The organism is Streptomyces chengmaiensis (genome assembly GCF_029846775.1).
Lineage (GTDB): Bacteria > Actinomycetota > Actinomycetes > Streptomycetales > Streptomycetaceae > Streptomyces > Streptomyces chengmaiensis.
In genome coordinates, this window is the sequence record NZ_JARWBG010000028.1 from 1 (window position 1) to 57,671 (window position 57,671).

General features: G+C 70.5%; 45 protein-coding genes, 2 tRNA genes and 1 pseudogene (1 of these 48 running past the window's edge). 15 read left to right on the forward strand and 33 right to left on the reverse strand.

From position 1 onward, the window contains the following. Positions 1 to 225: 225 nt before the first annotated feature. The 21 genes and pseudogenes from QCN29_RS22480 to QCN29_RS22580 all read right to left on the reverse strand — a co-directional run. Positions 226 to 486 (reverse strand): annotated as a pseudogene (locus tag QCN29_RS22480) (transposase); the annotation flags it as partial. An 89-nt stretch (positions 487 to 575) separates the two neighbouring features. Beyond that, positions 576 to 1,556: a UDP-glucose 4-epimerase GalE gene (galE, locus tag QCN29_RS22485; protein ID WP_279930356.1), complete on the reverse strand. Its 981-nt coding sequence runs from the start codon at positions 1,554 to 1,556 to the stop codon at positions 576 to 578. Positions 1,557 to 1,600: 44 nt separating this feature from the next. Beyond that, complete coding sequence (locus QCN29_RS22490; protein ID WP_279930358.1) at positions 1,601 to 1,963, reverse strand: hypothetical protein; 363 nt, start codon at positions 1,961 to 1,963, stop codon at positions 1,601 to 1,603. Between the two features lie 2 nt (positions 1,964 to 1,965). Further along, positions 1,966 to 2,097, reverse strand: coding sequence for a hypothetical protein (locus tag QCN29_RS22495; protein ID WP_279930361.1), 132 nt, complete (start codon positions 2,095 to 2,097; stop codon positions 1,966 to 1,968). A gap of 127 nt (positions 2,098 to 2,224) precedes the next feature. Beyond that, positions 2,225 to 3,661 carry a GTPase ObgE gene (gene obgE, locus QCN29_RS22500; protein WP_279930362.1) on the reverse strand — a complete coding sequence of 479 codons (1,437 nt, stop codon included), beginning with the start codon at positions 3,659 to 3,661 and terminating at the stop codon, positions 2,225 to 2,227. 120 nt (positions 3,662 to 3,781) lie between these two features. Then, the gene (gene rpmA, locus QCN29_RS22505) at positions 3,782 to 4,036 is read right to left on the reverse strand and encodes a 50S ribosomal protein L27 (protein WP_023550764.1); all 255 of its coding nucleotides are present in this window, start codon (positions 4,034 to 4,036) and stop codon (positions 3,782 to 3,784) included. 14 nt (positions 4,037 to 4,050) lie between these two features. Next, on the reverse strand, positions 4,051 to 4,371 hold the full coding sequence (gene rplU, locus QCN29_RS22510; protein ID WP_240138577.1) for a 50S ribosomal protein L21: 321 nt from the start codon (positions 4,369 to 4,371) through the stop codon (positions 4,051 to 4,053). 208 nt (positions 4,372 to 4,579) lie between these two features. Beyond that, positions 4,580 to 5,473, reverse strand: a complete 894-nt coding sequence (gene galU, locus QCN29_RS22515) for a UTP--glucose-1-phosphate uridylyltransferase GalU (RefSeq protein ID WP_279930364.1) — start codon at positions 5,471 to 5,473, stop codon at positions 4,580 to 4,582. A 221-nt stretch (positions 5,474 to 5,694) separates the two neighbouring features. After that, positions 5,695 to 9,858: an Rne/Rng family ribonuclease gene (locus QCN29_RS22520; protein ID WP_279930366.1), complete on the reverse strand. Its 4,164-nt coding sequence runs from the start codon at positions 9,856 to 9,858 to the stop codon at positions 5,695 to 5,697. A 231-nt stretch (positions 9,859 to 10,089) separates the two neighbouring features. After that, positions 10,090 to 10,872 (reverse strand): TIGR03936 family radical SAM-associated protein, encoded by a 783-nt coding sequence (locus tag QCN29_RS22525; protein ID WP_279930367.1) that lies wholly within the window; start codon positions 10,870 to 10,872, stop codon positions 10,090 to 10,092. Between the two features lie 331 nt (positions 10,873 to 11,203). Beyond that, complete coding sequence (locus QCN29_RS22530; RefSeq protein WP_279930369.1) at positions 11,204 to 13,129, reverse strand: TIGR03960 family B12-binding radical SAM protein; 1,926 nt, start codon at positions 13,127 to 13,129, stop codon at positions 11,204 to 11,206. Between the two features lie 200 nt (positions 13,130 to 13,329). Continuing rightward, on the reverse strand, positions 13,330 to 14,856 hold the full coding sequence (locus tag QCN29_RS22535) for a CYTH and CHAD domain-containing protein (protein ID WP_279930371.1): 1,527 nt from the start codon (positions 14,854 to 14,856) through the stop codon (positions 13,330 to 13,332). A 70-nt stretch (positions 14,857 to 14,926) separates the two neighbouring features. After that, entirely contained in the window at positions 14,927 to 16,132 is a 1,206-nt protein-coding gene (gene rodA / locus QCN29_RS22540; RefSeq protein WP_279930373.1) for a rod shape-determining protein RodA, read from the reverse strand. Continuing rightward, the gene (gene mrdA, locus QCN29_RS22545; RefSeq protein ID WP_279930376.1) at positions 16,132 to 18,381 is read right to left on the reverse strand and encodes a penicillin-binding protein 2; all 2,250 of its coding nucleotides are present in this window, start codon (positions 18,379 to 18,381) and stop codon (positions 16,132 to 16,134) included. Before mrdA ends, rodA begins: the two co-directional genes overlap by 1 nt. Before the next feature lie 93 nt (positions 18,382 to 18,474). Next, the gene (gene mreD / locus QCN29_RS22550; RefSeq protein ID WP_279930377.1) at positions 18,475 to 19,140 is read right to left on the reverse strand and encodes a rod shape-determining protein MreD; all 666 of its coding nucleotides are present in this window, start codon (positions 19,138 to 19,140) and stop codon (positions 18,475 to 18,477) included. Positions 19,141 to 19,153: 13 nt separating this feature from the next. Further along, positions 19,154 to 20,206 carry a rod shape-determining protein MreC gene (gene mreC / locus QCN29_RS22555; RefSeq protein ID WP_279930378.1) on the reverse strand — a complete coding sequence of 351 codons (1,053 nt, stop codon included), beginning with the start codon at positions 20,204 to 20,206 and terminating at the stop codon, positions 19,154 to 19,156. Positions 20,207 to 20,349: 143 nt separating this feature from the next. Continuing rightward, positions 20,350 to 21,369: a rod shape-determining protein gene (locus tag QCN29_RS22560; RefSeq protein ID WP_240138698.1), complete on the reverse strand. Its 1,020-nt coding sequence runs from the start codon at positions 21,367 to 21,369 to the stop codon at positions 20,350 to 20,352. 252 nt (positions 21,370 to 21,621) lie between these two features. Continuing rightward, a complete protein-coding gene (gene ndk / locus QCN29_RS22565; RefSeq protein WP_240138655.1) occupies positions 21,622 to 22,035 on the reverse strand; it encodes a nucleoside-diphosphate kinase in 414 nt (137 codons plus the stop codon). A gap of 190 nt (positions 22,036 to 22,225) precedes the next feature. Continuing rightward, positions 22,226 to 22,576, reverse strand: a complete 351-nt coding sequence (locus QCN29_RS22570) for a DUF4233 domain-containing protein (protein WP_240138656.1) — start codon at positions 22,574 to 22,576, stop codon at positions 22,226 to 22,228. Between the two features lie 6 nt (positions 22,577 to 22,582). After that, entirely contained in the window at positions 22,583 to 24,073 is a 1,491-nt protein-coding gene (folC, locus tag QCN29_RS22575; protein WP_279930382.1) for a bifunctional tetrahydrofolate synthase/dihydrofolate synthase, read from the reverse strand. A 283-nt stretch (positions 24,074 to 24,356) separates the two neighbouring features. After that, positions 24,357 to 26,981, reverse strand: a complete 2,625-nt coding sequence (locus QCN29_RS22580; protein ID WP_240138658.1) for a valine--tRNA ligase — start codon at positions 26,979 to 26,981, stop codon at positions 24,357 to 24,359. 137 nt (positions 26,982 to 27,118) lie between these two features. On the opposite strand from QCN29_RS22580, the gene QCN29_RS22585 reads away from it, so the two are divergent. Continuing rightward, positions 27,119 to 28,051, forward strand: a complete 933-nt coding sequence (locus QCN29_RS22585) for a hypothetical protein (RefSeq protein ID WP_279930386.1) — start codon at positions 27,119 to 27,121, stop codon at positions 28,049 to 28,051. 74 nt (positions 28,052 to 28,125) lie between these two features. Here the strand turns inward: QCN29_RS22585 and clpX are convergent, their stop codons facing one another. The 5 genes from clpX to QCN29_RS22610 form a co-directional block, all read right to left on the reverse strand. Further along, positions 28,126 to 29,409 (reverse strand): ATP-dependent Clp protease ATP-binding subunit ClpX, encoded by a 1,284-nt coding sequence (clpX, locus tag QCN29_RS22590; RefSeq protein WP_240138660.1) that lies wholly within the window; start codon positions 29,407 to 29,409, stop codon positions 28,126 to 28,128. Between the two features lie 145 nt (positions 29,410 to 29,554). Next, a complete protein-coding gene (locus QCN29_RS22595) occupies positions 29,555 to 30,229 on the reverse strand; it encodes an ATP-dependent Clp protease proteolytic subunit (protein WP_275675214.1) in 675 nt (224 codons plus the stop codon). A gap of 50 nt (positions 30,230 to 30,279) precedes the next feature. Beyond that, positions 30,280 to 30,885, reverse strand: coding sequence for an ATP-dependent Clp protease proteolytic subunit (locus QCN29_RS22600; RefSeq protein WP_279930446.1), 606 nt, complete (start codon positions 30,883 to 30,885; stop codon positions 30,280 to 30,282). 292 nt (positions 30,886 to 31,177) lie between these two features. Beyond that, entirely contained in the window at positions 31,178 to 32,608 is a 1,431-nt protein-coding gene (gene tig / locus QCN29_RS22605; RefSeq protein WP_279930391.1) for a trigger factor, read from the reverse strand. 184 nt (positions 32,609 to 32,792) lie between these two features. Beyond that, positions 32,793 to 32,869, reverse strand: a tRNA-Pro gene (locus QCN29_RS22610). 145 nt (positions 32,870 to 33,014) lie between these two features. Between QCN29_RS22610 and QCN29_RS22615 the strand changes: the two genes are divergently transcribed. Further along, positions 33,015 to 33,085 (forward strand) — tRNA-Gly (locus QCN29_RS22615). A gap of 50 nt (positions 33,086 to 33,135) precedes the next feature. On the opposite strand, the gene QCN29_RS22620 is transcribed toward QCN29_RS22615, so the two are convergent. Both QCN29_RS22620 and QCN29_RS22625 read right to left on the reverse strand, forming a co-directional pair. After that, entirely contained in the window at positions 33,136 to 33,330 is a 195-nt protein-coding gene (locus QCN29_RS22620; RefSeq protein ID WP_240138663.1) for a hypothetical protein, read from the reverse strand. Positions 33,331 to 33,503: 173 nt separating this feature from the next. Further along, positions 33,504 to 34,649: a PP2C family protein-serine/threonine phosphatase gene (locus tag QCN29_RS22625; RefSeq protein ID WP_240138664.1), complete on the reverse strand. Its 1,146-nt coding sequence runs from the start codon at positions 34,647 to 34,649 to the stop codon at positions 33,504 to 33,506. A gap of 106 nt (positions 34,650 to 34,755) precedes the next feature. Between QCN29_RS22625 and QCN29_RS22630 the strand changes: the two genes are divergently transcribed. Next, complete coding sequence (locus tag QCN29_RS22630) at positions 34,756 to 35,991, forward strand: GNAT family N-acetyltransferase (protein WP_279930394.1); 1,236 nt, start codon at positions 34,756 to 34,758, stop codon at positions 35,989 to 35,991. Positions 35,992 to 36,191: 200 nt separating this feature from the next. Here QCN29_RS22630 and QCN29_RS22635 read toward each other — a convergent pair whose 3' ends face one another. The 3 genes from QCN29_RS22635 to QCN29_RS22645 form a co-directional block, all read right to left on the reverse strand. Beyond that, positions 36,192 to 36,998 carry an Fpg/Nei family DNA glycosylase gene (locus QCN29_RS22635; protein WP_279930395.1) on the reverse strand — a complete coding sequence of 269 codons (807 nt, stop codon included), beginning with the start codon at positions 36,996 to 36,998 and terminating at the stop codon, positions 36,192 to 36,194. Further along, positions 36,998 to 37,486, reverse strand: coding sequence for a ribose-5-phosphate isomerase (locus QCN29_RS22640; RefSeq protein ID WP_279930396.1), 489 nt, complete (start codon positions 37,484 to 37,486; stop codon positions 36,998 to 37,000). The genes QCN29_RS22635 and QCN29_RS22640 overlap by 1 nt, the downstream gene beginning before the upstream one ends. A gap of 412 nt (positions 37,487 to 37,898) precedes the next feature. After that, on the reverse strand, positions 37,899 to 38,489 hold the full coding sequence (locus QCN29_RS22645; protein ID WP_279930398.1) for a biotin transporter BioY: 591 nt from the start codon (positions 38,487 to 38,489) through the stop codon (positions 37,899 to 37,901). Between the two features lie 482 nt (positions 38,490 to 38,971). Here QCN29_RS22645 and QCN29_RS22650 point away from each other — a divergent pair, with 482 nt between their 5' ends. Together QCN29_RS22650 and QCN29_RS22655 are read left to right on the forward strand one after the other, a co-directional pair. Continuing rightward, entirely contained in the window at positions 38,972 to 40,420 is a 1,449-nt protein-coding gene (locus QCN29_RS22650; RefSeq protein WP_279930400.1) for an amino acid permease, read from the forward strand. Between the two features lie 212 nt (positions 40,421 to 40,632). Continuing rightward, the gene (locus QCN29_RS22655) at positions 40,633 to 41,268 is read left to right on the forward strand and encodes a superoxide dismutase (RefSeq protein WP_279930402.1); all 636 of its coding nucleotides are present in this window, start codon (positions 40,633 to 40,635) and stop codon (positions 41,266 to 41,268) included. 183 nt (positions 41,269 to 41,451) lie between these two features. Here QCN29_RS22655 and QCN29_RS22660 read toward each other — a convergent pair whose 3' ends face one another. Further along, positions 41,452 to 42,099 carry a mycothiol-dependent nitroreductase Rv2466c family protein gene (locus QCN29_RS22660; protein WP_279930403.1) on the reverse strand — a complete coding sequence of 216 codons (648 nt, stop codon included), beginning with the start codon at positions 42,097 to 42,099 and terminating at the stop codon, positions 41,452 to 41,454. 148 nt (positions 42,100 to 42,247) lie between these two features. On the opposite strand from QCN29_RS22660, the gene pepN (QCN29_RS22665) reads away from it, so the two are divergent. Together pepN (QCN29_RS22665) and QCN29_RS22670 are read left to right on the forward strand one after the other, a co-directional pair. Then, positions 42,248 to 44,830: an aminopeptidase N gene (pepN, locus tag QCN29_RS22665; RefSeq protein ID WP_279930404.1), complete on the forward strand. Its 2,583-nt coding sequence runs from the start codon at positions 42,248 to 42,250 to the stop codon at positions 44,828 to 44,830. Between the two features lie 340 nt (positions 44,831 to 45,170). Continuing rightward, entirely contained in the window at positions 45,171 to 46,172 is a 1,002-nt protein-coding gene (locus QCN29_RS22670; RefSeq protein WP_279930405.1) for a hypothetical protein, read from the forward strand. A gap of 7 nt (positions 46,173 to 46,179) precedes the next feature. On the opposite strand, the gene QCN29_RS22675 is transcribed toward QCN29_RS22670, so the two are convergent. Next, positions 46,180 to 46,632 (reverse strand): NUDIX hydrolase, encoded by a 453-nt coding sequence (locus QCN29_RS22675; RefSeq protein WP_240138674.1) that lies wholly within the window; start codon positions 46,630 to 46,632, stop codon positions 46,180 to 46,182. A gap of 215 nt (positions 46,633 to 46,847) precedes the next feature. Here QCN29_RS22675 and QCN29_RS22680 point away from each other — a divergent pair, with 215 nt between their 5' ends. The 8 genes from QCN29_RS22680 to QCN29_RS22715 all read left to right on the forward strand — a co-directional run. After that, a complete protein-coding gene (locus tag QCN29_RS22680) occupies positions 46,848 to 50,213 on the forward strand; it encodes a S8 family serine peptidase (protein ID WP_279930408.1) in 3,366 nt (1,121 codons plus the stop codon). A 225-nt stretch (positions 50,214 to 50,438) separates the two neighbouring features. Next, positions 50,439 to 51,464: an aspartate-semialdehyde dehydrogenase gene (locus tag QCN29_RS22685; protein WP_279930409.1), complete on the forward strand. Its 1,026-nt coding sequence runs from the start codon at positions 50,439 to 50,441 to the stop codon at positions 51,462 to 51,464. Between the two features lie 206 nt (positions 51,465 to 51,670). Beyond that, positions 51,671 to 54,277 carry an aminopeptidase N gene (pepN, locus tag QCN29_RS22690; RefSeq protein WP_279930411.1) on the forward strand — a complete coding sequence of 869 codons (2,607 nt, stop codon included), beginning with the start codon at positions 51,671 to 51,673 and terminating at the stop codon, positions 54,275 to 54,277. Positions 54,278 to 54,493: 216 nt separating this feature from the next. Next, positions 54,494 to 56,113, forward strand: coding sequence for a sensor histidine kinase (locus QCN29_RS22695; RefSeq protein WP_279930447.1), 1,620 nt, complete (start codon positions 54,494 to 54,496; stop codon positions 56,111 to 56,113). Continuing rightward, complete coding sequence (locus QCN29_RS22700) at positions 56,110 to 56,514, forward strand: roadblock/LC7 domain-containing protein (protein WP_240138679.1); 405 nt, start codon at positions 56,110 to 56,112, stop codon at positions 56,512 to 56,514. Before QCN29_RS22695 ends, QCN29_RS22700 begins: the two co-directional genes overlap by 4 nt. After that, positions 56,511 to 56,858: a DUF742 domain-containing protein gene (locus tag QCN29_RS22705; RefSeq protein ID WP_279930412.1), complete on the forward strand. Its 348-nt coding sequence runs from the start codon at positions 56,511 to 56,513 to the stop codon at positions 56,856 to 56,858. Before QCN29_RS22700 ends, QCN29_RS22705 begins: the two co-directional genes overlap by 4 nt. After that, positions 56,839 to 57,471, forward strand: coding sequence for a GTP-binding protein (locus QCN29_RS22710; RefSeq protein WP_279930414.1), 633 nt, complete (start codon positions 56,839 to 56,841; stop codon positions 57,469 to 57,471). The genes QCN29_RS22705 and QCN29_RS22710 overlap by 20 nt, the downstream gene beginning before the upstream one ends. After that, on the forward strand, positions 57,468 to 57,671 hold the start of the coding sequence (locus tag QCN29_RS22715; protein ID WP_279930416.1) for a cytochrome P450. It continues 1,257 nt past the right edge of the window; the window shows 204 of its 1,461 coding nt (coding positions 1-204); it begins with the start codon at positions 57,468 to 57,470; its stop codon lies beyond the right edge, outside the window. Before QCN29_RS22710 ends, QCN29_RS22715 begins: the two co-directional genes overlap by 4 nt.

Sequence of the window (57,671 nt, forward strand, 5' to 3'; positions counted from 1 at the left end):
CCTCGCCGACACACCCCGGGCCCACACCCGCACCAGCCACTTCGCACGACTTCGCCCCGCCGAGCAACAGCTCGACGGGGCGAAGCAGCAGGCCCCGAATTAACCAACAGCGTCCAGACCAGTGCCGGAGCCCTCCGCTTCCATAGGGCATGAGCTGTGCCCCTCTTCGTCGCCCTCCGTCAGCGCAATGGGCTGCATTGGCATCCGACGGTGCAGACGGCCCTACGCCGCGGCGTTCGCGGTGCCGCCGTAGCGGTCGGTGACCTGCACCGTCGCCACGGCCGGCTCGCTCCAGGTGCCGGACCCACCGAAGCGGAACTCCATTCCGTTCTTCGCCGGGCGGCCGCTTTGTCGAGGTTGGGTCCAGGTGGCCGGGACGAGCCGGCGCATCACGCGGTCCGCACGCATGCGTCCGCGTACTGCCGCCGGCAGTCCGGCCAGGAGACGGGCCATGTGTGGGGCGTCGTATCCGGCGTCGAAGACGACCCTGCGCTGACACGCGATGGCCGGGGCTGCCATCTTGCACGGGACACGCCCCGGCCGCGGGTGACCGCGACGCGACGCCGAAAGAAGGGTCAGCCGTCCCGGTGGAGGCGCCAGCCCTGCCAGGAAGAAGTGATCATGTCACGTACGTCATGGCGGGCCTTCCAGCCCAGCTGGTCGGCGATGCGGTCGGCGGAGGCCACGATCCGCGCGGGGTCACCCGCCCGAGGCGCGGTGACTTCCGGTGCGACGCCACGGCCGGTGATCTCGTTGATCAGGTCGACCATCTCGCGGACCGAAACGCCTTCGCCACGGCCGATGTTGACGGTCAGGTCGCCGTACTCGCCGGCGTCCGACGTCTCGGCAAGCTTGCGTGCCGCCGCGAGATGGGCGTCGGCAAGGTCCTCCACATGGATGTAGTCCCGGATACAGGTGCCGTCCGGGGTCGGGTACGCGTCGCCGAAGATACAGGGGGCCTGGCCGTCCTCAAGCTTCTCGAAGACCATCGGCACCAAGTTGAAGATACCGGTGTCGGCCAGCTCCGGAGTGGCCGCGCCCGCCACATTGAAGTAGCGGAGGCAGGCTGTCGAGATACCGTGCGCCTTGCCGACCGCACGCACCAGCCACTCCCCAGCCAGCTTGGTCTCACCGTAGGGGCTCATCGGCAGGCACGGCGTCTCCTCGGTCACGAGGTCGACATCCGGCATGCCGTACACCGCGGCCGACGACGAGAACAGGAAGTTGCGCACACCGGCAGCGGCAACCGCCTCCAGCAGCACGGTCAGACCGTGCACATTCTCCCGGTAGTAGTGCAGCGGCTTCTCCACAGACTCGCCGACCTGCTTCTTCGCGGCTAGGTGTACGACGCCGGTGATGCGGTGTTCGGCGATCGTGCGGCCCACGAGCTCACCGTCGAGAGTGGAACCGATTACCAGCGGAACGTCCTCAGGGACACGGCTCGCCTCTCCCGTCGACAGATCGTCGAGGACAACGACACGCTCGCCGGCCTGGGTCATCGCCCGTACGACATGGGAACCAATGTAGCCGGCACCACCGGTAATCAGGTAAGTCATATGCTCTGTCTTTCTTCGAGGTGTTTTGCCCAAGTATTCGGAAGTCAGCGAAGGGCCAGGAGCAGCCTGCGCAGGCTACGGCTTGCGATGCCGACGGCTGCCCGCAAACCTGACGCAAGCCGCACGGCGAGCGAACCATTCGATGTCCGGCGCGGGTGTACCAGGAAGACACCGTACCGGCCGCCGAGGACCGGCCGTTGCTGTGCAGCCTTCCGTCGGCCGTCAGCGGCAGCTCTGCCGTGGCCGGCGCGCCCGATGCCGTCCAGTGCCGCCTCGGGCAGGTCGTCGGACCACACGGGTCCGGCGGCGGGGTCGGCATTCGGCGGCAGCAACCGGGAGTGCCCAGCGGACAGCTGAGCGAGCCCCCAGACGGCGCCGGTGCCATCGGCAGAGGCGTCGTCGACCACGATTACCTCGGCTCTGTCGGCCCCTGTGCAAGGGCCGAGGTGATCGCGTCGCCGACAAGTTCGGCGTCGTTGCAGGCGATGACGGCGACGCTCGCACCTTCGGAAGCGTCGGAGGGCTGAGGGGAGACGGTCACACGGGAATCCTACGGGAGGGGGGTGCTAGGCCCTGCCCGGGAGAACGCTTTCCGGTTCGCGCGGAGTCGGTGCGGGTGACAGCGGCACGAACGGCCTCCTGCCGGGAACGACGGACGCCTCTGCCGCTCAGAAAGGCTCGAATCCGTCGAACTCCTGCTGCGCCTCGTCCCGCTCCGCCTGGCGGTCGCGACGCCGCTGCGCCGCCGGACGCGGGGCCTCGAAGCGGTGGTCCTCGCCCCGGCGGCCGAGCATCTCCGCGCCCGCCATGGCCGTCGGCTCCCAGTCAAAGACGACCGCGTTCTCCTCCGGTCCGATCGCCACGCCGTCGCCCGCCCGGGCGCCGGCCTTCATCAGCTCTTCCTCGACGCCGAGGCGGTTGAGGCGGTCGGCCAGATAGCCCACGGCCTCGTCGTTGTTGAAGTCCGTCTGCCGCACCCAGCGCTCGGGCTTCTCGCCGCGCACCCGGAACAGGCCGCCGTCCTCCCGGGTGATCGTGAAGCCCGCGTCGTCCACCGCCTTGGGGCGGATGACGATCCGGGTCGCCTCCTCCACCGGCTTCGCCGCACGCGCCGCGGCCACGATCTCGGCCAGCGCGAAGGAGAGCTCCTTCAGCCCCGTACGCGACACGGCCGACACCTCGAAGACCCGGTAGCCGCGCTCCTGAAGATCCGGGCGGATCATGTCCGCCAGATCCTTGCCGTCCGGGATGTCGATCTTGTTGAGGACGGCGATGCGCGGGCGGTCGCCGAGACCTCCGTACGCCGCCAGCTCCTCCTCGATCACATCGAGGTCGGTCACCGGGTCGCGGTCCGACTCCAGCGTCGCCGTGTCCAGTACGTGCACCAGCACCGAGCAGCGCTCGACATGGCGCAGAAACTCCAGGCCGAGGCCCCGCCCCTGGCTGGCCCCGGGGATCAGACCCGGCACATCCGCGATCGTGTAGACCGTCGCGCCGGCCGTGACGACGCCCAGGTTCGGCACCAGCGTGGTGAACGGATAGTCCGCGATCTTGGGCTTGGCGGCCGACAGCACGGAGATCAGCGAGGACTTGCCGGCGCTCGGGTAGCCGACCAGCGCCACATCGGCGACCGTCTTGAGTTCCAGGACGATGTCGTCCACCCGGCCGGGCTCGCCCAGCAGGGCGAAGCCGGGGGCCTTGCGGCGGGCGGAGGCCAGGGCCGCGTTGCCCAGTCCCCCGCGGCCGCCCTCGGCCGCCACGTACCGCGTGCCCTGGCCCACCAGGTCCGCGAGGACATTGCCCTGCCTGTCGAGGACGACGGTGCCGTCCGGGACGGGCAGCACCAGGTCCTGGCCGTCCTTGCCGGAGCGGTTGCCGCCTTCGCCGGGCTTTCCGTTGGTCGCCTTGCGGTGCGGGCTGTGGTGGTAGTCCAGCAGCGTGGTGACCGACTGGTCGACGACGAGGATGACATCGCCGCCGCGTCCGCCGTTGCCGCCGTCGGGCCCGCCGAGGGGCTTGAACTTCTCCCGGTGCACGGAGGCGCAGCCGTGGCCTCCGTTACCCGCGGCGACATGCAGTTCGACGCGGTCCACGAAGGTGGTCATGGTGGTCTGCCTCCAGTACCGATGCGTTAAAGGACATGCGGGATGTCTCTTGATCTAACACGCGAAAGGCGGACCCGCTTCCCGGAAGGGAAGTGAGGTCCGCCCTCGCCAAGAATCCGGTCAGGCGACCGGAACGATGTTCACGACCTTGCGGCCGCGGTGGGTGCCGAACTCCACCGCGCCGGCCTGCAGCGCGAACAGCGTGTCGTCGCCGCCGCGGCCCACGCCCGCGCCCGGGTGGAAGTGGGTGCCGCGCTGGCGGACCAGGATCTCACCGGCGTTGACGACCTGACCGCCGAAGCGCTTCACGCCGAGCCGCTGAGCGTTGGAGTCGCGACCGTTCCGGGTGGACGATGCGCCCTTCTTGTGTGCCATGTCTCCTCAGTCCCTTACTTCGCGGCGGCGGGGATCGCCGTGACCTTGATCGCCGTGTACTGCTGGCGGTGGCCCTGACGACGGCGGTAGCCGGTCTTGTTCTTGTAGCGCAGGATGTCGATCTTGGCGCCCTTGTGGTGGTCCACGACCTCGGCCTGGACCTTGATGCCGGCCAGCACCCACGGGTCGCTGGTGACGGCGTCGCCGTCGACGACGAGCAGGGTAGAGAGCTCTACCGTGTCGCCGACCTTGGCAGTGGAAATCTTGTCAACCTCAACGATGTCGCCGACCGCAACCTTGTGCTGGCGACCACCGCTGCGCACGATGGCGTACACGCGGATCTCTCTCTCGCTCGAAACGGAGCCCCTGATGCCAGCCGCTCACACGGGCCGGGGCCCGGAGTGATCCGATTGGACGAGCGGCCTCTCCCGGCTCGGCCGGGAGGGAGGTGCTCAGGGACGGGCGCATAAGGAAACACGCCGAGGGTCAAGGTTACGGGCGGCCGGTCAGGGGGTCAAACCAGGTGCCTCGCCAGGACCCTGCTCACGGGCACTCTTCCTCGACATAGTCACGCAGCCACTTCTTGAAGTCAGGCCCGAGGTCTTCACGCTCGGCCGCAAGACGGACGATGGCCCTCAGGTAGTCGCCGCGGTCGCCGGTGTCGTACCGGCGGCCCTTGAAGACAACACCGTGGACCGGGCCGCCCAGCGACTCGTCCTCCGCCAGCTTCTGCAGCGCGTCGGTGAGCTGGATCTCGTTGCCCCGGCCGGGCTCGGTCTTGCGCAGGACCTCGAAGACGGCCGGGTCCAGGACATAGCGGCCGATGATCGCAAGATTACTCGGGGCCTCCGACGGGTCCGGCTTCTCCACCAGACCGGTGACCCGAACGACATCGCTGTCGCCCGTGGGTGCCACGGCGGCGCACCCGTACATGTGGATCTGCGCGGGGTCGACCTCCATCAGCGCGATGACGCTGCCGCCCTCCTGCTCCTGGATCTCGGCCATCCGCTTCAGCAGCGGGTCCCGGGGGTCGATCAGGTCGTCGCCGAGGAGGACGGCGAAGGGCTGGTCGCCGACGTGCGGGGCGGCGCACAGCACGGCGTGTCCGAGGCCGCGCGGATCGCCCTGGCGCACATAGTGCATGGTGGCCAGGTCGCTGGACTCCTGTACCTTCGCCAGCCGGTCGGCGTCGCCCTTGCGGGCGAGCGCCTCCTCCAGCTCGTAGTTGCGGTCGAAGTGGTCCTCGAGGGGCCGCTTGTTGCGACCGGTGACCATCAGTACGTCGGAGAGGCCCGCCGCCACCGCCTCCTCGACCACGTACTGGATCGCCGGCTTGTCGACGACAGGCAGCATCTCCTTCGGGGTGGCTTTGGTGGCGGGCAGGAACCGGGTGCCGAGACCCGCGGCAGGGATGACAGCCTTCTGTATCGCACTCATGCGGTTGGGGAACTCTCAGTCTGAACGGAAGTGAGCATCTGACAGTGCGGCCTCGCCCATGGGCGGCAGCCCGTTCGTACGCCTGGCAATGTCGGCGCACAGGGTATGAGTGCCTGCTGAGCCGGTCAAACCGACGTGAGCGACAGGGAATCGGCAGACCGACACCCCCTTGAGCCGGCAGACGGTGGCGTCCGCGGTCGCCACCGTCTGCCACCGTGCCGTCAGCTTTCCGCGGACGCAGTCACTCCAGAATGGGGTGTCTGCTCCGCAGCCGCGGTCTTCTTCGCCGCCTTCTTGGCGGTCGTCTTCTTCGCCGTCGTCTTCTTCGCCGCGGTCTTCTTCGCGACGGTCTTCTTGGCCGTCGTCTTCTTGGCGGCGGCCTTCTTCGCCGTGGCCTTCTTCGCGGTCTTGCGGGCGGCCTTCTTGGCCGGGGCCGCGGCCTCGGCCTCGGGGGCCTCGGCAGCCTCCGGGGCCGGTGCTCCGGCCTCGGCGGACGCCGGCTCCGACGGGGTGGAGGCGACCACGACGACCGCGGTGTCCTCACCCCCCGCGGGGGAGCCCGCGGGAGCGGTGACCTTGCGGGTCACCCGGCGGCGGGCGCGGGGCGGGGCCGGCTCGGCCGGGGCCTCGGCCTCGGCGGACGGTCGCACCGGCTCCGGCTGAGGCTCGGGCTCCGGCTGAGGCTCGGGCTCCGGCTGAGGCTCCTGCACGGCGGCGGCCGGGGGGCCCGCCGGAGAGGTCGCCTTGCGGACGGCGCGGCGGCGGGTACGGCCCGCGGGAGCAGGCGCGGCCGCCTCCACCGGCTGCTCCACCGGCTCCACCGGCTTCTCGGCCTTCCCGGTCGCAGGCTCGGCGACAGGGGCCTCGACGGGCTCGGCCGTCTTCGGCGCGCCGGCCTGGGCCGTCGCCTTGCGCGTCGCCCGACGGCGGCCCCGACCGCCGCGCATCGCGGCGGCCTCCGCCTCCGCGGCACTGCTGTACAGCTCCTCGTCGGGTGCGACAGCGGGCTCGGGCAGCGCCACCGGGGCTGCGGCCTCCGCCGCGACCTCGGCCTCGGTCTCCGCCGGCGCCTCGGTGACGGCCTCGGCCGCGGGCGCGGCGGGCGGCTCGGCCGCCGCAGCGCCGCGGCCGCGCTTCTTCGAGCGCTTCCCGCCACCGCCGCCCGCGGCGGCCGGCTGCTCCATGTGCACGATCAGCCCACGGCCGTTGCAGTGGACGCAGGACTCGGAGAACGACTCCAGCAGCCCCTGACCGACCCGCTTGCGGGTCATCTGCACCAGGCCCAGCGAGGTGACCTCGGCCACCTGGTGCTTGGTCCGGTCACGGCCAAGGCACTCCAGCAGCCGTCGCATGACCAGGTCCCGGTTGGACTCCAGCACCATGTCGATGAAGTCGACGACGACGATGCCGCCGAGGTCGCGCAGCCGCAGCTGGCGCACGATCTCCTCGGCCGCCTCCAGGTTGTTCCTGGTGACGGTCTCCTCCAGGTTGCCGCCCTGGCCGGTGAACTTGCCGGTGTTGACGTCGACCACGATCATGGCCTCGGTCTTGTCGATCACCAGCGAGCCGCCGCTCGGCAGCCAGACCTTGCGGTCCAGCGCCTTCATCAGCTGCTCGTCGATCCGGTAGGTGGCGAAGACGTCGACCTCGCTGGTCCACCGCTGGAGCCGGTCGGCCAGGTCGGGCGCGACATGCGAGACATAGCCGTGGATGGTCTCCCACGCCTCGTCGCCGCTGATGATGACCTTCGAGAAGTCCTCGTTGAAGATGTCGCGGACGACCCGGACGGTCATGTCCGGCTCGCCGTACAGCAGCGCGGGCGCGCTGGAGCCGTTCTTCGACTTCTTCTGGATCTCCTCCCACTGCGCCTGCAGCCGCTCGACGTCACGGCGCAGTTCCTCCTCGCTCGCGCCCTCGGCCGCCGTGCGCACGATGACGCCGGCGTCCTCGGGGACGATCTTCTTGAGGATGGTCTTCAGCCGTGCGCGCTCGGTGTCGGGCAGCTTGCGGCTGATGCCGGTCATCGAGCCCTCGGGGACGTACACGAGGTAGCGGCCCGGGAGGGAGACCTGGCTGGTCAGCCGTGCCCCCTTGTGACCGATCGGGTCCTTCGTCACCTGGACGAGCACCGACTGACCGGACTTGAGCGCGGTCTCGATGCGGCGCGGGCCGTTGGCCATGCCCAGCGCCTCGAAGTTCACCTCGCCTGCGTACAGGACGGCGTTGCGGCCCTTGCCGATGTCGACGAAGGCGGCCTCCATGGACGGCAGGACGTTCTGGACCTTGCCCAGGTAGACATTGCCGACGTACGAGGTGGCCTGCTCCTTGTTGACGTAGTGCTCGACGAGCACGTTGTCCTCGAGCACGCCGATCTGGGTGCGCTCGCCGCTCTGGCGGACGACCATGACCCGCTCGACCGCCTCGCGGCGCGCCAGGAACTCCGCCTCGGTGATGATCGGCACCCGGCGGCGGCCCTGCTCACGGCCCTCGCGGCGGCGCTGCTTCTTGGCCTCCAGACGGGTCGAGCCCTTGATGGACTGCACCTCGTCGGAGGGCTCCTCGGCCTTGCGCGGGCGCGGCTCGCGGACCTTGACGACCGTACGCTCCGGCTCGTCCTCGCCCGCGACGTCCGCGCCGTCACCGCTGCGGCGGCGACGACGGCGGCGGCGACGGCTGCTGCTGGTCCCGGCGGCGGACGGAGTGGCGGCCTCGGCCTGCTCCCCCTCCTCCTCGGACTCCTCCTCTTCCGCGGCGGCCTCGGCCTGCTCCGCGGGCTCCTCGACGGACTCCTCCGCCTCCGCGGCCTCGCCGCGGCGACGACGGCGGCCGCCGCGACGGCGACGACGGGAGGGACGCTCCTCGAACTCGTCCTGCTCCTCGCCCTCGTCGGCCTGCTCGGCCGCTGCCTCCGCCTCGACCGGCTCCGCGGCCTCGGCCGCCTCGACCTGCTCGGCAGTCTGCTCACCGCGGCGGCGACGACGGCGACGGCCGGAACGCGCGGCCTCGTCTGCCGCCTGCTCGGCCTCCGCTCCGGTCTCCGCTCCGGTCTCCTGTGCCGCCTCGCTCTCATGCACAGCGGCAGCGGCGGCAGCGGCGGCCGTCTCCGGGGTCTGGAACATCGGCTCGGTGAAGACCGGGGCCTGGAAGACCGGGACCGCGGGCCGCGCGGCACGGCGGGCGGAAGCGGGGGCCTCGCCCTCCGCGGACTGCTCCTGCGCGGTGAACTCCGGGGCGACGGACGAGGCCGCACGGCGGCGCGCACGGCCGCGGGTGGCCGCCTTCTCGGCGGCGGCGACCTCGTCCCCGTGAGCGGTGATCTGAGTGACCGCGCCCTGGGGCAGGCTCTCGCCCACCTCGGCCTCGGTCTCCTCCTCGCCGGCTCCGGCGGCCTGGGGCGCACCGGCGGGTTCGGCGGCCTTGCGAGCGGCGCGGCGGCGGGTCCGCTTCGGCGCGGCCTCGGCGGGCTCAGCGGCTTCCGGAGCCTCCGCGGCTTCGGCTTCGGCGGCCGTCTTGGGGGCGCCGGCGGGGGCGGATGCCCTGCGGCGCGTACGGGTACGCGGTGCGGGGGCCTCGGGCTCCGCCTCGACGGCGGGCTCGGCGTCAGTGCCGGCGGCCGCGTCGTCCGTCACGGCTTCGGGCTCCGGCTCGGCGGCCTGACCCTCGACGGCCCTGGGGGCGCCGGCGGGGGCGGACGCCCTGCGCCGGGCGCGGGCTCGCGGCGCGGGGGCTTCGGCCGGGGCCTCCTCTGCCGTCTCCACGACCTCTGCCGTCGCGGCGGCCTCCTCCGCCGAGGCGGCGGGCGCTACGGCCTTCCGGACGGCGCGGCGGCGCGTACGTGCGGGGGCGGGGGCGGCCGCCTCGGGCTCGGCAGCGGGCTCGAGCTCCCCGACGGTCTCCGGCTCCACGGCGGCCTCCTCCACAGCTGCCTCCTCCGCGACGGGCGCGGCCACCTTGCGGGTGGCCCTGCGGCGCGTACGTGCCGGGGCGGGGGCGGCCGCCTCGGGCTCGGCAGCGGGCTCGGGCTCGGGCTCGGCGTCGGTGCCGGCGGCCGCCTCGGCCGTCTTCGGCGTCCCCGCCGGAGCGGTCGCCTTGCGGGAGGCCCGGCGGCGGGCACGAGGGGCGGGGGCCTGCGCCTCCGCGGGCTCGGGCTCCACGGCCTGCGCCTCCGCGGGCTCCGGCTCGGTGACGTCGACGGCGCCGACGGCCTCTGCGTCTTCGACAGCCTGGACGATCTCCGTCGCCTCCGCGGCCCCGCTCGGCGGCCCGGCCGGACGCGAGGCCACCCGACGCTTGCGGCGCGGCGGCAGCGTGTCGCTCGGGCTGTTGTTCTCTTCGATGTCGTTGTCGTGGTTCCCGGTGGTACCGGGTCCGTTCGGCTCGTGCATGCGGGCGGTTCTCCCGTCGCGCTCCCGGGCGCCGCGTCTGGTTCCGGTCCGGGCCGCGGCCACGTGATGTGCGCGGCCCCGCCGTCCGGGGCGCGGGCGCCGCACGGGAGCTGATGTATGGCTCGCCGGTTCCGTACGCGTGATACGCACGGCCTGGCGAAAGTCTTCTGGTCTGCGCGCGGCCCGACCCAGGTGGCTCCCGAGTGCCAGGGCTGCGCTCCGGCGACCGTCCTAAATGGAACCGGCACCTTCCGGCACCGTCGCGTCGGCGGTCCCGGCGGCCGTGTGTGAAGCGGCCGGGGCTGCGTCGCGGTCAGGCGCGAGCGGGTCGGTCACCATGCCGGACTCCTCGTCGAAGAGCCCCTGCGCCAGCCTGGTCACCGCTGCGGGGACCGGCGGCGCCAGGTCGGCCACAGCTCGGAGACCGGACAGGACGTCGTCGGGCCGTACGGCAGGTGTCACGTGCCGCACAACCAGCCGCAGTATCGCACAGGGCCCCTGCCCCGGCCTATCGCCCGCCCCGTCGACCGCCTCCAGGGCGGCGACGGCCGCGCGGGCGTCGAAGGTGCGCATGCCGTTCTTCGTCCTGCGCTGCACCTCGACGGCCCCGGCTGCGAGGAAGGCGGAGACGGCCCGCTCGGCGGCGTCCGACCCGACCCCCTCGAGCCGCAGCTCCCACACGGAGGCGGTGAGCCGATCGGCCAGACCGGAGGCCCGTGCTTCCACGGCGTCAGTGATGTCAAGCCCCTCGGGCAGCGACTCGTCCAGCAGCTTGCGCAGCCTTTCCGGGTCGCGATGCTCGGTGAGGGCGATTTCCAGATACTCGGCCTCGCTGCCCGTGCCGGTGGGTGCGGCATTGGCGTACGACACCTTGGGGTGCGGGGTGAATCCCGCCGAGTACGCCATCGGCACTTCGGCGCGCCGGAGCGCCCGCTCGAAGGCGCGCTGAAAGTCTCGGTGGCTGGTGAACCGGAGGCGGCCGCGCTTGGTGTAGCGCAGTCGGATGCGCTGCACTGCCGGTGCGGGCGGCGGGCCTTCGGGCTGTCGCTTGCCCAGTGGTTCTTCTCCTCGGTGCTGGGCGTGCGCGGTACGGCGCCGCCCTTGGATGTGCGGGGTGTTCCCTGGGGGCCGCCCGGCTCACCCCCGGTTTCGCGGGGAGATCTCGGGCCCGGCCGCCGCGCCGGGAACGATGGCTCTTCTACCCAGAGTACGCGTTGCTCATCGCGCCTCGACTCACCGCCGGGTGCGGCCGCCCCGCGGAGGACATGCGAAGGCCCGGCCACCTGCGTCCCCGAGTGGCCGGGCCCTCTCCCCGAGCTGTTGAGCGATGCGGGCTACCGCACCGCTACTTCACCACGCTGAGCGGCAGCAGCTTCTTGCCGGTCGGGCCGATCTGGATGTGCGTGTCCATCTGCGGGCACACTCCGCAGTCGAAGCACGGCGTCCAGCGGCAGTCCTCGACCTCGGTCTCGTCCAGCGCGTCCTGCCAGTCCTCCCAGAGCCAGTCCTTGTCGAGGCCGGAGTCCAGGTGGTCCCAGGGCAGGACCTCCTCGTAGGTGCGCTCGCGCGTGGTGTACCAGGCGACGTCGACGCCGAACTCCGGCAGGGCCTTGTCGGCGCAGGCCATCCACCGGTCGTACGAGAAGTGCTCGCGCCAGCCGTCGAAGCGGCCGCCGTCCTCGTACACGGCGCGGATGACCGCGCCGATGCGGCGGTCGCCGCGCGAGAGGAGGCCTTCGACGATGCCGGGCTTGCCGTCGTGGTAGCGGAAGCCGATGGAGCGGCCGTACTTCTTGTCGCCGCGGATCTTGTCGCGGAGCTTCTCCAGCCGGGCGTCGGTCTCCTCGGAGCCGAGCTGCGGGGCCCACTGGAAGGGGGTGTGCGGCTTGGGCACGAAGCCGCCGATGGAGACGGTGCAGCGGATGTCGTTGGAGCCGGAGACCTCGCGGCCCTTGGCGATGACCCTGGTCGCCATGTCGGCGATCTGGAGCACGTCCTCGTCGGTCTCGGTGGGCAGACCGCACATGAAGTACAGCTTCACCTGGCGCCAGCCGTTGCCGTAGGCGGTGGCCACGGTCCTGATCAGGTCCTCTTCCGAGACCATCTTGTTGATGACCTTGCGGATGCGCTCCGAGCCGCCTTCGGGGGCGAAGGTCAGCCCGGACCGGCGGCCGTTGCGGGTCAGCTCGTTGGCCAGGTCGATGTTGAAGGCGTCGACACGGGTGGACGGGAGGGACAGGCCGATCTTGTCCTCCTCGTACCGGTCCGCGAGGCCCTTGGCGACGTCCCCGATCTCGGAGTGGTCCGCCGACGACAGCGAGAGCAGCCCGACCTCCTCGAAGCCGGTCGCCTTCAGACCCCGGTCCACCATCTCGCCGATGCCGGTGATGCTGCGTTCCCGCACGGGGCGGGTGATCATGCCGGCCTGGCAGAAGCGGCAGCCGCGGGTGCAGCCGCGGAAGATCTCCACGGACATCCGCTCATGGACGGTCTCCGCGAGGGGGACGAGCGGCTGCTTGGGGTACGGCCACTCGTCCAGGTCCATGACGGTGTGCTTGGACACCCGCCACGGGACGCCGGAGCGGTTGGGCACGACGCGGCCGATGCGGCCGTCGGGGAGGTACTCGACGTCGTAGAAGCCGGGGACGTACACCCCGCCGGTGCGGGCCAGCCGGAAGAGCAGTTCCTCGCGGCCGCCGGGGCGGCCGTCCGCCTTCCAGGCGCGGATGATCTCGGTGATCTCCAGCACGGCCTGCTCGCCGTCGCCGATGACCGCGCAGTCGATGAAGTCCGCGATGGGCTCGGGGTTGAAGGCGGCGTGACCGCCTGCGAGCACGATCGGGTCGTCCGTGCCGCGGTCCTTCGCCTCCAGCGGGATGCCCGCGAGGTCCAGGGCCGTGAGCATGTTGGTGTAGCCCAGCTCGGTGGAGAAGCTGAGGCCCAGGACGTCGAAGGCCTTGACCGGGCGGTGGCTGTCGACCGTGAACTGCGGGACGCCGTGCTCCCGCATCAGCGCCTCCAGGTCCGGCCACACGCTGTACGTACGCTCGGCCAGAACGCCCTCGCGTTCGTTCAGCACCTCGTAGAGGATCATGACGCCCTGGTTGGGCAGCCCGACCTCGTAGGCGTCCGGGTACATGAGCGCCCAGCGGACGTCGCAGCTCTCCCACGGCTTCACCGTGGAGTTGAGCTCTCCGCCGACGTACTGGATCGGCTTCTGCACGTGCGGGAGCAGAGCTTCGAGCTGCGGGAAGACCGATTCGGCAGGCATGTGGAGGAAAACCTTCATCGTCTGACAGGGGCGACTCTCTAGCGTAACCCCCTCGGAGTCGCCCCTCGGCACGGCGAACGCGCACCCCGCTCCTGCGGGGACTGACCGACCTCAGCGGAACCGGCGGCCTTCAGCCCGGGACCACCCCCGCCTTCGCGGGGAAGCAGTACATCGGTTCCAGCGAGTTCCCACCCGTTCGGTCACGCCCCCAGCGCCTCCCTCACCCGCGGGTCCGCCGCCTTCGCCCACACCTGAGGCAGCTCCCGCTCCCGTGTGGCCGCGGCCGACTCCTCGTGCCCGTAGAGCAGACCCCAGGTGAAGGCCGACTCCCCCGCCGCATGGGCCTGGATCGCCAGGTTCCGCAGGGCCTCGCGGGCGACGACGCTGTCCTGGTGGTCGCCGAGGACCGTCTGGACGGCCTTCATACGCTTGGCGAACCGTTTGGCCGGTTTGCCGAGCGCCGTCGTGGCGGCCTCCCCGGCGTACCGGGCGCGCTTGGCGGCCTTGCGGGCGTCGTGCAGGGCGAGGTCGCGCTCCTCGCCCGCGGGCAGCGAGAGGGCGGTCTCGACGCGCTGGGCGAGGCGGTCGTAGTCCTTGAGGACCGCCTTGGGCAGCGTCTTCTCCGCCGGAACGTCCGCGGCCTTCAGCAGCGGCGGATCGGCGAGCAGCGCCTCGAGGGAGTCCAGCAGTGCGAGGTAGCGCTTGCTGTCGAGGACGGCCACGGCCCGGCGGCGGGTGCCGGAGCCGCGGGCGGCCGCCCAGGTGCGCAGCCGGCCGCGGACCGGCCCGAGCACCAGCGTCCGGGGCAGCTCGTCGATGCGGGAGCGCAGCCGCTCGGCGAGGACCTCCTGGTCGCGGGCGAAGCCGAGCTCCGCGGCGAGCCAGCGCAGCTCGTCCCCCATGGGGTCGGTGACCGACCGGTCGACGATCTTCCGGTAGGTCCGGAAGGCGCTGCGCAGCCGGCGGCTGGCGACCCGCATCTGGTGGACGGAGTCGGGCAGGTCCCGGCGTACGGCGGGGTCGTGGACGAGGAGCGCGTCGACCTGTTCGCGCAGATAGGCGAGGACGTGGTCGCCGGCGGTCCGCGGCCGTGGCGGCCGCTGCGGCGCCGGGGGCCGCTCGCCCTCCGGCGCGGTCTCGGCGAGCGCTCGTGCCAGTTTCGACGGCGATGCGGCCGGCTCGATACCGGCCTTGCGGAGCTTCTTGTCGACGGCGTCGAGGAAGGCGGTCTCCGTGCCGTCGGCGAGCTCGACCTCGATCTCGTCCCACTCGGCCACGCGTCCGCCGTCGGTGAGGCGCTCCGCGCGCACCGCGTCCCGGCTCAGCTCGGCGAGCAGGGCGCCGTCGGCGTCGGCCAGATGCCGCAGCTCGCGCCGGGAGAGCAGCCGCATCACCGGCACGGTCGCGGCGCCCCTGACACGGGCGCGGACGAGGGCGGCGAGACTTCTGGGAAGGAAGTCCGACAGGGGGGCGGTGACCTCGTCCCGTATGCCGGGGGCGACGGGCAGCTTGAGATGCCAGCCGGCGTCGTCGCCGCCGGTTCTGCGGCGCAGCGTGATGGAGGCGGCGGCGAGCCGCAGGTCCCGGGTGTCGTAGTAGACGGCGTCCAGCTCGGCGACGCCCTTGTCGACGACCTGCGCGACGCCGCCGACCTTCGTCAGGTCGGGCAGTGCCGTCCGGGGGGTGGCCTCGTACTTCCGCTCGATCTCGCGCTTCGTGTCCGCCATGAACCGAATCTAGTTCTCCCGGGCGGATCGCGGCAGGGGCAGTTCCGCGCCACCTGGCGTCGGAGCCGGGCTATGCCGTTATCGGTTTCTGCACTCTGATCGACTGGAGGAGTCCGATCGCCACCCAGACGGCGAACATCGACGAGCCCCCGTAGGACACGAACGGCAGCGGCAGCCCGGCCACCGGCATGATCCCCAGCGTCATTCCGATGTTCTCGAACGACTGGAACGCGAACCAGGCGATGATCCCGGCGGCGACGATCGTGCCGTACAGCTCGGTCGTCTCGCGGGCGATGCGGCAGGCGCGCCACAGCACCACACCGAGCAGGAACAGGATGAAGCCCGCCCCGACAAAACCGAGCTCCTCGCCCGCCACGGTGAACACGAAGTCGGTCTGCTGCTCCGGCACGAACTGTCCGGTGGTCTGGGAGCCCTTGAACAGTCCGGTGCCCAGCAGCCCGCCGGAGCCGATGGCGATCCGCGCCTGGTTGGTGTTGTAGCCGACGCCCGCGGGGTCGAGTTCGGGGTTGGCGAAGGCCGCGAAGCGGTTGATCTGGTACTCGTCGAGCAGGCCGAGCACGGCGACGAGTACGGCTCCGAGGACTCCCGCGCCCAACAGGCCGAGGACCCAGCGGTTGGACGCCCCGGAGGCCAGCAGCACCCCGAGGACGATCACAGCCATCACCATCACGGAGCCGAGGTCGGGCATCAGCATCACGATGGCCATCGGGATGGCCGCCAGGCCCAGGGACTTGGCGACCACACGGTGGTCGGGGTAGGGGTGGTCGCCCGCGTCCACACGGGCGGCGAGCAGCATCGCCATCCCCAGAATGATGGTGATCTTGACGAATTCGGACGGCTGGAGGGAGAAGCCTCCGCCGATGACGATCCATGCGTGGGCGCCGTTGATCGTGGCGCCCAGGGGGGTGAGGACCAGCAGGACGAGGACGACGGAGATCCCGTACAGCACGGGGACTGCGCCGCGCAGCGTGCGGTGCCCCAGCCAGACGGTGGCGATCATGAGCGCCACGCCGATGCCGCTGTTGAGGGCGTGCCGGAAGAGGAAGTAGTAGGGGTCTCCCTGGTTGAGCTCCGTGCGGTTGCGGGTCGCGGACCAGACCAGCAGGGCGCCGATGAACGACAGCATGAGCGAGGAGAGCAGCAGCGGCCAGTCGAGGCGGCGCATCACCGAGTCGCGGGCGGTGACGCGGTGCCACATTCCGGCCCGGTCGGGTCCGTAGCCGGAGACGGAGAAGCTCTTGGCGCCGGTAGGCATCAGGGCTGCCTCCGTCCCGGCGGGCCGGCCAGCAGGTCGTCGCCCGGATCCTGTTCACCTGTGTCGGGCTCGGCGTCGGGGGCGTCGGGCTGTTGTTCCTCGCCGTCCGCGTCCTCGGGCTGTTCGGCGTCCTCGGCCTTCTCGGGCTCGTACGGCCTGATCTTCGGGGCGTCGATCGTCCCGTCGGGCTGGATCTTGGGCAGGGCCGTCCGGGGCTTGGGCAGCAGGGCCTTGCTCAGGTCCTGGTTGCCTTCCTCGTCGAGGCCGTACATCGCCTCGTAGATATTGCGCACGGCCGGTCCTGACGCGCCGGAGCCGGTGCCGCCCTGGGAGATCGTCATCACGATGGTGTAGTCGTCGGTGTAGGTGGCGAACCACGAGGTGGTCTGCTTGCCGTAGACCTGGGCGGTGCCGGTCTTGGCGTGCATCGGGATCTTGTCCTGCGGCCAGCCCTGGAAGCGCCAGGAGGCGGTGCCGCTCTCCACGACGGAGCGGAGCGCCTTGTCCAGCTTGCCGACGGTCTCTGCGTCTATCGGCAGCTTTCCGTGGGACTTGGGCTTGATCTCCTTGATGTGCTTGCCGTCGGCGCTGATGACGGCCTTGCCGACGGTGGGGTCGTAGAGGGTGCCGCCGTTGCTGATGGACGAGTAGATGACGGCCATCTGGAGGGGGGTGACGAGGATGTCGCCCTGGCCGATGGCGTAGTTGATGCTGTCGCCCGCCTTCAGCCGGTTGCCTTCGAGGCAGTTCTCATAGGCGATCTTCTCGGCGTAGCTGCCGTCCTTCTTCCCCGTCTTGCACCAGATGTCCTTGTTGGCCTTCCAGAAGTCCTTCTTCCACTGGCGGTCCGGGATCCGGCCGCTGACCTCGTTGGGCAGGTCGACGCCGGTCTTGGCGCCGAGGCCGAAGTCGTGGGCGGTCTTGTAGAACCAGTCTCCGGGGTTCTTCTTGGGCTTGTTGCCCCCGTCGCGCTGCCACTCCTTGTGGCCCAGCGCGTAGAAGACGGTGTTGCAGGAGACTTCCAGCGCCCGGCCGAGGCTGATGGGCCCGTAGCCGCGGGATTCGAAGTTCCGGAAGACCTGGCCGCCGAGGCTGTAGGAGCTGGAGCAGTTGTAGCTGCCGTCGAAGTCGTAGCCGGCCCGGACTGCGGCGCTCGCGGACACCACCTTGAAGATGGAGCCGGGGGCCGCCTGTCCCTGGATGGCGCGGTTGAGCAGCGGGTAGTTGGAGCCGTCGCCGGTGAGCTTGGCGTAGTCCTTGCCGGAGATGCCGCCGACCCAGGCGTTGGGGTCGTAGGTGGGGTTGGAGGCCATGGCGACGACCCGGCCGGTCTTGGATTCGAGCACGACGACGGCGCCCGAGTCGGCCTCGTACTTGCGGCCGGTGACCTTGTCGGTCTCCTTGCGGGCGGTCTTCATCGCCTCGTTCAGCTCGTACTCGGCCACCCGCTGCACCTGGGCGTCGATGCTGGTGATGACGTTGGAGCCGGGCCTGGCGGGTTCGGCCTGGGTCTGCCCCATGACGCGGCCGAGCTTGTCGACCTCGTACGAGGTCACTCCGGCCTTGCCGCGCAGCTCCTGGTCGTAGGTGCGCTCCAGGCCGGAGCGGCCGACCTGGTCGGAGCGGAGGAAGGGCGAGTCGCCGTCCTTGGCCTTCTCGATCTCCTCGTCGGTGACTGGGGAGAGATAGCCGAGGACCTGTGCGGTGTTGGCCTTGCCGGGCGCGGGGTAGCGGCGTACGGCGGTGGGTTCCGCGGTGATGCCGGGGAAGTCCTCGGCGCGTTCGCGGATCTGCAGGGCCTGTTGGGTGGTGGCCTCGTCGGTGACCGGGATGGGCTGGTACGGGGAGCCGTTCCAGCAGGGCTGCGGGGTCTCGTTGTTGCAGAGGCGGACCTTGTCCATGACCTCTTTCGGCGTCATCCCGAGGACTCCGGCCAGCCGGGTGAGGACGGCCTTGCCGTCGTCCTTCATCTTCATCAGCTCGGTGCGGGAGGCCGAGACGACGAGACGGGTCTCGTTGTCGGCGAGGGGCACGCCGCGGGAGTCGAGGATGGAGCCGCGGACGGCCGGCTGCACGACCCGCTGGACGTGGTTGCTCTTCGCCTCGTCCGTGAACTCGTCGCCGTTGCGGATCTGGAGGTACCAGAGCCTGCCGCCGAGGGTGAAGAGGAGGGAGAAGACGAGTACCTGGATGATGACGAGCCGGATCTGGACTCGGGGGGTCCGCCCGGTCTCGGGGATGTTGCTCACGTTGCCCCCTCTGTCATGTTCCCGTTCCGATCCGCCCTCGCGCTGGCATCCGTGTTCGTGTCCGCTCGGTCCCGGTCGTGTCGGCTTGCGTGGTCACAGCCGCTTGACTCCCTTGATGCGCCCGGCGCGGGTGGCGCGCGTACGGGCCGTCTTGACTCGCAGTCCGCCCCGCTGGCCGCCGATGCGCAGCCCGGTGCCGGAGGAGAGCCAGCCCTTGGAGACGTCCTGGGCGCCGCTCTGGGACTCGGCGAGCGGGTCGTTGTCCGCGCGTCTGGCCAGGGCCATGATCAACGGCACGGTGAACGGAGCGAGCAGCAGATCGTAGATCGCGGCGCTGAGCAGCAGGCTGCCCAGGCCGACATGGCGGGCCGCGGTGTCGCCGACGAGCGCGCCGACGCCGGAGTAGAGGAGGGTGGAGCCGAGCGCGGCGGCGACGACGGCGGCCATGGGCGCGGCGGCCGACTTGAGCTGGCCGTTCTCGGGTCGTACCAGCCCCGCGAGATAGCCGATGACGCACAGCACGAGCGCGTAGCGGCCGGCGGCGTGGTCTGCGGGCGGGGCGAGGTCGGCCAGCAGCCCGGCGCCGAAGCCGATGAACGCGCCCGCCAGATGGCCGTAGACGAAGGCGAGTCCGAGGACGGTCAGCAGCAGCAGGTCGGGGACCGCGCCGGGAAGCTGGAGGCGGGCGAGGATCGAGACCTGGATGACGAGGGCGACCACGACGAGGGTCGTGGAGAGCAGCATCCGGTTGAAGCGCATGGCGGATCAGCTCCTACTGCTGCGTGTCGTCGAACTGGCCGTCGCGGCGGCCTTCGAACTGGCCGTCGAGTGCGCCGTCGGCCTGACCGTCGCCGTCGGCCTGACCGTCGCCCTGGGCTTGGCCGTCGCCCTGGGCTTGGCCGTCCGCGGCGTCCGGGTCGGCTGTGACGGTGACCGTGACGGTGGGCGTCGGCTTGGGCTTGGCGGGCTTGGGCGGCAGGACCGTGTCCCGCGGGTCGCTGCGCGGCGCCTTGACCACGACGCCGACGACGTCGAGCTTGGTGAAGGCGGCGAATGGGCGGACGTAGATGTTTCGGGTGAGGGCTCCGCCGGAAGGATCGACGCGGACGACCTCGCCCACCGGCACTCCCGGCACAAACGGCTTGCCCGCCTGGGAGCCGAAGGTGACGAGCCGGTCGCCCTTCTTGACCTTGGCCTTGCCGTTGAGGAGTTGGACGGAGAGGGGGCGGTCGCCCTGGCCGGTGGCGAAGCCGAGTTCGTCGGTGCTCTCCATCCGGGTGCCGACGGTGAAGTCCGGGTCGCTGGCGAGCAGCACGGTGGCGGTGTCGGGGCCGACGGTGGTGACCCGGCCGACGAGCCCGTCGCCGTTGAGCACGGTCATGTCGCGCTCGATGCCGTCGCGTGAGCCGGCGTCGATCGTGACGGTCCAGGAGAAGCCCTGGGCTGCTCCTATGGCGATGACTTCGGCGCCCTTGATGCCGTACTGGCCGGCTCCGGCCGTCCTGAGGAGCTTGTCGAGCTGCTGCACCCTGCTCTTGGTGCGCTCGTCACTGCCGAGCTTCTGTCTCAGCAGGATGTTCTCCCGCTCCAGTTCGCTGATGCGGTCGTGCCGCTCACCGGAGTCCCGTACGGCCCCGATGGCGTTGCCGACGGGGCCGACGGCGGCCGCGACGCCCTTCTCCACCGGGCCGAAGACCGCGGCGGCGGCCTGCCGGGCGCCGTCGACGGGTGACTCCTCGCCGCCGCGGATGTCCACCGTGATCAGTGCGAACGCGGTGGCGACCAGCAGAACCAGGAGCAGCCGGCTCTCTCGTGTGTCCCTCACGTGCGGCGGCCGTGCCTTCCTCGTAGGAATATCGGTGTCTCTGTGTCAACGATGGGCCGTGTGGGTTGGCAGGCCCCCATACGGGGGGTCCCCCCGGGTCCTTGAGACCCAGGGGGAACCTTATGCGGCCGTTCGGGGGACGGTCAGCGGCGGGGCTGGGCGTCCAGCACCTGCTGCAGCGCTTCGAACTCCTCGACGCACTTGCCCGAGCCGAGGGCCACGGAGTCGAGCGGGTCCTCGGCGATGTGGATGGGCATCCCGGTCTCCCGGCGGAGCCGTTCGTCCAGTCCGCGCAGCAGCGCACCGCCGCCGGTGAGCACGATGCCGCGGTCCATGACGTCGCCGGAGAGTTCCGGCGGGCACTTGTCGAGGGTGGTCTTCACGGCGTCGACGATCGCGTTGACCGGTTCCTCGATGGCCTTGCGGACCTCGGCTGCCGAGATGACGACGGTCTTGGGGAGCCCGGAGACCAGGTCCCTGCCGCGGATCTCGGTGTGTTCGTCCTGGTCCATGTCATAGGCGGAGCCGATGGTGATCTTGATGCTCTCGGCCGTCCGCTCGCCGAGCAGGAGGGAGTACTCCTTCTTGATGTGCTGGATGATCGCGTTGTCCAGCTCATCGCCGGCGACGCGGATGGACTGTGCTGTGACGATTCCGCCGAGCGAGATGACGGCGACTTCCGTGGTGCCGCCGCCGATGTCGACGACCATATTGCCGGTGGCCTCATGGACCGGGAGTCCGGAGCCGATGGCGGCCGCCATCGGCTCCTCGATGATGTGCACCTGTCTGGCGCCCGCCTGCGTCGACGCCTCGATGACCGCGCGGCGCTCGACGCCGGTGATGCCGGAGGGCACACAGACGACGACACGCGGCCGGGCGAGGTACCGGCGCTTGTGGATCTTCAGGATGAAGTAGCGGAGCATCCGCTCGGTGATCTCGAAGTCGGCGATGACGCCGTCCTTCAACGGCCGGACGGCAACGATGTTGCCCGGTGTCCGGCCGATCATCTTCTTCGCCTCGGCGCCGACCGCGAGGATGCCGCCCGTGTTGGTGTTGATGGCGACGACGGACGGCTCGTTGAGGACGATCCCCCGGCCCCTGACGTACACCAGCGTGTTGGCGGTCCCGAGGTCGACAGCCATGTCACGGCCGATGAACGACATGTTGTTCCCCATGAGGATGCGTCTGGCCTTCCCAAATCGAGCGTTGATGGCTTTTTAGGACGGCGAGGTGGGTGCTGTGGCGTGAGGCTTACATCGTAGTGCCGCCTGCACGGACACGGCTCGGTGGTCCACCTCTGTATAGGTGACGAGGTGTCTTGGCGAACCGTTCCCGAAATTGCGTTTCATATGCCAGGGGGCGACCGAATTCCTTCGGTCGCCCCAGGATCTGAGCGCTGTATGGCTGACGGCTGATCAGGAAAGGCCGGGGAAGAAAATTTTCAGCTCACGAATGGCGGACTCCTCGGAGTCCGAGGCGTGGATCAGGTTCTCCCGGACGATGGTGCCGAAGTCGCCGCGGATGGAGCCGGGCTCGGCGGCGATCGGATCGGTGGGCCCGGCGAGCCGGCGCAGCCCCTCGATGACCCGCTCGCCCTCGACGACGAGCGCCACGACGGGGCCGGAGGACATGAACTCGACGAGCGGCTCGTAGAAGGGCTTGCCCTTGTGCTCGCCGTAGTGCAGCTCCAGCGTCTCCTGGTCCAGCTCACGCATCTCAAGCGCGGTGACAGCCCAGCCCGCCTTGGCCTCGATACGCCCGATGATCTCACCGATGAGCCTGCGCCGCACGGCGTCGGGCTTGAGGAGGACGAGGGTGCGCTGGGTCATGTACGGCTCCTAGCAGGCGTGCGTGTGCGGTGTCCTGAGGTTACAGGGGGTGGCGGGGGCGCCTTCCCGCACCCCTCCCCGCGAGGCCCTGGGGTGCGGGGCCGGGACCCATATCCCGGACTGGGTCTCCGCCCCGGGCCCCGTGCGGGGGTCCGCCCCCGGACCCCCGCGCCTCAATCGCCGGCGAGGCTCAGTTGTGCGACCCCTCGGGCTGCTGGGACGCCCAGCGGGCCTTGGCCGCGTCGATCTGCCGGCCGTAGTGGATCGACGCCCACCACAGGCCCGCGAAGACTGCCCCGAGGAAGAACATCGCGGGGATGAGGAAGCCGCTGACGATAAGCGCGATCTGCAGGGCCCAGCCCAGCTGGACCCCGCCCGGGCGGGTGATCATGCCGCACAGGAGCAGCGAGAACAGCATCCCGACGCCGCAGACCGTCCACACGGCGGTCATCGTCAGGTCGTCGGACTTCATCGCCACCAGACCGGCGAACCCGATCACAAAGAACTCGCCGATCAACGTGGATGCACAGAGCGTACGCACCGGATCTCAGCCCTTCCCCAGCAGCAGCCGCGCCTCGCCGACCGTGATCACCGAGCCGGTCACCAGGACGCCCGCGCCGGCGAACTCCGACTCCTCCTCCGCCAGGGTGATCGCCGCCTCCAGCGCGTCGTCCAGCCGCGGTTCGACGACGACCCGCTCGTCTCCGAAGACCTCCACCGCGATCGCCGCCAGCGCGTCCGCGTCCATCGCGCGATGGGTGGAGTTCTGTGTGACGACGACCTCCGCGAGGATCGGCTCAAATGCTTCGAGCAGCCCCTTCACATCCTTGTCGCCGCTGGTGCCCACGACGCCGATCAGCCGGGAGAAGTCGAACGACTCCTGGATGCCCTCCGCGGCCGCCCGCGCCCCCGCCGGGTTGTGCGCCGCGTCCAGGACCACGGTCGGGCTGCGCCGGACGACCTCGAGCCGCCCGGGCGAGGCCACCGAGGCGAACGCCCGCCGGATGACGTCCACATCCAGCGCCCGCGCCTGGCCCGCGCCGATGCCGAAGAACGCCTCGACCGCGGCCAGCGCCACCGCCGCGTTGTGCGCCTGGTGGGCCCCGTACAGCGGCAGGAAGACGTCCGAGTACTCCCCGCCGAGCCCGCGCAGCGTCAGCAGTTGCCCGCCGACGGCGACCTCACGGGAGAGCACACCGAACTCCATGCCCTCGCGGGCTACGGTCGCGTCCGCCTCCACGGCCTTCTTCAGCAGCACCTGCGCGGCGTCCACCGGCTGCTGCGCCAGGATGACCGTCGCGCCCTCCTTGATGACGCCCGCCTTCTCGCCGGCGATCTCGGACGGCGTGTCGCCGAGCCGGTCGGTGTGATCCAGGTCGATGGGCGTGACGACCGCGACCGCCGCGTCGATCACGTTGGTGGCGTCCCAGCTGCCGCCCATGCCGACCTCGACGACCGCCGCGTCGACGGGCGCGTCGGCGAAGGCCGCGTACGCCATTCCGGTGAGGACTTCGAAGAAGGAGAGCCGGTAGTCCTGGGAGGAGTCGACCATCTCCACATACGGCTTGATGTCGTGGTAGGTCTCGATGAAACGCTCGGCGTCGACCGTCGCGCCGTCCAGGCTGATCCGCTCGGTGATCGACTGGACGTGCGGCGAGGTGTAGCGGCCGGTACGCAGCTCGAACGCGCCCAGCAGCGCCTCGATCATCCGGGCCGTGGACGTCTTGCCGTTCGTCCCGGTGATGTGGATCGACGGATACGCGCGCTGGGGCTCGCCCAGCACGTCCATCAGGGCCTTGATCCGGGTGACCGAGGGCTCCAGCTTGGTCTCGCCCCAGCGGGTGGCCAGCTCGGCCTCGACCTCGCGCAGGGCCTTGTCCACCTTCGGGTCGGCGGGGCGCGCGGGAACGGGGTCACCCTGCGGCGGACCGGCCTGGGCGCGCAGGGTGCGACTGCCGGCCTCGATCACCGCCAGGTCGGGGTCACGGTCTGTCTCGGCGTCGACGATCTCGTCGAAGGGGTCCGGCTGCTCACTCACAGGGTCAGTCTACGGAGGGCCGCCGGCGGCGCCGCCGACAGGATGTTCGCCCTGTCCGTTTCGGGACGTTCGACCAAGGCGGCGGGCCCGGCCGCAGACCGCGCACCCGGGCGGTCGTGTGCGTACCGAGAATCCAGCCCGTCCGGCGCTTGAGGACACGGCCCAAGGCCGTACCAGGGGTCCGGGGGCTTGCCCCCAGTTACGGGAAGGAGCTCATCCACAGGGGGCAGGTGCACTGACGAGGAGGCCCCGGGTTGCCCCGGGGCCTCCTCATCGCTGCGCCCTACGCCTGCGGCAGCGCCGCCAGCTGCGCGGTGATGCGCTCGATGTCCTCCTCGGCCTTGGCCAGCCGGGTGCGGATCTTGTCGACGACCTGGTCCGGGGCCTTGGCCAGGAAGGCTTCGTTGCCGAGCTTCGCCTGCGCCTGCGCCTTCTCCTTCTGGGCAGCGCCGAGGTCCTTCGTCAGCCGCTTGCGCTCCGCCGCGACGTCGATCGCCCCGGAGAGGTCGAGCGCGACGACCGCGCCGGCGACCGGCAGGGTCGCCGTGGCGTGGAAGCCCTCGCCCTCGGGCTGGAGACGCAGCAGCTGCCGGATGGCGGGCTCGTGCGCTGCCAGCTCGGTGCCGGACAGATCGAGGCGGGCCGGGACCTTCTGGCCGGGCTGCAGCCCCTGGTCGGAGCGGAAGCGGCGGACCTCGGTGATCACCTGCTGGAGGTTCTCGATCTCGCGCTCGGCGGCCTGGTCGCGGAAGCCGCCGTCGCTCGGCCAGTCGGCGATGACGACCGACTCCTGCCCGGTGAGCGTGGTCCACAGCGTCTCGGTGACGAAGGGGACGACCGGGTGCAGCAGCCGCAGCATCACGTCCAGGACCTCGCCGAGGACCCGGCCGGAGACCCGGGCCGGCTCGCCGCCCTCGAAGAAGGTGGTCTTGGACAGCTCGACGTACCAGTCGAAGACCTCGTCCCAGGCGAAGTGGAACAGGGTCTCGGACAACTTGGCGAACTGGTAGTCCTCGTAGTACGCGTCCACTTCGGCGACGACCGAGTTGAGCCGGGAGAGGATCCACCGGTCCGTGGCGGACATCTGCTCCGGGCCGGGCAGCGGACCCTCGACGGTCGCGCCGTTCATCAGCGCGAAGCGGGTGGCGTTCCAGATCTTGTTGGCGAAGTTGCGGGAGCCCTGGACCCAGTCCTCGCCGATGGGGACGTCGACGCCGGGGTTGGCGCCGCGGGCGAGGGTGAAGCGCAGCGCGTCGGAGCCGTACTTGTCCATCCAGTCCAGCGGATTGACCGCGTTGCCGAAGGACTTCGACATCTTCTTGCCGAACTGGTCGCGGACCATGCCGTGCAGGGCGATGGTGTGGAACGGCGGGGTGCCGTCCATCGCGTACAGGCCGAACATCATCATCCGGGCGACCCAGAAGAAGAGGATGTCGTAGCCGGTGACCAGGACGGAGTTCGGGTAGAACTTCGCCAGGCTCTCGGTCTGCTCGGGCCAGCCGAGCGTGGAGAACGGCCACAGGCCGGAGGAGAACCACGTGTCCAGGACGTCGGTCTCCTGGGTCCAGCCGTCGCCGGACGGGGGCTCCTCGTCCGGTCCGACGCAGACGACCTCGCCGTCCGGCCCGTACCAGACCGGGATGCGGTGGCCCCACCACAGCTGGCGCGAGATGCACCAGTCGTGGAGATTGTCGACCCAGTCAAAGTACCGCTTCTCCATCTCCTGCGGATGGATCTTGACCTGGCCGTCGCGCACGGCGTCGCCGGCGGCCCGGGCGAGCGGGCCGACCTTGACCCACCACTGCATGGACAGCCGCGGCTCGATGGTGGTCTTGCAGCGGGAGCAGTGGCCGACGGAGTGGGTGTACGGCCGCTTCTCGGCGACGATCCGGCCCTCGGCGCGCAGGGCGCCGACGATGGCGCTGCGGGCCTCCAGCCGGTCCAGACCCTGGAACGGGCCGTGGACCGTGATGATCGCGTGCTCGTCCATGACCGCGAGGTTCGGCAGGCCGTGGCGCTGGCCGATCTCGAAGTCGTTCGGGTCGTGGGCCGGGGTGACCTTGACCGCGCCGGTGCCGAACTCGGGGTCGACATGGGCGTCGGCGACGACGGGGATGCGGCGGCCGGTGAGCGGCAGTTCGATCTCCTTGCCGACGAGATGCCGGTAGCGCTCGTCGTCCGGGTGGACGGCGACGGCCGTGTCGCCGAGCATCGTCTCGGCGCGGGTCGTGGCGACGACGATGGAGTCCTCGCCCTCGCCGTACCGGATCGAGACCAGCTCGCCGTCGTCGTCCTGGTACTCCACCTCGATGTCCGAGATGGCCGTCAGACAGCGCGGGCACCAGTTGATGATCCGCTCGGCGCGGTAGATCAGCTCGTCGTCGTAGAGCCTCTTGAAGATCGTCTGGACGGCCTTGGACAGGCCCTCGTCCATGGTGAAGCGCTCACGCGACCAGGCGACGCCGTCGCCCAGGCGCTTCATCTGCCCCGAGATCTGCCCGCCGGACTCCGCCTTCCACTGCCAGACGCGCTCGATGAACGCCTCCCGGCCGAGGTCGTGCCGGGACTTGCCCTCCTTGGCCAGCTCCCGCTCGACGACGTTCTGCGTGGCGATGCCGGCGTGGTCCATGCCGGGCTGCCACAGCGCCTCGTAGCCCTGCATCCGCTTCCGGCGGGTGAGGGCGTCGATCAGCGTGTGCTCGAAGGCATGCCCCAGGTGGAGGCTGCCGGTGACGTTCGGCGGCGGGATGACGATGGTGTACGGGGGCTTGTCGCTCTTGGCCTCCGCCTCAAAGTAACCGCGCTCTACCCAGCGCTCGTACAGCTCTCCCTCTACCTCGGCCGGCGCGTACTGGGTCGGCAGTTCGGGGGCGGATGCTGGCGGCTGCTGCGATGAGTTCTCGGTCACGGGCACAGTTTAGAGGTGTCACGGGCTCGCACTGAAACGGGAATGTTCGGTAACGGAGTGGGCCCCGACGAAGCGCGGGACCGCGGCTTCCGCCAGGATGTTCGCACCACGTAAGCATCTGGAGGGGAACCCAGACCATGAGCTACAACCAGCCGGGCCCGTACGGCGGCCAGCCCCCGCAGCAGCCCGGGCCGTACGGCCAGCAGCCGCCGCAGCCCGGCTACGGCTACCCCCAGCAGCCCCCGGCCGGACCGCCCCAGCCGGGTTACGGACACCCCCAGCAGCAGCCGGGCCCGTACGCCCAGCCGCAGTACGGGCAGCAGCCGCCCTTCCCCCAGCAGCCCGGCTACCCCGGCGCCCCGGTGCCGCCCCCGCCGGCCCCGAAGAGGAGGACCGGCCTGATCGTCGCCTCGGCAGTGGTGGCGCTCGCGGTGATCGGCGGAGCGGCGTACTACTTCATGAGCGGCGGTGGCGGCAGTTCGTCCGTCTCGGATGACGGCCCGCACAAGCTGGCGACGCCGGAGAAGGTCCTCGGCGGCGAGTACAAGCGCATCACCGACGACGGCGCGGGCGCGAACGACGGCAGCGCCGCCGAGGACATGGCCAAGAGCGGCATCCAGGACGGCACCTCGGTCATCGGGGCGTACTCGACTGTGGACCTGGCCGGCTTTGACCCCTCGGACCCCAGCAGCGCCCCCGCCGACCTTGCGACGTCCAAGGGCATCACCTTCGTGGGCGCCTACGGCAAGATCGCCGACCCCGGGAAGGCGCTCGACGCCTTCTTCGCCAGGCTCAGCAAGGACGCGGCCGCCGGCAAGAACGGCTCCAAGCTGGTCGGGAAGCCGGTCGCGGTGTCGCCCGACGGCTTCGACAACGGCCTGATGAAGTGCCAGGCGGCCCAGGGCAAGGACCAGATCACCGGAAACGACAAGACGGACTGGTTCTGTGCCTGGGCCGACTACAGCACCATCGCGATGGTCTCCCCCGGTGACCGCACCAAGGACGTCGACAAGGACACGGCGGTCAAGGTGACGGTCGGCCTCCGCAAGGAGATCCGCGTCGAGCAGTGACCTGCCCGCATGCGAAGGGCGCCCGGTCATCTGGGGTGACCGGGCGCCCTTCCCATGCGAAAAGCGGGGCTGCGCTATGCGCTCTTCTCGTGGCGGCCGTCGTTCTTGACGATCCGTGGGACCAGCGTCGGGTTCACGTTGTTGTGGACCACATCCGCCGTGATGACCACCCGTGCGACGTCCTTGCGGGACGGCACCTCGTACATCACCGACATCAGGACCTCTTCCATGATGGCGCGCAGGCCGCGCGCGCCCGTGCCGCGGAGGATGGCCTGGTCGGCGATGGCTTCGAGGGCGGGGCGGTCGAAGTCGAGTTCCACGCCGTCGAGTTCGAAGAGGCGCTGGTACTGCTTGACCAGCGCATTGCGCGGCTCGACGAGGATCTTGAGAAGGGCCTCGCGGTCGAGGTTGTGGACGGAGGTGATGACCGGGAGGCGGCCGATGAACTCCGGGATCATGCCGAACTTGACCAGGTCCTCCGGCATGACCTCCTGGAACTGGTCGCTGGCCTCGATCTCGCGCTTGGAGCGGATCGTCGCGCCGAAGCCGATGCCCTTGGCGCCCGCACGGGATTCGATGATCTTCTCCAGGCCGGCGAACGCGCCGCCCACGATGAACAGGACGTTCGTCGTGTCGATCTGGATGAACTCCTGGTGCGGGTGCTTGCGGCCGCCCTGCGGGGGCACGGAGGCGGTGGTGCCCTCCAGGATCTTCAGCAGGGCCTGTTGGACGCCCTCGCCGGAGACATCCCGGGTGATCGACGGATTTTCGCTCTTACGGGCGACCTTGTCGATCTCGTCGATGTAGATGATCCCCGTCTCGGCCTTCTTGACGTCGTAGTCGGCGGCCTGGATCAGCTTCAGCAGGATGTTCTCGACGTCCTCGCCGACATAGCCCGCCTCGGTGAGCGCGGTGGCGTCCGCGATGGCGAAGGGGACGTTCAGCATGCGGGCCAGGGTCTGCGCGAGGAGCGTCTTGCCGGAGCCCGTGGGGCCGAGCAGCAGGATGTTGGATTTGGCGAGTTCGATGCCGTCGTCACGGCCCTGCGGGCCGCCGTTCTCACCGGCCTGGACACGCTTGTAGTGGTTGTAGACCGCGACCGAGAGGGCCTTCTTGGCGGGCTCCTGCCCGACGACGTACCCCTCGAGGAACTCGTAGATCTCACGCGGCTTGGGGAGTTCCTCCCAGCGCACTTCGGAGGTCTCGGCGAGCTCCTCCTCGATGATCTCATTGCAGAGGTCGATGCACTCGTCGCAGATATACACACCGGGACCTGCGATGAGCTTCTTCACCTGCTTCTGGCTCTTCCCGCAGAACGAGCACTTGAGCAGATCGCCGCCATCACCGATGCGTGCCACGAGGTGCTTCCCCTTCGCCTGGGAGCGGGCTGGTGCAGCCGGCTCCTGGTGCCTCATATCCGACGGTACCTTGCCGGGCCCCCCGTTCGGGCCCCCCTTGGCGCGGTTCACATTGTCGTGTACCGCGCCAAGGGTGCGGGTTTCGTCAGGCGGCCGCTGCCGCCGCGCTCTTGCGGGTGGAGACGATCTGGTCGATCAGGCCGTACTCGAGCGCGTCCTCAGCGGTGAGGATCTTGTCACGCTCGATGTCGTCGCGGATCTTCTCCAGCGCGGTGGAGGAGTGCTTGGCGAGCATCTCCTCGAGCTGGGTGCGCATCCGCAGGATCTCGTTGGCGGCGATCTCCAGGTCGGAGAGCTGCTCCCGGCCGGTCTGCGAGGACGGCTGGTGGATCAGCACGCGTGCGTGCGGCAGGGCCATGCGCTTGCCGGGCGTGCCGGCGGCCAGCAGCACGGCCGCGGCGGAGGCCGCCTGGCCCATGCAGACCGTCTGGATGTCCGGCTTCACGAACTGCATCGTGTCGTAGATCGCGGTCAGCGCCGTGAACGAGCCGCCGGGGCTGTTGATGTAGACGGAGATGTCGCGGTCCGGGTCCATCGACTCCAGACACAGCAGCTGCGCCATGACGTCGTTGGCGGAGGCGTCGTCGATCTGCACGCCGAGGAAGATCACGCGCTCCTCGAAGAGCTTGGCGTACGGGTCGTACTCGCGCACGCCCTGCGAGGTGCGCTCGACGAAGCGCGGGACGACATAGCGGTTGTCCACCTGCGGGCCGGTGTAGAGGCCGCTCGCGGAGAAGTCAGTCATGTGGGTGTTCACCATCCTGGTGGGGCTCAGAGGGAGGGGCGGAAACGCGGAGCCGTCCGTCGGACTCAGGCGCCCGTGCCGCCGCCGCCCGGAACGCCCGACGCGGCGGAAATGATCTCATCGATGAGGCCGTAGTCCTTGGCCTCCTCGGACGTGAACCAGCGGTCCCGGTCGCCGTCGCGGATGATCGTCTCCACGCTCTGGCCGGAGTGGTGGGCGGTGATCTCGGCCATGCGCTTCTTGGTGCGCAGCAGGTACTCGGCCTGGATCTTGATGTCGGAGGCGGTGCCGCCGATGCCGGCGGAGCCCTGGTGCATCAGAATGTCGGTGTTGGGCAGCGCGAAGCGCTTGCCCGCGGCGCCGCCCGTCAGCAGGAACTGGCCCATGGAGGCGGCCATGCCCATGCCGATGGTCACCACGTCGTTCGGGATGTACTGCATGGTGTCGTAGATCGCCATGCCCGCGGTCACCGAGCCGCCGGGGCTGTTGATGTAGAGGTAGATGTCCTTGTCCGGGTCGGCGGCAAGGAGCAGCATCTGAGCGGTGATCTTGTTGGCGATCTCGTCGTCGACCTGCTGGCCGAGGAAGATGATCCGCTCGCCGAGCAGCCGGTTGTACACATGGTCGCCGAGGCCGCCACCGATGGACGGCTCACCCGCGGCGTAAGGCATCAGATTCGTCACGTATCCACCTGCTCGTCTCTGACGGCTCCGGCCGTCTCACGCGTCTTGGCACTGGGGGCGGCTACTGACCTGCCCTCGTATTCATGGACCCTAACGCGCAGGTAGGACAACGCCATCCCGGTTCCCGAACTGTTCGCTCGGAGCGCAAGGTACGTCCGGGAACCGTGGTGCGTGCGGGATACGAGATGCGCATGGTGTCCGGATGCCCGCGGGCCCCGGACGCGACGCGTCCGGGGCCCGCACAAGGGTCCACACAGGGCTCGGGAAGGGCCCGGGGGGATCAGGCCTCGGGCTTGTCGGCCTTCTCGGCCTGCTTCTCCTCGGCCTGCTCGGCGTCGGCGCTCTCGCCCTCGCCCTCGACGACGGCCTCGACCGTCTCGGCGGCGGCCTCGGTCTCCTCCTCGTCCTCGAGGTCGACGACCTCGCCGTTGGTGTCGAGGACCTTGGCGGCCTCGACCACCACCGCCAGCGCCTTGCCGCGGGCGACCTCGCCGACGAGCACCGGCACCTGGTTGTTCTCCACGACGGCCTGGGCGAACTGGTCGGGGCTCATGCCGGAGGAGGCCGCACGCCGCATGAGGTGCTCGGTGAGCTCCTCCTGGTTGACGTTCAGCTTCTCCGTGGAGACCAGCTCGTCGAGGATGAACTGGGTCTTGATGCCCTTGACCGCCTGCTCGCGGGTCTCGGCGTCGAACTCCTCCTCGCTCTTGCCCTGGATCTCCAGGTACTTGGCGAGGTCGAGGCCCATCTGGCCGAGCTGGTGGTGCTCCAGGTTGTGCTTGCGGGTGCGCACCTCGTCCTCGAGGAGCTTCTCGGGGATCGGCACCTCGGCCAGCTTCAGCAGCTCGTCCAGGACGCGCTCCTGGGCCTGGGTGGCCTGGTCGTACTGCTTCATGTTCGCCAGGCGCTTGCGGCTGTCGGCCTTGAGCTCCTCGAGGGTGTCGAACTCGCTCGCCATCTGGGCGAAGTCGTCGTCCAGCTCGGGCAGCTCACGCGCGGCGACGGCGGTGACCTTGACGGTGACCTCCGCCTCCTTGCCCTCGGCGGAGCCGCCCTTGAGGGTGGAGGTGAAGGTGGCCTCGCCGCCGGCCTCCAGGCCGGTCACGGCCTCGTCGATGCCGTCGAGCAGCTCGCCGGAGCCGATGGTGTACTGCACGCCGTCGGCCTTGCCGTCGGCGAGGACCTCGCCGTCGACCTTGGCCTCGAGGTCGACGGTGACGACGTCGCCCTCGGCGGCGGCGCGCTCGACCGGGTTGGTGGAGGCGAAGCGCTCACGCAGCTGCTCGACGGACTTCTCGACGTCCTCGTCGGTGACCTCGACGGCGTCCACGGTGACCTCGATGCCGGAGTAGTCCGGGATCTCGATGACCGGGCGGATGTCGACCTCGGCGGTGAAGGCCAGCAGCTCGCCGTCCTTCAGCTCGGTGATGTCGACCTCGGGCTGGCCGAGCGGGTTCACCTCGGCCTCGTTGACCGCCTCGGTGTAGAACTTCGGCAGCGCGTCGTTGACGGCCTCTTCCAGGACGGCACCGCGTCCGAACCGCTGGTCGATCACACGGGCCGGGACCTTGCCCTTGCGGAAGCCCTTGACCGTGACCTGCTGGTTGATCTTCTTGTACGCCGCGTCGAGGCTGGCCTTGAGCTCCTCGAAGGGCACCTCGACAGTGAGCCGAACCCGAGTCGGGTTCAGGGTCTCCACGGCGCTCTTCACGGTTCGGTCTCCTTGGTGGCTGATTCTCTGAGATTCCGCTGGTCCCGCTTGGTCGGCGGTCCAGCCGGTCGGCCCGGTACACCCGGTCTGAGAGACCTTATGAGACACACGGGCACGCAGCTTGCATAGTAACCGCAAGCAGGACGGCCCCCACAACGTGATCTTGGTCAGCGCCTGAGGCAAGTGGTCGGGGTGGCGGGATTTGAACCCACGGCCTTCCGCTCCCAAAGCGGACGCGCTACCAAGCTGCGCCACACCCCGTTGGTGCGAACGTAGGGTACATGCCCGACGGCGGTTGTCCTGCTCGTTTAACGGGGTGTGCGCCCACGGCCCGGGACCCGCTACGATGCTCTTGCTCGCCGCGGCCCGCGTGACCTCACGCGACCCGTGCCGTGGTGCGGCGTATGCGGGCGTAGCTCAATGGTAGAGCCCTAGTCTTCCAAACTAGCTACGCGGGTTCGATTCCCGTCGCCCGCTCTCATGAGGCTCTGCCCGGGTCCGCGGTCGCGGATCCGGGCAGAGCCTTTTCAGAAGCTGATGCCGTTGATCGTGGCCGCTATCGAGTCGAGGAACCGCTGGATGGACGGGGCCATGCCCGTCGAGGCGAGGAAGAAGCCGAAGAGGGCCGCGACGACGGCAGGTCCCGCCTTGAGCGAGCCGCCGCGGATCAACACCACGAGGACGATCGCCAACAGCAGCACCACAGAGAACGAAATGGCCACAACTGATCACACCCTCGGTCGGTCCGCTTCCGGCCTGGGGGCATACGGCCCAGCACACCCCCGCCGGGACCATCGTGCCATCAACGGCCCTGTACATGCTGCCCGCTGAGGTGCCATCGACGCGTGGCCCGCACCACTCCTGACGGCCGCCCCCGCCGGGGAGTCCCCCCGGCTCACCCCTCACGGCAGATCAGCAGCAGCGCACGGTCGTCGTTGACGTCCTTGGCAACCGCCTCGATCAGATGCCAGGCCGCGCCCTGGAAGCTGGCGGCCACATAGCGGTCCGCCTCTCCGGTGAGACGGTCCATGCCCTCGCTGATGTCGCGGTCGTTCGCCTCCACCAGGCCGTCGGTGAAGAGCATCAGCACATCGCCGGAGCGCAGGGAGCCCTTGACCGGGTCGAACTGGGCGCCGTCGTAGACGCCGAGCAGCGGGCCCTCCGCGGTCTTCTCCTCCCAGCGCCCGCTGCCGGCGTGCAGCTGGAGCGCGGGCAGATGGCCGGCCGAGAGCAGCTCGTAGTCTCCGGAGTCGAGGTCGAGGACGAGGTGGACGGAGGTCGCGAAGCCCTCGTCCCAGTCCTGGCGCAGGAGGTAGCCGTTGGCGGCGGGCAGGAAGCCGTGCGGCGGCAGCGAGCCGAGCAGTCCGCCGAACGCGCCGGACAGCAGCAGGGCGCGGGAGGCGGCGTCCATGCCCTTGCCGGAGACGTCGGTGAGGACGACCTCCAGGGTGCGGCCGCCGTTGGTGCGGGCGGCCACCACGAAGTCGCCGGAGAAGGACTGGCCGCCGGCCGGCCGCAGCGCCATCTCGCGGTGCCAGCCCCTGGGCAGCCGGGGCAGGGCACTCTGGACCCGGATGCGTTCGCGCAGGTCGAAGAGCATGGTGCCGCCGCGCCGCCAGGGCACCCCGACCCTGGCCCGGAACTGGGCGATGAGCAGTCCGAAGAAGCCGCAGGCCGCGACCACCAGGACGGTGCCCGGAGTGACCCGCGCCGGGCCTTCCGTGTATGGCCCGAGGATCGCGGACTCCACGATCAGCGCGGCCGCGGCGGCCGCGTACAGGCCCAGCAGGCTGGCCGGGCGCAGCAGCAGCCCGCCCGCCACGATGGGCAGGACCAGCGCCGCCGGGGACCACCAGACCGGCGCCTCGACGGTCGCCCAGGTGAGGACGGGGATTGTAAGGAGCAGTCCCGCCAGTGCTATCCAGTCCGAGCCGTCTCCCCTGAAGTAGTCGACTCCGGATTTGCGCAGCGCGATGCGGGCCCGGTGCACTGCTCTGCGCGTCCGGGCCGTGTACGAGTCTGCTGCGGGGCCACGTGCCATTGACGTGGACCCTATCCACCCGCCCGGCTCACGTGCAGGGGGACCCCTATGACAATGCGTTCGAAATCGGGTCGCGTCGGGACGGGGGGACTGGTAGCCATGGCATATGACTGGAGACCTGCGGGTACTGCGCCCGGCCGAGTGGGACCGGTGGTTCGGCGTGCTGGAGCTGGCGTTCGGCGGGGTGCCCGCACCGCCCGCGGAGCGCGAACTGTGGCAGGCGCTCACGGAGCATGAGCGCTCGCTGGGGGTGTGGGAGGGGGACGACTGCATCGGGACGGCGGGGGCGTTCTCGTTCCGGCTGTCGGTGCCCGGCGGGTCGCTGGTCCCGGCCGCGGGCGTGACGATGGTGAGTGTGGCGTCGACCCACCGCCGACGCGGCGTGCTGACCTCGATGATGCGGCGGCAGCTCGACGACGTGCGGGCGTGGGGCGAGCCGCTGGCCGTGCTGACGGCCTCGGAGCCGGCGATCTACGGGCGGTTCGGGTACGGGATCGCGACCTGGCAGCTGTCCGCGGAGATCGACACTGACCGGGTGCGGCTGGCGGGGGCGCCCGGGAGCGGGGAGCTGCGGCTGCGGCTGGCGCAGCCGACGGACGCGGCGGTACGGGCGGAGTGCGAGGCGGTGTACGCGGCGGAGGTCGCCGGGCGTCCGGGCATGCCGGCCCGCCGGCCGGGCTGGGAGCGGCTGCCCTTCCTGGACCCTCCTCAGGACCGCGACGGGGCCTCTCCGCTGCAGTGCGTCCTGGCACGGCGCGACGGTCGGACGGCCGGGTACGCGCTGTTCCGCATCAAGCCGTCCTCCGATGCCGCCGGCCCCGACGGCACGGTGGTACTGGAGCATCTGGGGGCGCTGGACCCGGCCGCGTACGCCGCTCTGTGGCGGTTCCTGTGCGACATCGACCTCACGTCGACGGTCCGTGTCGGCAACCGTCCGGTGGACGACGCCTGGCAGCATCTGGTGTCGGACATCCGGCGCTGCCAGGTGCGGGTGAGGGACTCGCTGCATCTGCGGCTGGTGGAGGTGGGCGCGGCGCTGAGCGCGCGGACATACCGCACCCCGGTGGATGCGGTGTTCGAGGTGGCGGACGACTTCTGCCCGTGGAACGCGGGGCGTTGGCGGCTGACCGGCGACGCGAAGGGCGCGTCGTGTGAACGCACCGAGGATCCCGCCGAGTTGTCCCTGACGGTGCGTGAGCTGGGTGCGGCGTATCTGGGCGGGGTTCCGCTGACGTCGCTGGCGGCCGCGGGCCGGGTGCGGGAGCTGCGGAAGGGGGCACTGGCGGAGGCGTCTTCGGCGTTCGGCAGCGAGGTGGCGCCCTGGCTGCCGCACGGCTTCTGACGCCCGCCGCCGACGCGCTGGTGACGGCGGGTCCCGGCGGGCGGGCGCGCCCGGCCTGCGGCAGCCGCCCGCCGAGCGCCTCCGGCCCCCGCGGACCCGCGGGGCGGCCGTCGGCATCGCAGACGACTCGCCTGCGGTTCGGCGCGCGGACGGCCCGGCCGCCCCTGGCGGCGACCGTCGCGGAGCGGATCCCGCCCGCGTCAGCGGCTTTGGCAGGACGGGCACCAGAAGAGGTTGCGGGCGGCCAGTTCGGCCGTGCGGACCGGGGTGGTGCAGATATGGCAGGGGAGGTTCGCACGGCGGTAGACGTAGACCTCGCCGCCGTGGTCGTCGACTCGGGGCGGGCGGCCCATCGCCTCCGGGGTGTGCTCGGGGCGCACCGTGTCGATGCGGTTCTCGCGCACGCCCTCGCGCATCAGCGCCACGAGGTCCGTCCAGATCGCCGTCCACTCGGCGCGGGTGAGGTCCCTGCCCGCGCGGTAGGGGTCGATGCCGTGCCGGAAGAGGACTTCGGCGCGGTAGACGTTGCCGACGCCCGCGACGACCTTCTGGTCCAGGAGCAGGGCGGCAACGGTGGTACGGGAGCGGGAGATCCGCTTCCAGGCGGAGTCCGGGTCGTCGCCGGGGCGCAGCGGGTCGGGTCCGAGGCGGTGGTGTATCGCCTGCTTCTCACCGTCGGTGAGCAGCGCGCAGGAGGTGGGCCCGCGCAGGTCGACGTACGACCGCGGGTCGGCGAGCCGAAGCCGCACCGTGTCGGCGGGCGGCGGGGCGGGCGCGTCGCCGAAGTTCACCTTGCCGAACAGGCCCAGATGGATGTGCACCCATTCGCCGCCGAAGCCGAGGAACAGATGTTTGCCGTGGGCTTCGGTGTCCGTCAGGACCGCCCCGTCGAGCAGTGCCGCGGCGTCGGCGAACTTCCCCTGGGGACTGCTCGCCCGCACAGGGCGGCCGCCGAACCGTTCCCGGTAGTCGGCGGCCAGCCGGTGGATGGTGTGCCCTTCGGGCATCAGGGCTGCTGGGGGTGGTGCGCGGGGATCGGGGGCAGCTCGCCCTTGGTCTCGTACGCGGAGAGCATCTCGATGCGCCGGGTGTGGCGCTCCTCGCCCGAGTACGGGGTGTTGAGGAACGTCTCCACGAACTTGACGGACTCGTCGAGCGAGTGCATCCGGGCGCCGACGGCGACGACGTTGGCGTTGTTGTGCTCGCGGCCGAGCGCGGCGGTCTGCTCGCTCCAGGCGAGCGCCGCACGCACTCCCTTGACCTTGTTCGCGGCGATCTGCTCGCCGTTTCCGGAACCGCCGATCACGATGCCGAGGCTCTCCGGGTCCGCGGCGGTCTTCTCCGCGGCACGCAGGCAGAACGGCGGGTAGTCGTCCTGGGCGTCGTAGATGTGGGGGCCGCAGTCGATGGGCTCGTGGCCATGGGCCTTGAGCCACTCGACGAGGTGGTTCTTGAGTTCAAAGCCGGCATGGTCCGAGCCGAGGTACACGCGCATGATCCGAGTGTGGCACGGAGTTCGGCCGGAGCACGGACCACCCCCTCCGGCAAGGTCCGTACCAATGGCGATCACAACCGCCCGAGGTCGCGGTCCTCACCTCCGCCGACGTTCGACGCGCGGGGGCTGCACAATCGCGCCCCGCCTGCGATCGAGGCGCGGGACCGGACAAACACGCCCCGCCAGCGATCGACGCGCGGAAGCCCGCACAAACACACCCCGCCGACGATCGACGCGCAGGGGCCCGCACAAACACACCCCGCCGACGATCGACGCGCGGAAGCCCGCACAAACACACCCCGCCGACGATCGACGCGCGGAAGCCCGCACAAACAAGCCCCGCCGGCGATTGAGGCGCGGGGGTCCGGGGGCGGAGCCCCCGGAAAGGGGGTCTGGGGCGGAGCCCCAGGGGTCAGCCCCGGCGGCCCAGCAGTTTCCAGGCCACAGGAAGCACCCCCATCGCAAGCCCCGCCTTGACCGCGTCGCCGACGAGGAAGGGGATCATGCCCGCGGCAACCGCCTCGGTGAGCGACATCCCCGTGGCCAGCGCCAGATACGGGACGCCGACCGCGTAGATGATCGCGGAGCCCAGCGCCATCGCGCCCGCCGTGCGCAGCACCGAGCGGTCCGCGCCGCGGCGGGCGAGCGCGCCGACCGCCGCGGCCGCGAGGGCCATGCCGATCACATAGCCGAGGGACGGGATGGCGAAGCCGGACGCCCCGCCCGCGAACCACGGCGCTCCGGCGACGCCGGCCAGCAGATACAGCCCCAGGGAGAGGAAGCCGCGTTGGGCGCCGAGCGCCGTGCCGACCAGCAGGGCGGCGAACGTCTGCCCGGTGATCGGCACCGCGAAGCCCGGAGGCTGGACGGAGAGCTGGGCCGCGAGGCCGGTCAGCGCCGCGCCGCCGACGACGAGGGCGGCGTCCCGGACGCGGGACGCCGGCAGCAGATCGGCGAGGACGGCTCCGGGTCGGACGGGAACGGCGGCGGCAGCAGCGCTCATCGGGAAGACTCCGCGGGGGGTTGAGGGTGGCAGGAAGGGGTGGAACACGGCGACCGTAGCCCACCCGGATTCACTCGAACACCATCAGCCGCCGACAAAGCGCCTGTTGGGCACTTGATGGACTTCATACAAAGCCATCACCCCAAGCCCGCACCCCAGGTGATGCTCGTCATCGAGGTGAGGGGGCATGCCGGCCGTTTTGGCGAATCTCACCCGACTCGGGGAAACTGTAGGTTCTCCCCAATGATCAATGACTTGTGAACACCATGCACTCTGTGCCGCGCACCCCCTGGGCGGGGCGACAGCGCTACCGGTCCCGGCGATCCGGGAGGTCCACGACGGTGGCTGAAAGTAAGGACTGTACGGATCGCTTCACCTTGTGTAAGCATCTTGCCCGCATAGCGGACATGCGCCCCCTGTGAGCGGGGCAGGTGCTCAGACTGGTCCGCTCCCCCTTCTCAGCTACTGAACAGGGCACGTCCATGTCTTTGACCCCTGCGCCCGCGTCCGTCGACCAGCGGCAGAAGAAGCCGCAGGCCGACGCCACGCTCTCGCACGGACTCAAACAACGCCATCTGTCGATGATCGCCCTCGGCGGCGTCATCGGCGCGGGCCTCTTCGTCGGCTCCGGCGCGGGCATCGCCGCCGCAGGGCCGTCCATCGTCATCGCCTATGCGCTCTCCGGCCTGCTGGTCATGCTGGTGATGCGCATGCTCGGCGAGATGTCCGCGGCGAATCCGGCCTCCGGCTCCTTCTCGGTGCACGCCGAGCGGGCGATCGGCCCATGGGCGGGGTTCACCTCAGGCTGGGCGTTCTGGTTTCTGCTCTGTGTGGCCGTGGGCCTGGAGGGCATCGGCGCCGCCAAGATCATGACAGCGTGGCTGCCGGGCACGCCGGAGTGGGCCTGGGTGGCGCTGTTCATGCTGGTGTTCTGCGGTACGAATCTGGCCGCGGTGAAGAACTTCGGCGAGTTCGAGTTCTGGTTCGCGGCCCTCAAGGTCGGCGCGATCACCCTGTTCCTCGGCATCGGCGCGCTGGCGATCGTCGGCGTGCTGCCGGGCACGGACGCCCCCGGCGCGGCCAACCTGAGCGGTACGGGCGGCTTCCTTCCGAACGGCTCGGAGGGCTTGATCGTCGGTCTGCTCGCCTCCATCTTCGCCTATGGAGGCCTGGAGACGGTCACCATCGCCGCGGCGGAGTCCGAGCACCCGGTCCAGGGCGTGGCCAAGGCGGTGCGTACGGCCATGTGGCGCATCGCCGTGTTCTACATCGGGTCCATGGCAGTGATCGTCACGCTCGTGCCGTGGAACGATCCCGCGATCGTCGAGAAGGGCCCGTACGTCGCCGCGCTCGACCATCTGGGCATCCCGGCCGCGGGCCAGATCATGAACGTGGTCGTGCTGATCGCGCTGCTGTCCGCGATGAACGCCAATATCTACGGCGCGTCGCGGATGGCCTGCTCCCTGGTCGCCCGCGGCCAGGGGCCGCAGGCACTGGGCAGGGTCTCGGGCGGTGTGCCCCGTACCGCAGTGCTGTTCTCCTCCGTCTTCGGCTTCGGCTGTGTACTGCTGAGCTACTGGCGTCCCGACGACGTCTTCCGCTGGCTGCTCAACATGATCGGCGCGGTGATCCTGGTCGTCTGGATCTTCATCGCCGTCTCGCAGCTGGTGCTGCGCCGCAGGGTGGAACGGGAGGCCCCGGAGAAGCTGGTCGTGAAGATGTGGGCCTACCCCTATGTCACCGTGCTGGCGCTGATCGGCATGGCCGTGGTGTTCGTCCTGATGGCGCGCGAGGCCGACACCCGGACGCAGCTGCTGGGGACCGGCGGGCTGACGCTGGCGCTGGCGATCGCGGGCTATGTGTGGCAGAAGGCGCGTGAGTCCCGGCAGCCGGAGCGGGAGACCGCCGCGGTCGGCACACAGACGGACTGAGCCGACCTCAGAGCGCCACCGGAAACCCCCCGGGCCGAGCGGCCCGGGGGGTTTCGCATGCCCGTGGCTCTGTCCGCACCCCTGCCCGCACCGCGCCGGACGCGGGATCCAGGACCAACGCCTGATCAACACGGACTCTTACTGCTGATAACCTGCATCTGCATATTGGTTGCAATAAGCGGTTGGGTGCAGAATCCGGAGGGACCGACGACATGGCTGTTTACACGCTTCCTGAACTTCCGTACGACTACACGGCGCTGGAGCCGGTCATCGACCCCCAGATCGTCGAGCTGCACCACGACAAGCACCACGCCGCCTATGTCAAAGGCGCCAACGACACCCTCGAACAGCTCGAGGAGGCCCGCGACAAGGAGGCCTGGGGGGCGATCAACGGTCTTGAGAAGAACCTTGCGTTCCACCTCTCCGGCCACATCCTCCACTCCATCTACTGGAACAACATGGCGGGCGACGGCGGCGGCGAGCCGCTGGAGAAGGACGGCGTGGGCGAGCTGGCCGGCGCGATCGCCGAGTCGTTCGGCTCCTTCGCCAAGTTCAAGGCCCAGCTGACCAAGGCGTCGGCCACCACGCAGGGCTCGGGCTGGGGCGTGCTGGCCTATGAGCCGGTCAGCGGCCGGCTGATCGTCGAGCAGGTCTACGACCACCAGGGCAACGTCGGCCAGGGCTCGGTGCCGATCCTGGTCTTCGACGCCTGGGAGCACGCCTTCTACCTGCAGTACAAGAACCAGAAGGTGGACTTCATCGAGGCCATGTGGCGGGTCGTCAACTGGCAGGACGTCGCCAAGCGCTACGCCCGGGCCAAGGAGCGCACCCCGCTGATCGCCCCGTGACCGGCCGCGCCCCGCCCTCGGGGCGCGGCACAGCCGCCCTGCTCGTGATCGTCTTCTCACCCTTCACGCGGCAGGCGGAATGACGAAGGACCCTCGCGAGGACAGGACTCGCGAGGGTCCTTCTACGTGCGGGGCACGCGGGGTGCGCTGGGTGCGCGCGGGGCGCGCGGGGCTTCGGGCGGTTCAGTCGAAGATCGGGGGAGCTGTGCGGGTGCGCTTGATCTCGTAGAAGCCGGGGATCGAGGCGACCATCAGCGTGCCGTCCCAGAGCCTGGCCGCCTCCTCGCCCTTGGGAGCGGGGGTGACGACGGGGCCGAAGAAGGCGATCTGCCCGCCGTCCGGGCCGGGGACCGCGATGACCGGGGTGCCGACGTCCTGGCCGACCTTGTCGATGCCCTCCTTGTGGGAGGCGCGCAGCTCGGCGTCGTACGCGTCGGAGTCCGCGTACTCGATCAGCTCGGCCGGCAGGCCCGCGTCCTCGAGGGCGGCGGCGGTCGCCTCGCGTGTCGCACCCTCGCCGCGGTCGTGGAAGCGGGCGCCCATCGCGGTGTAGAGGCGGCCGAGCACCTCGTCTCCGTACTTCTGCCAGGCGGCCGTCACCACGCGCACCGGGCCCCACGCCTGGGTGGCGAGCATCTCGCGGTACTCCTCGGGGAGCTCGTCGAGCTTGTTCTCGTTCAGGACCGCGAGGCTCATCACATGCCAGCGGACCTCGACGTCCCGGACCTTCTCCACTTCCAGCATCCAGCGCGAGGTCATCCAGGCCCAGGGGCACAGGGGGTCGAACCAGAAGTCGACCGGAGTCTTGCCGGGTGCGGCGTTGTCGGACATGTCTCTCCTCTTCAGGACCCGTAGGGGCCTCTTCGGACGTCGTCGTGCAGGGGAACGTCAGGGGGGCGCCAGGGGATTCCCCGATACCGCCTGCCAGGACCGCATGGGAGGATCGGTGCTGTTCACGACGTGCTGCGAAGGAGTGCCCGTGCCCGGTGAGAATCTGTCCCGCGACGAAGCCCGCGAGCGGGCCGAGCTGCTGTCCGTCGAGGGGTACGAGGTGGCCCTCGACGTGCGGTCGGCGGTCGGGGAGGCGTCGCCCCAGGGCACCGGGCCGCGTACGTTCCGCTCGGTGACGACGATCCGGTTCCGGTCCGCCCGGCCGGGTGCGGCCACCTTCGTTGACCTGCTCGCCCCCTCCGTCACCTCGGTGACGCTGAACGGCCGCGAGCTCGACCCGGCCAAGGCCTTCGACGGCGCCCGGATCGCCCTGGAGGGCCTCGCCGAGGAGAACGTGCTGGTCGTGGACGCTCAGTGCGCCTACAGCAGGACGGGCGAGGGGCTGCACCGCTTTGTGGACCCGGAGGACGGCGAGGTCTACCTCTATACGCAGTACGAGCCGGCCGATGCCCGCCGGGTGTTCGCCAACTTCGAGCAGCCGGATCTGAAGGCCCCCTTCCGCTTCCAGGTGACCGCGCCGGACGGATGGACGGTGTGGAGCAACGGCGCGGAGGAGGCGCGCGACGGCCTGACCCGGCGGTTCGCCGAGACAGAGCCGATCTCCACCTACATCACGGCGGTCGTGGCCGGCCCGTACCACTATGAGACGGATGTCTACCGGCGCGAGCTGGGCGACGGCTCCACACTGGAGATCCCGCTGGGTGCGATGTGCCGCAAGGGCCTGGCCCGGCACTTCGACGCGGACGACGTCTTCCTGGTCACCAAGCAGGGCCTGGACTTCTTCCACGACCACTTCGACTACCCGTACCCCTTCGGCAAGTACGACCAGGCGTTCGTGCCCGAGTACAACCTCGGCGCGATGGAGAACCCGGGCTGTGTGACCTTCCGGGAGGAGTTCGTCTTCCGGGGCAAGGTGACACAGGCGTCCTACGAGCGGCGGGCCAACGTCATCCTGCACGAGATGGCGCATATGTGGTTCGGCGACCTGGTCACCATGCAGTGGTGGGACGACCTGTGGCTGAAGGAGTCGTTCGCGGACTTCATGGGCTCGTTCTCGCTGGCGGAGGCCACCCGCTTCGGCAATGCATGGGTGACCTTCGCCAACAACCGCAAGGCATGGGCGTACCGCGCCGACCAGCTGCCGTCCACACATCCGATCACGGCCGACATCCGCGATCTGGAGGACGCCAAGCTGAACTTCGACGGGATCACCTACGCCAAGGGCGCATCGGTGCTCAAGCAGCTCGTGGCGTACGCGGGGCGGGACGCCTTCCTGGAGGGCGCGCGGCGCTACTTCAAGCGGCACGCTTATGGCAACACCCGGTTGGGCGATCTGCTCTCCGTGCTGGAGGAGACCTCCGGGCGCGATATGAAGGCCTGGTCACGGTCCTGGCTGGAGACCTCCGGCGTCAACTCCCTGACGCCGTGCGTCACCTATGACGAGGACGGCCGGATCGCCGAGCTGGCCGTCCACCAGGACGGCGAAGAGCTGCGGCCGCACCGGGTCGCCGTCGGGCTGTACCGGACAGAGGGCTCGAAGCTGGTGCGGTACGCGCGCGCCGAGGCGGATGTCACCGGCGCCCGCACGGTGATCGGCGAGCTGGCAGGGATCGATCGGCCCTCGCTGATCCTCGTCAACGACGACGATCTGACCTACTGCAAGATCCGCTTCGACAAGGGGTCGCTGGCAGCGCTGCGGGAGCGTCTGGGCGACCTCACGGACCCCCTGGCGCGGGCACTGTGCTGGTCGGCGCTGTGGAATCTGACCCGTGACGCACTGATGCCCGCGCGGGACTTCATCGAGATGGTGCTGCGGTTCGCGGGGCGGGAGTCGGACATCGGCGTCCTGCAGATGCTGCACGCATGGGCGCGGACCGCGCTGCACCACTACGCCGCGCCCGCCTGGCGCGAGAAGGGCGGCCGGCTGCTCGCCGAGGGCGCACTGCGGGAGCTGCGGACCGCCGAGCCGGGCAGCCAGCACCAGCTCACCTGGGCGCGGTTCTTCGCCTCGGCCGCCGAGTCGCCGGCGGATCTGCAGCTGCTCCAGGAGCTTCTCGAGGGCACGGCGAAGATCGACGGGCTGGATGTGGACCAGGAACTGCGCTGGTCCTTCCTGGAGCCGCTGGCCGCGCACGGCGTCGCCGCCGAGGAGGCGATCGCCGCGGAGCTGGCCCGTGACGACACGGCCTCGGGCAAGCGGCACCAGGTCCGCTGTCTGGCCGCCCGCCCGTCCGCGGCCGTCAAGGAGCAGGCCTGGGCGCAGGTCGTGGAGTCCGACAAGCTCTCCAACGCCCTGGTGGAGGCCACGATTTCGGGCTTTGTGCAGACCGGGCAGCGGGAACTCCTCGCCCCCTTCGCATCGAAGTACTTCGAGGCGGTCGAACGGGTGTGGGCGGAGCGGTCCATCCAGATCGGGATGGATGTGGTGCGCGGGCTGTATCCGGGCCTGCAGGACGACGAGGCGACGCTCACGGCGACGGACGCCTGGCTGACGGCCCACGCCTCGGCCCCGCCGGCCCTGCGCCGTCTGGTCCTGGAGGCACGGGACGACCTGGCCCGTGCACGCCTGGCCCAGGCGTGCGACGAGGAGGCGTCCCGGACGGCCGCCTGACGCCCTGCGGCGTCGCCGCGGCCCGGGCGGCCGCGCCGGACGGCGGCGGGGCTGCCGGGCGGGCTCGGCCGTCCATCGTGTGCGGGCGCGCACCGCTGGACCGGCTCGGGCCCGGGAAGTGAGGGCAGCCTCCGCCGACGGACGAGCCATGCAGTCGGCCACCCGGCGCTGCGACCCCCGACTCCCGAGGGCCGACGCGCTTCCAGTGAGACGGTCACCCGTTCGGCGGTGTGGGTGATCGGCAGTCGAACGCACGTACTTTAGGGCGGTGTTGTCCCCAAATGTCGACGGGTGTGTAACAGCGGTTAGCCCGACGGTCCCACGCGGGAATCCCCGACGCATGAACCACTACACCCCTCTCTCCCCGCTCCCCTTGAGCCACCTCTCCGATGTACAGCGGCGCGTGCTGTCGGCCGTGCAGCTGCGGGAGCATGGTGTCTCCGCCGCCCGGGCCGCCGCCCAGTGCCGCGACGGCGGGCCGTGGCAGCAGTTGCTGCCCGGCGTGTATCTGCTGCACTCCGGGCCTCCGACCAGTGAAGAGCGGCTGCACGGAGCGCTGCTGTACGCGGCGCGGCCGCAGGAGGGCGCCGGCCGCTACCGCGAGGCGATGATCACGGGGCTGGCCGCACTGGCGCTGCACCGGTTCTCGGCGGCGCCGCCGCTGCTGTCGCTGGACCGGGTCGATGTGCTGGTGCCGCGGACGCGGCGGCTGCGGTCGGCCGGCTGCGCCCGGCTGGTGCGGGCGCATTCGCTGCCCAGACCACAGGAGATCACCGGCGTGCCGGTGGCGCCGGTGCCGCGTGCGCTGGCGGACGCGGTGGCGCAGCTCGCCGACGGCGACTCGGTGCGCCGGCTGCTCACCGAGGCGGTGCGCGGCGGTCGCTGCGAACCGGCCGCCGTGGTCAAGGAGCTGACCCGGGCCCGGCTGCTCACCCGCCCCCATGTGGTGGACGCCGTCGACTCGCTGCTCGCCGAGGGGCGGGCGCTGGCCGAGGACCGCCTGTACGAGATGGTGCGGTCCCAGCGCCTTCCCGACCCGGTGTGGAACGTGGACCTCCGGCTGCCGGGCGGCCCGAATCTGGGCGGCGTGGACGCCTACTGGCCGGAACACGCGGTCGCCGTCGAACTGGACACCCGTGCGCCCCGGCACGACGAGGACACGATGTGGTCGGAGTACGCCCGCAGGCGGGAACATCTGGAGCGGCTCGGCATCACCGTCGTCCACATCACCCCGAAGAAGCTGCGCGAGTCGCCGGAGCAGCAGGCGACCGTGGTGCGTACGGCGCTGATGGCCTCCTGCGACCGCGACCCGGCCTCGTATGTGGTGGTGCTCCCCCGCTGACCGCGCCTCAGACCCGTCCCGTCGGCGGCCGGGAGCGCCACAGCTCGAGTCCGACGTCCACCACCTCGACCCGTGCCAGCTCCGGCACCCGGGCCAGCGGATGCCAGGCGGCGAGATCCGTGGACCCGCCCGTCTCCGGGCGCAGCTCGCCGCCGGCAACCCTCCCCTCGTACACCAGGCGCAGCGCCTGGAAGTCCCTGTGCCGCCCGAAGCGCCGGCGGTGACGGACGAGATTGGTGTGCACGCCCAGCAGCGCGGTCATCTCTGCCCGGTAGCCGGTCTCCTCCCCCACCTCGCGTACGACCGTGTCCAGTGGATCCTCCCCCGCGTCCATCCCGCCGCCGGGCAGCGTCCACCGCCTGCTCCCGTCCCGCGCCACCCATCGGGCGAGCAGTATCTCCTCGTCGCGCACGCACACGGCATAGGCGGCGACGCGCAGCGTCTTCCTGGTGACCTTCATGGGCCGAGGTTAGAAGTACGGGCCGACAACCCGGCTCCGGTCGTTCCGTTTTGTTCCGTGTGGCGTATCGGCCGCGGTGGCGGATGTACGCCAATGGCGTCCCGGCATCTCCGTCAACCCTCCACAAACCCCTGTCACTTGCGAAAGGCTGAGCGGTCGTCCGGCACCGGAATCCGGACTCCAGCTCTGTAAGACCTCACAAAACAGGGATGCAGATGACCACCCCCCAATCCCAGAGCTCCCCGTCGGAGCGTTCCATACCAGGCCAGAGACGCCGCGGCCGCAGACGTGCGGCCCGGATCGCGGGTGCCGCGGCCGTGGTGACCGCGTTGGTCGCCGCGGGCGGCGGGCCCGCGTTCGCCGCAGGGGTCGCGGACGATCCCGTGGGGAACGGCGGCGCGAAGGCCGCCAAACCGGCCGCGCCGGCCAAGGAGAAACTCGGCTCGGCCGATGAGGAACTGCTGGCGCAGGCCGAGGCCAAGGGCGAGAAGAGCGTCACCGTGATGGTGGCCACCGCCCCCGGGCAGACGGAGCAGGTCGCCGAGCAGCTCGACGCCGTCACGGGCGCTTCGGTCGGCAGGACGTACGACAAGCTCGGCTATGTGCGGGCCACACTGCCGACGGAGAAGGCCGATGCGGCGCTCAAGGCAGCCGCCAAGCTCTCCAGCGTCCACGGGATCGACCTCAAGCACGAGATCCGGCTGGACGACCCCACGCCCGCGGCGGACACGGCCCAGGGCGTGGGCACGGCCGAGGCGCAGGGCGGGAAGTACCCGGCGCCGGGCAGGAAGACGCCCGCGAAGAACCCGTACAACCCGTCGTTCGAGACCGGTGCGGTGGACTTCGTCAAGAAGAACCCGAAGGCCGACGGCCGCGGCGTGACCATCGGCATCCTGGACTCGGGCGTGGACCTGGGCCACCCGGCGCTGCAGAAGACGACGACGGGCGAGCGGAAGATCGTCGACTGGGTGACCGCGACCGACCCCGTGACCGACGGGGACGGCACCTGGCGGCAGATGCGCCGCGATGTCAGCGGGCCGACGTTCAGCGTGAACGGGCGTACGTACCGGGCCCCCGCGGGGCAGTACAAGTTCAACCTCTTCGCCGAGGCCGCCACCAAGGGCGGCGACATGGCGGGCGACCTCAACCGCGACGGCGACACCACGGACGTGTGGGGCCTGCTGTACGACCCGGGCACCCGCACCGTCCGCGTGGACCTCAACGGCAACGCGGACTTCACCGACGACGCCGTCATGAAGCCGTACAAGAACGGCTTCCAGGTCGGCTACTTCGGCGAGGACGACCCGGCCACCGCGGTCGCCGAACGCATCCCGTTCGTGATCGAGGTCCGCAAGGACGTCGTCTACAACGCGGAGGGCGCGACGGCCGACTATGTCAGCATCGGCGTCATCGAGGGCTCGCACGGCACGCATGTGGCGGGCATCGCCGCGGCCAACGGCCTCTTCGGCGGCAGGATGAACGGCGCGGCCCCCGGAGCGAAGATCGTCTCCTCGCGCGCCTGCACCTGGAGCGGAGGCTGCACCAATGTCGCCCTCACCGAGGGCATGGCCGATCTGGTCATCGACCGCGGCGTGGACATCGTCAACATGTCCATCGGCGGACTCCCCCCGCTCAACGACGGCAACAACGCCCGCGCCGAGCTCTACAACCGGCTCATCGACGTCTACGGCGTCCAGCTGGTGATCTCCGCGGGCAACGAGGGCCCGGGGCTCAACACCATCGGCGACCCGGCGGTCGCCGACAAGGTGATCTCGGTCGGCGCGTCCATCTCCAAGGAGACCTGGGCCGCCAACTACGGCTCCGGAGTGCAGAAGAAGTACGCCATGCTGCCCTTCTCCTCCCGCGGGCCGCGCGAGGACGGCGGCTTCACCCCGACGCTGACCGCGCCCGGCGCGGCGATCAACACCACCCAGACCTGGACCCCCGGGGGCCCGGTCAAGGAGGCGGGCTATGAGCTCCCGCCCGGCTACTCGATGCTCCAGGGCACCTCGATGTCCTCTCCGCAGGCCGCGGGCGCGAGCGCGCTGCTGCTGTCTGCCGCCGAGCAGAGGAACATCGAGCTGACCCCGGCGCGGCTGCGCACCGCGCTGACCAGCACCGCCAAGCACATCCCCGGTGTGCAGGCCCATGAGCAGGGCGCGGGCCTGATCAACATCGTGGGCGCGTGGAAGGTCATCAAGAAGACCGCCGAGAAGGACGCGGACGCCCACGCGTACACCGTCAAGGCCCCGGTGGACACCTCGATCGACTTCGCGCTCGAGACCCCGGGCTTTGGCACGGGCCTGTACGACCGCGAGGGCGGGCTGAAGGCCGGCCAGAGCCGTACGTACGACATCACGGTCACCCGCACCAGCGGCCCCGACGGGGCCGTGGCGCACAGGCTGAAGTGGAAGAACAACGACGGCGCCTTCCGGCTGCCCGGCGGCGGCAAGGTCACGCTGCCGCTGAACCAGCCGGTCACCGTGACCGTGCAGGCCCGGCCCAAGACGGCCGGCGTGCACAGCGCCATCCTGGAGGTCGACGACCGCCGCACCCAGGGCGTGGACAAGCAGATCCTGGCCACCGTCGTCGTCGCGCACGAGCTGGCGAAGCCGGACTACTCCTTCTCCGCCTCCGGCGCCGTGCAGCGCAACAGCACCCGGTCGTACTTCGTGACCGTGCCCGAGGGCGCGAAGAACCTCGAGGTCGCGCTGGGCGGGCTCGCCAAGGGCTCCCAGACCCGGTTCATCGGCATCCACCCCTACGGTCTGCCGGTCGACGACAGCTCGACGATCTTCTGCTACCCGAACTACCAGCACCCGGCCAACGAGTGCCGCCCCGACCTGCGCTCCTACAGTGAGCCGCTGCCGGGCGTCTGGGAGATCGAGGTCGAGTCGCGCCGTACGTCCCCGCTGCTGAACAACCCGTACGAGCTGGACGTCACCGTCCTCGGTGCGGACTTCGACCCGGCGGTCAAGACCCTGCCCGAGGCGAGGCTCGGCACCCCGGCCGCCGTCGAGTGGGAGGTGACCAACGGCTTCGCCGCGATCGACGGGAGGCTGGCGGGCGGCTCGCTGGGCTCGGCGAAGGTGGAGCGGCCCACGATCGCGGACGGCGAGTCCAAGGAGTCCACGGTCACCATCGGCGAGGGCGTGGAGCGCCTGGACGTGGCCATCGGCTCGCCCTCCGACAACGGCGCGGACCTGGACCTCACGGTCTACAAGGACGGGGTGCGCGTCGGTCAGTCCGCCGACGGCGACTCGGAGGAGTCGGTCAGCCTGACCAACCCCGCCGCGGGCACATACACCATCGTGATCGACGGCTACTCGGTTCCGGCCGGGACCACCGAGTACGACTACCGCGATGTGTTCTTCTCGTCGGCGCTCGGCGACGTCCTGGTCGACTCCAGCGTCCCCGTCAAGCTCGCCAGCGGCGGCTCGGCGCAGGTCGGCGCCGAGGTGCTGGTGGTCGGCGAGGCTCCCGAGGGGCGGCAGTTCTTCGGTGAGGTGAAGCTGCTGAACGGCCGCGGCACGGTCGCGGGCGCGGGCAGCGTGGTGATCGAGAAGGTCATCACCTCATAGAAGTGACGCAGCTCACATAGAGGGCCGGGTGCTGCCGCAGCGCCCGGCCCTTCCGTGTCGGACGCCCGGCCCTCCCGTGCCGGAACCGCATGGGATGTCTCACACGTCCCGCCCCTCGGACAATGGATTGGACAAGCCGGGTCAGGACATACGCATCATGGAACAACGTCCGGGCAGGCGCAGCGGCAGTGGATCAGCGCCGGAACCAGCACTAAGGAGTCGTCCGTGAGGGTCGGAATCGTCGGAGCCACCGGTCAGGTGGGCGGAGTCATGCGGAGCATCCTCGCCGAGCGGAAGTTCCCGGTCGAGGGGCTGCGGCTGTTCGCCTCGGCCCGGTCGGCCGGCACCGCCCTCGACTGGCAGGGACAGCAGATCACCGTCGAGGACGCGGCCGCTGCCGACTACACGGGTCTGGACATCGTGCTGTTCTCGGCCGGCGGCGCGACCTCCAGGGCGCTCGCCGAGAAGGTCGCCGCCCAGGGCGCGGTCGTGATCGACAACTCCTCCGCCTGGCGGCGCCACCCCGAGGTCCCCCTCGTGGTCTCCGAGGTCAACCCGCACGCGGTCAAGGAGCGCCCCAAGGGGATCATCGCCAATCCGAACTGCACCACGATGGCCGCGATGCCCGTGCTGCGGCCGCTGCACGCCGAGGCCGGGCTGACCGCCATGGTCGCCACCACCTACCAGGCCGTGTCCGGCTCCGGCCTGGCGGGCGTCGCCGAGCTGCACAAGCAGGCGTCGGAGGTCATCGCCGAGGCCGACCGGCTGACTTTCGACGGCGAGGCGGTCTCCTTCCCTGAGCCCGGCGTCTACAAGCGCCCCATCGCCTTCAATGTGCTGCCGCTCGCGGGCAGCGTCGTCGACGACGGCTCCTTCGAGACGGACGAGGAGCAGAAGCTCCGCCACGAGTCCCGCAAGATCCTGGAGATCCCGGACCTCAAGGTCTCCGGCACCTGTGTCCGCGTCCCGGTCTTCTCCGGCCACTCGCTCCAGGTCAACGCCCGCTTCGAGCGTCCGATCAGCGTCGAGCGCGCCCATGAGCTGCTGAAGGTCGCCGACGGCGTGGAGCTCTCGGAGATCCCCACCCCGCTGCAGGCAGCCGGCAGGGACGCGTCGTACGTGGGCCGCATCCGGGTGGACGAGACGGTGGAGAACGGCCTTGCGCTGTTCCTCTCCAACGACAACCTCCGCAAGGGCGCCGCGCTGAACGCGGTCCAGATCGCGGAGCTCGTCGCACAGGAGCTGGCCTGATTTCTGTGGCTCGCATCGCCCACGGGCAGACCGGGCGCCGTCGGCTGTAGGCCTGGGCCCGCCCTGACGGCCTCACTCCCCGCGTCGGCCGCCTCCGGATCCTCCGGAGGCGGCCGACGGCGTCCCGGTCCCGCAAATCCCGCGCGCGTCGCGGAACCGTGCCGTGGAAGGATGACCCAAACGTCACAGAACGAGGAGATGACCGGGTGCCTGGCACAAATCTGACCCGTGAAGAGGCGCAGCGGCGGGCGGAGCTGCTCACCGTCGACTCGTACGAGATCGACCTGGACCTCAGCGGCGCGCAGGGGAGCGGGGCCTCCCCGGCGGAGCAAGGGGAAGGCGCCTACCGGTCCGTGACCCGGGTGCGCTTCGACTGCGCCGAGGACGGTGCGGAGACCTTCATCGATCTGGTGGCCCCGGCCGTGCACCAGGTGGAGCTGAACGGCAAGGCGCTGGATGTGGCCGCCGTCTTCCGGGACTCCCGGATCGCGCTGAAGCATCTGCGCGAGGGCCGCAACGAGCTGAAGGTCGTCGCCGACTGCGCGTACACCAACACCGGTGAAGGCCTGCACCGGTTCGTCGACCCGGTGGACGAGCAGGCGTATCTGTACACGCAGTTCGAGGTGCCGGACGCGCGCCGGGTGTTCGCCAGCTTCGAGCAGCCGGATCTGAAGGCGACGTTCCAGTTCACCGTGAAGGCCCCGGAGGGCTGGACGGTGATCTCGAACTCCCCGACGCCCAAGCCCGAGGACAATGAGTGGCGGTTTGAGCCCACGCCCCGGATGTCCACCTATGTCACGGCGCTCATCGTGGGTCCGTACCACTCGGTGCACAGCACCTACGAGAAGGACGGCCGGGTCGTGCCGCTCGGGGTGTACTGCCGGCCGTCGCTGGCCGAGTTCCTGGACGCGGAGGCGATCTTCGAGGTCACCCGGCAGGGCTTCGACTGGTTCCAGGAGAAGTTCGACTACCCGTACCCGTTCGCCAAGTACGACCAGCTCTTCGTGCCGGAGTTCAACGCGGGTGCGATGGAGAACGCGGGCGCGGTGACCATCCGCGACCAGTACGTCTTCCGCTCGAAGGTGACGGACGCGGCGTACGAGGTGCGGGCGGAGACCATCCTGCACGAGCTGGCCCATATGTGGTTCGGCGATCTGGTCACCATGGAGTGGTGGAACGACCTCTGGCTGAACGAGTCGTTCGCCACCTTCACCTCCATCGCCTGCCAGGCGTACGCGCCGGGCTCCAAGTGGCCGCACGCCTGGACGACCTTCGCGAACTCGATGAAGACCTGGGCGTACCGGCAGGACCAGCTGCCGTCCACGCACCCGATCATGGCCGAGATCCGCGACCTGGACGATGTGCTGGTCAACTTTGACGGCATCACCTACGCCAAGGGCGCATCCGTGCTCAAGCAGCTGGTGGCGTATGTGGGGATGGAAGAGTTCTTCCGGGGCGTACAGGCCTACTTCAAGCGCCACGCCTTCGGCAACACCCGGCTGTCCGATCTGCTCGGCGCGCTGGAGGAGACCAGCGGCCGTGATCTGAAGGCATGGTCGAAGGCGTGGCTGGAGACCGCGGGCATCAACATCCTGCGACCCGAGATCGAAGTGGACACAGCAGGCCCGGACGGCGTGATCACGTCCTTCGCGGTGCGCCAGGAGGCCCCGGCGCTGCCGGCGGGGGCCAAGGGCGAGCCCCTGCTGCGGCCGCACCGGATCGCGATCGGATGCTACGACCTGGACGAGGCCGGCCGGCTGGTGCGCACCCACCGGATCGAGCTGGACGTGGACGGCGAGCTGACCCCCGTGGCCGAGCTGACCGGCCGCAGGCGTCCGGCCATCGTCCTGCTCAACGACGACGATCTGTCGTACGCCAAGGTGCGGCTGGACGAGGTCTCGCTGAAGACGGTCACAGAGCATCTGGGCGACTTCACCGAGTCGCTGCCGCGAGCGCTGTGCTGGGCCTCCGCCTGGGACATGACCCGCGACGGCGAGCTGGCCGCGCGCGACTATCTGGCGCTGGTGCTGTCGGGCATCGCCAAGGAGTCAGACATCGGCGTGGTGCAGTCCCTGCACCGGCAGGTGAAGCTGGCGATCGATCTGTACGCGGCGCCGGAGTGGCGCGAGGCGGGGCTGACGCAGTGGACTGAGGCGACTCTGGCGCATCTGCGCACCGCGGAGCCGGGCAGCGACCACCAGCTCGCCTGGGCGCGGGCCTTCGCCGCCACCGCCCGCACCCCGCAGCAGACCGAGCTGCTGCGCGCGCTGCTGGACGGCGCCGAGACGATCGAGGGCCTCGCAGTGGACGCCGAGCTGCGCTGGGCGTTCGTGGAGCGGCTGGCAGCGGTGGGCGACTTCGAGGAGGAGCACATCGCGGCGGAGTACGAGCGGGACAGGACGGCCGCCGGTGAGCGCCATGCGGCCACCGCCCGGGCGGCGCGGCCGACCCAGGAGGCGAAGGCGGAGGCGTGGGCGTCGGTCGTGGAGTCCGACACGCTGCCGAACGCCATGCAGGAGGCGGTGATCTCCGGGTTCCTCCAGAGCGACCAACGCGAGCTGCTCGCCCCGTACAGCGAGAAGTACTTCGCGGCGGTCAAGGGCGTGTGGGAGACGCGCAGCCATGAGATCGCCCAGCAGATCGCGGTCGGTCTGTACCCGACGCTCCAAATCACACAGGACACTCTGGACGCAACCGACGCCTGGCTGGATTCAGCCGAACCGAGCGCGGCCCTGCGGCGGCTCGTCCTGGAGTCGCGGTCGGGCGTGGAGCGTGCGCTGAAGGCACAGGCTGCGGACGCGGCCGCCGCCTGACCTCGAACGCTGCCGTCGCTTCAGGGGCGCGGAGGGCCGGACGGCCCTCCGCGCCCTCGGCGTTGCGGTATCACCAAATGCCCGTTTGCGGGCGGCTTGCAGCAGGCATGGACCGTTCCGTTTTTATGACCCGGCGTCAACCCCCGTCCAAATGAACGACTATGCTCGCTCAGCGTTGTCCGGTGATCCTTTTCGTTCGATCGTTTGAGGGTGCTGATGGTCCGTGAGGAATCGTCGCCTGGAAATGGAAGCCGCGGGTCCGCCTCCGCCCCGGCAACCTTCGGGTGGCTGCTGCCCGCTGTGCTGACCGCCGTCGCCACGGCCGTCACCACGGCCCTGGCCGCGGACGCGGCACGTGTGCCCGTCGCGGTCGTCGGAGGAATCGCGACCGTCGCAGTCGCCGCCATCGGCGCCGAAGCCGCCCGGCGCGGCCGGGCCATCGACGGGCTCCGCCGTCGAATAGCCGAGCGGGAGGCGTTACTGTCCGAACGGGACGCCGAGACCGCTCATCTCGCCGGAACCCTGCTGCCGGAGGCCGTGGAACGGCTCCGCAAGGGGGACTTCCCCGAAGACGTGCTCAACTCGCTGCCCGCCCCCGACGCCCACCAGGCAGTCGTGCGCACGGTCGTCGACGCCGTCGTCGCCGAAGAGGATCTGCGCGACTCGGCACAGCGCGCCTTCGTCAACATCGCCCGCCGTGTGCAGGCCATCGTCCACCAGCAGGCCCAGGAACTACGGGAGATGGAGGACAGGCACGGCAAGTCGCCCGAGGTCTTCGGCGACCTGCTGCGCATCGACCACGGCACCGCCCTGATCGGCCGGCTCGCCGACTCCATCGCCGTACTCGGCGGCGCGCGGCCCGGCCGCCAGTGGAGCAGGGCCGTGCCGCTCTACAGCGTGCTGCGCGGCGCCATGTCGCGGATCATCGACTACCAGCGGGTCGAGCTGCACTCCGTCTCCGAGGTGGCCGTCGTCGGCTCCGCCGTCGAACCGCTGATCCACGCGCTCGCCGAACTGCTGGACAACGCCACCCGCTACTCGCCGCCGCAGGCCAAGGTCCATCTCACCGCCGTCGAGGTGCAGTCGGGCATCGCGATCGAGATCGAGGACGGCGGCGTCTCCATGAGCGAGGAGGCCCGCAGGCGGGCCGAGCGGACGCTGCGCCAGGCCCAGCAGGGTCTCGACCTCACCGACCTCGGGGAGACCCCGCGCCTGGGCCTGGCGGTGGTGGGACGGCTGGCGCAGGCGTACGGCTTCCAGGTCTCGCTGCGCTCCTCCGCATACGGGGGTGTGCGCGCCGTCCTGGTGGTGCCGCAGGGCCTGATCACCGCCGCCGCGTCCGCGACCGGCCTCGCGCACGGCATCGGCGCGTCCTCCGGGCCGCGGGCCACGGCCACACCGGGCGCCGCGCCCGCTCCCGTCCAGACCCCGGCCGCAGCCGTGGCCGCAGCCCGGCCGGTCAGCGGCCCGACGGCGGCCGAGGACCCGGCCCCCCTGGTGACCGAGCGCACGGCGAACGGACTGCCGCAGCGCCGCCGCAAGCAGCGCGTCACCGCGGCTGCGGACGAGCGGGCGGCCGGCGAGGGGGCGATGGCGGCCGGCCGACGCCCCGGGGCCGCGGCCGGCGCCGCGGGGCCATGGCCGGGCGCCGGACAAGGGCCCGGTCCGGCAGGGGGACATGAGCCCGACCACGGCTCAGGGCAGCCGTCCGATCACCGGTCCCCCGAGAACAGACCCGCACCGCCGCAGGTGCAGCCCGGCATGTGGCTGGCCGCCTTCCAGAACGGCGTGTCCGGGGAGACCACCGAAGCGAGCAAGGGGAACACACAGCCATGATTCAGCAGCAGGCCAACATGGACTGGATGCTCAAGGACCTCGCCGAAGGCGTGCCGCAGACCAGGCATGTCGTGGTGCTCTCGGCCGACGGTCTGCGCATGGCCCAGCACGGCGCCGACGACGACACCGCCGACCGGCTGGCGGCCGCCTGCGCCGGGCTGCAGTCCCTCGCGAGCGCGGTCGCGGCAGAACTCCCGCACAGCGACGGCCGGATGAGACTCGTCGTGATCGAGATGGACGGCGGCTTCTTCTATCTCATGGCCGCGGGCGCCGGAGCCTTTCTCGCCGTCCTCGCCGACGAGGGCGTCGACGCCGGGCTGATGGGCCAGCAGATGCGGGACCTGGTCCTGCGGATCGGGGAACATCTCAGCAGCCCGCCGCGTCAGGACGGAGCCAGGTGAGCGACTGGGAGGAGACCAGTCCCGAGCGGCTCTACGTCATCACCGGTGGCCGCAGCGGAGCCTCCGCCCCGGCCGAACTGGACCTGGTCACGCTGATCGTGGCCAGGTCCGGGCCGAAGCCCGGCATGCAGCCGGAGCACACGGCCATCGTGCGGATCTGCAAGGCGCCGCTGTCGGTGGCGGAGATCTCCGCGTACTTACGGCTCCCGGTGAGCGTCGTGACGGTGCTGCTCGGCGATCTCCTCGACCAGGACCGGGTGATCGCCCGCGCCCCCGTGCCACCCGCCCGACTCCCCGACCGCGCTTTGATTGAGGCAGTGATCGATGGACTTCAACGGCTCTGAACAGGCTGCCGCCCTTGAGCGCGGCCCGCGGAGCGAGGATGTGCTGCCGGAGACCGCCACCGCCGCCGTGAAGGTGGTGATCGTGGGCGGCTTCGGCGTCGGCAAGACCACGCTGGTGGGCTCGGTCAGCGAGATCCGGCCGCTGACCACCGAGGAGACGATGACCCAGGCCGGGGTCGGCGTGGACGACACCGCGGGCGTCTCCAGCAAGACCTCCACGACCGTGGCCATGGACTTCGGCCGGATCAGCATCAACGAGGAACTGGTCCTCTATCTGTTCGGCACCCCTGGTCAGGAGCGCTTCTGGTTCCTGTGGCGGGGCCTCTTCGAGGGAGCCCTGGGCGCGGTGGTACTGGTCGACACCCGCCGCCTGGAGGTCTCCTTCGATGTGCTGGGCCGGCTGGAGGAGCGCGGCGTGCCCTTCGTGGTCGCCGTCAACTCCTTCCCGGACGCCCCCCGGTATCCGGTCGCCGAACTGCGGGGCGCGCTCGACCTGCCAGAGGCGGTGCCGATCGTGCCGTGCGACGCGCGTGACCGCGCGTCCAGCCGCGATGTGCTGATGACGCTGATGCGCTACCTCCAGACCCTCGCCACGACGCAGGAGGCGTCATGACCGCCGCCGAACCCACCCACGGACCCCTTCCCGCCCATGGCTCTCCCGCCATGCCGCCGCCCGGCTGCCCCGCCCATGCAGCCGGCCCGGACCGGCTGCGCCGCCTATACGGCCCGGAGGCCGAGGCGGACCCACAGGGCCTGTACGAGGCGCTCCGCAAGGAGCACGGGCCGGTCGCGCCGGTGCTGCTGCACGGGGAT

What these genes read in the sequence shown, in the direction of transcription:
- galE (WP_279930356.1), bottom strand. Translation starts at nt 1,556, where the DNA reads ATGACTTACCTGATTACCGGTGGTGCCGGCTACATTGGTTCCCATGTC.
- obgE (WP_279930362.1), bottom strand. Translation starts at nt 3,661, where the DNA reads ATGACCACCTTCGTGGACCGCGTCGAACTGCATGTCGCCGCGGGTAAC.
- rpmA (WP_023550764.1), bottom strand. Translation starts at nt 4,036, where the DNA reads ATGGCACACAAGAAGGGCGCATCGTCCACCCGGAACGGTCGCGACTCC.
- galU (WP_279930364.1), bottom strand. Translation starts at nt 5,473, where the DNA reads ATGAGTGCGATACAGAAGGCTGTCATCCCTGCCGCGGGTCTCGGCACC.
- QCN29_RS22520 (WP_279930366.1), bottom strand. Translation starts at nt 9,858, where the DNA reads ATGCACGAGCCGAACGGACCCGGTACCACCGGGAACCACGACAACGAC.
- QCN29_RS22530 (WP_279930369.1), bottom strand. Translation starts at nt 13,129, where the DNA reads ATGCCTGCCGAATCGGTCTTCCCGCAGCTCGAAGCTCTGCTCCCGCAC.
- QCN29_RS22535 (WP_279930371.1), bottom strand. Translation starts at nt 14,856, where the DNA reads ATGGCGGACACGAAGCGCGAGATCGAGCGGAAGTACGAGGCCACCCCC.
- rodA (WP_279930373.1), bottom strand. Translation starts at nt 16,132, where the DNA reads ATGCCTACCGGCGCCAAGAGCTTCTCCGTCTCCGGCTACGGACCCGAC.
- mreD (WP_279930377.1), bottom strand. Translation starts at nt 19,140, where the DNA reads ATGCGCTTCAACCGGATGCTGCTCTCCACGACCCTCGTCGTGGTCGCC.
- QCN29_RS22560 (WP_240138698.1), bottom strand. Translation starts at nt 21,369, where the DNA reads ATGTCGTTCATCGGCCGTGACATGGCTGTCGACCTCGGGACCGCCAAC.
- ndk (WP_240138655.1), bottom strand. Translation starts at nt 22,035, where the DNA reads ATGACCCAGCGCACCCTCGTCCTCCTCAAGCCCGACGCCGTGCGGCGC.
- QCN29_RS22585 (WP_279930386.1), top strand. Translation starts at nt 27,119, where the DNA reads ATGAGCTACAACCAGCCGGGCCCGTACGGCGGCCAGCCCCCGCAGCAG.
- QCN29_RS22595 (WP_275675214.1), bottom strand. Translation starts at nt 30,229, where the DNA reads ATGGTGAACACCCACATGACTGACTTCTCCGCGAGCGGCCTCTACACC.
- QCN29_RS22600 (WP_279930446.1), bottom strand. Translation starts at nt 30,885, where the DNA reads ATGCCTTACGCCGCGGGTGAGCCGTCCATCGGTGGCGGCCTCGGCGAC.
- QCN29_RS22625 (WP_240138664.1), bottom strand. Translation starts at nt 34,649, where the DNA reads ATGGCACGTGGCCCCGCAGCAGACTCGTACACGGCCCGGACGCGCAGA.
- QCN29_RS22630 (WP_279930394.1), top strand. Translation starts at nt 34,756, where the DNA reads ATGACTGGAGACCTGCGGGTACTGCGCCCGGCCGAGTGGGACCGGTGG.
- QCN29_RS22635 (WP_279930395.1), bottom strand. Translation starts at nt 36,998, where the DNA reads ATGCCCGAAGGGCACACCATCCACCGGCTGGCCGCCGACTACCGGGAA.
- QCN29_RS22640 (WP_279930396.1), bottom strand. Translation starts at nt 37,486, where the DNA reads ATGCGCGTGTACCTCGGCTCGGACCATGCCGGCTTTGAACTCAAGAAC.
- QCN29_RS22645 (WP_279930398.1), bottom strand. Translation starts at nt 38,489, where the DNA reads ATGAGCGCTGCTGCCGCCGCCGTTCCCGTCCGACCCGGAGCCGTCCTC.
- QCN29_RS22650 (WP_279930400.1), top strand. Translation starts at nt 38,972, where the DNA reads ATGTCTTTGACCCCTGCGCCCGCGTCCGTCGACCAGCGGCAGAAGAAG.
- QCN29_RS22655 (WP_279930402.1), top strand. Translation starts at nt 40,633, where the DNA reads ATGGCTGTTTACACGCTTCCTGAACTTCCGTACGACTACACGGCGCTG.
- QCN29_RS22660 (WP_279930403.1), bottom strand. Translation starts at nt 42,099, where the DNA reads ATGTCCGACAACGCCGCACCCGGCAAGACTCCGGTCGACTTCTGGTTC.
- QCN29_RS22670 (WP_279930405.1), top strand. Translation starts at nt 45,171, where the DNA reads ATGAACCACTACACCCCTCTCTCCCCGCTCCCCTTGAGCCACCTCTCC.
- QCN29_RS22675 (WP_240138674.1), bottom strand. Translation starts at nt 46,632, where the DNA reads ATGAAGGTCACCAGGAAGACGCTGCGCGTCGCCGCCTATGCCGTGTGC.
- QCN29_RS22680 (WP_279930408.1), top strand. Translation starts at nt 46,848, where the DNA reads ATGACCACCCCCCAATCCCAGAGCTCCCCGTCGGAGCGTTCCATACCA.
- QCN29_RS22695 (WP_279930447.1), top strand. Translation starts at nt 54,494, where the DNA reads ATGGTCCGTGAGGAATCGTCGCCTGGAAATGGAAGCCGCGGGTCCGCC.
- QCN29_RS22700 (WP_240138679.1), top strand. Translation starts at nt 56,110, where the DNA reads ATGATTCAGCAGCAGGCCAACATGGACTGGATGCTCAAGGACCTCGCC.
- QCN29_RS22710 (WP_279930414.1), top strand. Translation starts at nt 56,839, where the DNA reads ATGGACTTCAACGGCTCTGAACAGGCTGCCGCCCTTGAGCGCGGCCCG.